76 protein-coding genes (1 of these 76 running past the window's edge) are annotated in these 51,617 nt (G+C 53.1%); 15 read left to right on the forward strand and 61 right to left on the reverse strand.

Features of this window, described 5'->3' with window-relative positions; translation table 11 throughout:
* The first annotated feature begins 265 nt into the window (after positions 1-265).
* A complete protein-coding gene (locus PYW49_RS20555) occupies positions 266-820 on the forward strand; it encodes a gamma carbonic anhydrase family protein (protein ID WP_134347522.1) in 555 nt (184 codons plus the stop codon).
* Here the strand turns inward: PYW49_RS20555 and PYW49_RS20560 are convergent.
* From PYW49_RS20560 to dprA, 6 genes are read right to left on the reverse strand one after another with little or no spacing between them, the layout of a single operon-like run.
* The gene (locus tag PYW49_RS20560; protein WP_134347523.1) at positions 796-1,044 is read right to left on the reverse strand and encodes a DUF1488 family protein; all 249 of its coding nucleotides are present in this window, start codon (positions 1,042-1,044) and stop codon (positions 796-798) included. The two genes, PYW49_RS20555 and PYW49_RS20560, sit on opposite strands and share 25 nt — an antisense overlap.
* Positions 1,041-1,859 (reverse strand): shikimate dehydrogenase, encoded by an 819-nt coding sequence (aroE, locus tag PYW49_RS20565; RefSeq protein WP_134347524.1) that lies wholly within the window; start codon positions 1,857-1,859, stop codon positions 1,041-1,043. Before aroE ends, PYW49_RS20560 begins: the two co-directional genes overlap by 4 nt.
* Before the next feature lie 4 nt (positions 1,860-1,863).
* Positions 1,864-2,436 (reverse strand): L-threonylcarbamoyladenylate synthase type 1 TsaC, encoded by a 573-nt coding sequence (gene tsaC / locus PYW49_RS20570; RefSeq protein WP_134347525.1) that lies wholly within the window; start codon positions 2,434-2,436, stop codon positions 1,864-1,866.
* Positions 2,429-2,983 (reverse strand): DNA topoisomerase family protein, encoded by a 555-nt coding sequence (locus PYW49_RS20575; RefSeq protein WP_320387389.1) that lies wholly within the window; start codon positions 2,981-2,983, stop codon positions 2,429-2,431. Before PYW49_RS20575 ends, tsaC begins: the two co-directional genes overlap by 8 nt.
* A 26-nt stretch (positions 2,984-3,009) precedes the next feature.
* Positions 3,010-3,483, reverse strand: a complete 474-nt coding sequence (smg, locus tag PYW49_RS20580; protein ID WP_008503477.1) for a DUF494 family protein Smg — start codon at positions 3,481-3,483, stop codon at positions 3,010-3,012.
* On the reverse strand, positions 3,455-4,579 hold the full coding sequence (gene dprA, locus PYW49_RS20585) for a DNA-protecting protein DprA (RefSeq protein WP_320387390.1): 1,125 nt from the start codon (positions 4,577-4,579) through the stop codon (positions 3,455-3,457). The genes smg and dprA overlap by 29 nt, the downstream gene beginning before the upstream one ends.
* Before the next feature lie 127 nt (positions 4,580-4,706).
* Here dprA and def point away from each other — a divergent pair, with 127 nt between their 5' ends.
* The 5 genes from def (at position 4,707) to mscL (ending at position 9,484) form a co-directional block, all read left to right on the forward strand.
* Positions 4,707-5,216 carry a peptide deformylase gene (def, locus tag PYW49_RS20590; RefSeq protein WP_008503479.1) on the forward strand — a complete coding sequence of 170 codons (510 nt, stop codon included), beginning with the start codon at positions 4,707-4,709 and terminating at the stop codon, positions 5,214-5,216.
* Between the two features lie 25 nt (positions 5,217-5,241).
* Entirely contained in the window at positions 5,242-6,189 is a 948-nt protein-coding gene (fmt, locus tag PYW49_RS20595) for a methionyl-tRNA formyltransferase (protein ID WP_320387391.1), read from the forward strand.
* 52 nt (positions 6,190-6,241) lie between these two features.
* Entirely contained in the window at positions 6,242-7,528 is a 1,287-nt protein-coding gene (gene rsmB, locus PYW49_RS20600; RefSeq protein WP_320387392.1) for a 16S rRNA (cytosine(967)-C(5))-methyltransferase RsmB, read from the forward strand.
* A 22-nt stretch (positions 7,529-7,550) separates the two neighbouring features.
* Positions 7,551-8,927 (forward strand): Trk system potassium transporter TrkA, encoded by a 1,377-nt coding sequence (gene trkA, locus PYW49_RS20605; protein WP_047345326.1) that lies wholly within the window; start codon positions 7,551-7,553, stop codon positions 8,925-8,927.
* Between the two features lie 146 nt (positions 8,928-9,073).
* Entirely contained in the window at positions 9,074-9,484 is a 411-nt protein-coding gene (gene mscL, locus PYW49_RS20610) for a large-conductance mechanosensitive channel protein MscL (RefSeq protein ID WP_023309449.1), read from the forward strand.
* Here mscL and PYW49_RS20615 read toward each other — a convergent pair whose 3' ends face one another.
* From PYW49_RS20615 to rpsJ, 31 genes are all read right to left on the reverse strand, one after another.
* The gene (locus PYW49_RS20615) at positions 9,485-9,700 is read right to left on the reverse strand and encodes an alternative ribosome-rescue factor A (protein WP_047345325.1); all 216 of its coding nucleotides are present in this window, start codon (positions 9,698-9,700) and stop codon (positions 9,485-9,487) included.
* A gap of 57 nt (positions 9,701-9,757) precedes the next feature.
* Positions 9,758-10,183 carry a Zn(2+)-responsive transcriptional regulator gene (zntR, locus tag PYW49_RS20620; protein ID WP_134347531.1) on the reverse strand — a complete coding sequence of 142 codons (426 nt, stop codon included), beginning with the start codon at positions 10,181-10,183 and terminating at the stop codon, positions 9,758-9,760.
* 2 nt (positions 10,184-10,185) lie between these two features.
* Positions 10,186-10,554, reverse strand: coding sequence for a DnaJ family domain-containing protein (locus PYW49_RS20625; protein WP_320387393.1), 369 nt, complete (start codon positions 10,552-10,554; stop codon positions 10,186-10,188).
* 107 nt (positions 10,555-10,661) lie between these two features.
* Entirely contained in the window at positions 10,662-11,045 is a 384-nt protein-coding gene (gene rplQ, locus PYW49_RS20630; RefSeq protein ID WP_001216368.1) for a 50S ribosomal protein L17, read from the reverse strand.
* A 40-nt stretch (positions 11,046-11,085) separates the two neighbouring features.
* The gene (locus PYW49_RS20635; protein ID WP_002919219.1) at positions 11,086-12,075 is read right to left on the reverse strand and encodes a DNA-directed RNA polymerase subunit alpha; all 990 of its coding nucleotides are present in this window, start codon (positions 12,073-12,075) and stop codon (positions 11,086-11,088) included.
* Between the two features lie 25 nt (positions 12,076-12,100).
* Positions 12,101-12,721 carry a 30S ribosomal protein S4 gene (gene rpsD / locus PYW49_RS20640; RefSeq protein WP_004868345.1) on the reverse strand — a complete coding sequence of 207 codons (621 nt, stop codon included), beginning with the start codon at positions 12,719-12,721 and terminating at the stop codon, positions 12,101-12,103.
* A 32-nt stretch (positions 12,722-12,753) separates the two neighbouring features.
* The gene (rpsK, locus tag PYW49_RS20645) at positions 12,754-13,143 is read right to left on the reverse strand and encodes a 30S ribosomal protein S11 (protein WP_003863312.1); all 390 of its coding nucleotides are present in this window, start codon (positions 13,141-13,143) and stop codon (positions 12,754-12,756) included.
* 16 nt (positions 13,144-13,159) lie between these two features.
* The gene (rpsM, locus tag PYW49_RS20650; protein WP_003863308.1) at positions 13,160-13,516 is read right to left on the reverse strand and encodes a 30S ribosomal protein S13; all 357 of its coding nucleotides are present in this window, start codon (positions 13,514-13,516) and stop codon (positions 13,160-13,162) included.
* A 146-nt stretch (positions 13,517-13,662) separates the two neighbouring features.
* A complete protein-coding gene (rpmJ, locus tag PYW49_RS20655) occupies positions 13,663-13,779 on the reverse strand; it encodes a 50S ribosomal protein L36 (protein ID WP_000868187.1) in 117 nt (38 codons plus the stop codon).
* 31 nt (positions 13,780-13,810) lie between these two features.
* Positions 13,811-15,142: a preprotein translocase subunit SecY gene (gene secY, locus PYW49_RS20660; RefSeq protein WP_014171896.1), complete on the reverse strand. Its 1,332-nt coding sequence runs from the start codon at positions 15,140-15,142 to the stop codon at positions 13,811-13,813.
* Positions 15,143-15,149: 7 nt separating this feature from the next.
* Entirely contained in the window at positions 15,150-15,584 is a 435-nt protein-coding gene (gene rplO, locus PYW49_RS20665) for a 50S ribosomal protein L15 (protein WP_003863304.1), read from the reverse strand.
* A 3-nt stretch (positions 15,585-15,587) separates the two neighbouring features.
* Entirely contained in the window at positions 15,588-15,767 is a 180-nt protein-coding gene (gene rpmD, locus PYW49_RS20670) for a 50S ribosomal protein L30 (RefSeq protein ID WP_003863301.1), read from the reverse strand.
* Positions 15,768-15,773: 6 nt separating this feature from the next.
* On the reverse strand, positions 15,774-16,274 hold the full coding sequence (rpsE, locus tag PYW49_RS20675) for a 30S ribosomal protein S5 (RefSeq protein WP_003863299.1): 501 nt from the start codon (positions 16,272-16,274) through the stop codon (positions 15,774-15,776).
* 14 nt (positions 16,275-16,288) lie between these two features.
* The gene (rplR, locus tag PYW49_RS20680) at positions 16,289-16,642 is read right to left on the reverse strand and encodes a 50S ribosomal protein L18 (RefSeq protein WP_003863297.1); all 354 of its coding nucleotides are present in this window, start codon (positions 16,640-16,642) and stop codon (positions 16,289-16,291) included.
* Between the two features lie 9 nt (positions 16,643-16,651).
* Entirely contained in the window at positions 16,652-17,185 is a 534-nt protein-coding gene (rplF, locus tag PYW49_RS20685) for a 50S ribosomal protein L6 (RefSeq protein ID WP_003863296.1), read from the reverse strand.
* A gap of 12 nt (positions 17,186-17,197) precedes the next feature.
* The gene (gene rpsH, locus PYW49_RS20690; protein ID WP_006178918.1) at positions 17,198-17,590 is read right to left on the reverse strand and encodes a 30S ribosomal protein S8; all 393 of its coding nucleotides are present in this window, start codon (positions 17,588-17,590) and stop codon (positions 17,198-17,200) included.
* A gap of 30 nt (positions 17,591-17,620) precedes the next feature.
* Entirely contained in the window at positions 17,621-17,926 is a 306-nt protein-coding gene (rpsN, locus tag PYW49_RS20695; RefSeq protein ID WP_003863291.1) for a 30S ribosomal protein S14, read from the reverse strand.
* A gap of 14 nt (positions 17,927-17,940) precedes the next feature.
* Complete coding sequence (gene rplE / locus PYW49_RS20700) at positions 17,941-18,480, reverse strand: 50S ribosomal protein L5 (RefSeq protein ID WP_001096206.1); 540 nt, start codon at positions 18,478-18,480, stop codon at positions 17,941-17,943.
* Between the two features lie 14 nt (positions 18,481-18,494).
* Positions 18,495-18,809, reverse strand: a complete 315-nt coding sequence (rplX, locus tag PYW49_RS20705; protein ID WP_003863287.1) for a 50S ribosomal protein L24 — start codon at positions 18,807-18,809, stop codon at positions 18,495-18,497.
* A 10-nt stretch (positions 18,810-18,819) separates the two neighbouring features.
* Complete coding sequence (rplN, locus tag PYW49_RS20710; protein WP_002919748.1) at positions 18,820-19,191, reverse strand: 50S ribosomal protein L14; 372 nt, start codon at positions 19,189-19,191, stop codon at positions 18,820-18,822.
* A gap of 166 nt (positions 19,192-19,357) precedes the next feature.
* Positions 19,358-19,612: a 30S ribosomal protein S17 gene (rpsQ, locus tag PYW49_RS20715; protein ID WP_008503489.1), complete on the reverse strand. Its 255-nt coding sequence runs from the start codon at positions 19,610-19,612 to the stop codon at positions 19,358-19,360.
* Positions 19,612-19,803 carry a 50S ribosomal protein L29 gene (gene rpmC / locus PYW49_RS20720; protein WP_003863282.1) on the reverse strand — a complete coding sequence of 64 codons (192 nt, stop codon included), beginning with the start codon at positions 19,801-19,803 and terminating at the stop codon, positions 19,612-19,614. The genes rpsQ and rpmC overlap by 1 nt, the downstream gene beginning before the upstream one ends.
* Positions 19,803-20,213, reverse strand: a complete 411-nt coding sequence (gene rplP / locus PYW49_RS20725) for a 50S ribosomal protein L16 (RefSeq protein WP_002919759.1) — start codon at positions 20,211-20,213, stop codon at positions 19,803-19,805. Before rplP ends, rpmC begins: the two co-directional genes overlap by 1 nt.
* A 12-nt stretch (positions 20,214-20,225) precedes the next feature.
* Positions 20,226-20,927: a 30S ribosomal protein S3 gene (gene rpsC / locus PYW49_RS20730; protein ID WP_000529945.1), complete on the reverse strand. Its 702-nt coding sequence runs from the start codon at positions 20,925-20,927 to the stop codon at positions 20,226-20,228.
* A 17-nt stretch (positions 20,928-20,944) separates the two neighbouring features.
* Positions 20,945-21,277, reverse strand: coding sequence for a 50S ribosomal protein L22 (rplV, locus tag PYW49_RS20735; protein ID WP_002919773.1), 333 nt, complete (start codon positions 21,275-21,277; stop codon positions 20,945-20,947).
* 14 nt (positions 21,278-21,291) lie between these two features.
* Positions 21,292-21,570 carry a 30S ribosomal protein S19 gene (gene rpsS / locus PYW49_RS20740; protein ID WP_001138117.1) on the reverse strand — a complete coding sequence of 93 codons (279 nt, stop codon included), beginning with the start codon at positions 21,568-21,570 and terminating at the stop codon, positions 21,292-21,294.
* Between the two features lie 16 nt (positions 21,571-21,586).
* The gene (rplB, locus tag PYW49_RS20745) at positions 21,587-22,408 is read right to left on the reverse strand and encodes a 50S ribosomal protein L2 (RefSeq protein WP_000301859.1); all 822 of its coding nucleotides are present in this window, start codon (positions 22,406-22,408) and stop codon (positions 21,587-21,589) included.
* Between the two features lie 17 nt (positions 22,409-22,425).
* Positions 22,426-22,728 carry a 50S ribosomal protein L23 gene (rplW, locus tag PYW49_RS20750; protein ID WP_000617546.1) on the reverse strand — a complete coding sequence of 101 codons (303 nt, stop codon included), beginning with the start codon at positions 22,726-22,728 and terminating at the stop codon, positions 22,426-22,428.
* On the reverse strand, positions 22,725-23,330 hold the full coding sequence (gene rplD, locus PYW49_RS20755; protein ID WP_003031119.1) for a 50S ribosomal protein L4: 606 nt from the start codon (positions 23,328-23,330) through the stop codon (positions 22,725-22,727). Before rplD ends, rplW begins: the two co-directional genes overlap by 4 nt.
* 10 nt (positions 23,331-23,340) lie before the next feature.
* Entirely contained in the window at positions 23,341-23,970 is a 630-nt protein-coding gene (rplC, locus tag PYW49_RS20760) for a 50S ribosomal protein L3 (protein ID WP_006178923.1), read from the reverse strand.
* 32 nt (positions 23,971-24,002) lie between these two features.
* Positions 24,003-24,314 (reverse strand): 30S ribosomal protein S10, encoded by a 312-nt coding sequence (gene rpsJ, locus PYW49_RS20765; protein WP_001181005.1) that lies wholly within the window; start codon positions 24,312-24,314, stop codon positions 24,003-24,005.
* 381 nt (positions 24,315-24,695) lie between these two features.
* On the opposite strand from rpsJ, the gene PYW49_RS20770 reads away from it, so the two are divergent.
* Positions 24,696-25,169, forward strand: coding sequence for a prepilin peptidase (locus PYW49_RS20770; RefSeq protein WP_320387394.1), 474 nt, complete (start codon positions 24,696-24,698; stop codon positions 25,167-25,169).
* On the opposite strand, the gene bfr is transcribed toward PYW49_RS20770, so the two are convergent.
* The 11 genes from bfr to fkpA form a co-directional block, all read right to left on the reverse strand.
* Complete coding sequence (bfr, locus tag PYW49_RS20775; RefSeq protein ID WP_008503492.1) at positions 25,153-25,629, reverse strand: bacterioferritin; 477 nt, start codon at positions 25,627-25,629, stop codon at positions 25,153-25,155. The two genes, PYW49_RS20770 and bfr, sit on opposite strands and share 17 nt — an antisense overlap.
* Positions 25,630-25,700: 71 nt before the next feature.
* Complete coding sequence (gene bfd, locus PYW49_RS20780; RefSeq protein ID WP_008503493.1) at positions 25,701-25,895, reverse strand: bacterioferritin-associated ferredoxin; 195 nt, start codon at positions 25,893-25,895, stop codon at positions 25,701-25,703.
* 177 nt (positions 25,896-26,072) lie between these two features.
* Positions 26,073-27,257 (reverse strand): elongation factor Tu, encoded by a 1,185-nt coding sequence (gene tuf, locus PYW49_RS20785; RefSeq protein WP_320387395.1) that lies wholly within the window; start codon positions 27,255-27,257, stop codon positions 26,073-26,075.
* Positions 27,258-27,326: 69 nt separating this feature from the next.
* On the reverse strand, positions 27,327-29,441 hold the full coding sequence (fusA, locus tag PYW49_RS20790; protein ID WP_063144212.1) for an elongation factor G: 2,115 nt from the start codon (positions 29,439-29,441) through the stop codon (positions 27,327-27,329).
* A 96-nt stretch (positions 29,442-29,537) separates the two neighbouring features.
* Positions 29,538-30,008: a 30S ribosomal protein S7 gene (rpsG, locus tag PYW49_RS20795; protein ID WP_004106370.1), complete on the reverse strand. Its 471-nt coding sequence runs from the start codon at positions 30,006-30,008 to the stop codon at positions 29,538-29,540.
* Positions 30,009-30,104: 96 nt separating this feature from the next.
* Entirely contained in the window at positions 30,105-30,479 is a 375-nt protein-coding gene (rpsL, locus tag PYW49_RS20800) for a 30S ribosomal protein S12 (protein ID WP_000246815.1), read from the reverse strand.
* Positions 30,480-30,603: 124 nt separating this feature from the next.
* Entirely contained in the window at positions 30,604-30,891 is a 288-nt protein-coding gene (tusB, locus tag PYW49_RS20805; protein WP_134348082.1) for a sulfurtransferase complex subunit TusB, read from the reverse strand.
* Positions 30,892-30,898: 7 nt separating this feature from the next.
* On the reverse strand, positions 30,899-31,258 hold the full coding sequence (gene tusC / locus PYW49_RS20810) for a sulfurtransferase complex subunit TusC (protein WP_320387396.1): 360 nt from the start codon (positions 31,256-31,258) through the stop codon (positions 30,899-30,901).
* Positions 31,258-31,644, reverse strand: a complete 387-nt coding sequence (tusD, locus tag PYW49_RS20815; RefSeq protein ID WP_134348084.1) for a sulfurtransferase complex subunit TusD — start codon at positions 31,642-31,644, stop codon at positions 31,258-31,260. Before tusD ends, tusC begins: the two co-directional genes overlap by 1 nt.
* Entirely contained in the window at positions 31,644-32,366 is a 723-nt protein-coding gene (locus PYW49_RS20820) for a helix-turn-helix transcriptional regulator (RefSeq protein WP_003861697.1), read from the reverse strand. The genes tusD and PYW49_RS20820 overlap by 1 nt, the downstream gene beginning before the upstream one ends.
* Positions 32,367-32,531: 165 nt before the next feature.
* Positions 32,532-33,353: an FKBP-type peptidyl-prolyl cis-trans isomerase gene (gene fkpA / locus PYW49_RS20825; protein ID WP_134348085.1), complete on the reverse strand. Its 822-nt coding sequence runs from the start codon at positions 33,351-33,353 to the stop codon at positions 32,532-32,534.
* Between the two features lie 238 nt (positions 33,354-33,591).
* Here fkpA and PYW49_RS20830 point away from each other — a divergent pair, with 238 nt between their 5' ends.
* Positions 33,592-33,810 (forward strand): protein SlyX, encoded by a 219-nt coding sequence (locus tag PYW49_RS20830; RefSeq protein WP_047345774.1) that lies wholly within the window; start codon positions 33,592-33,594, stop codon positions 33,808-33,810.
* Between the two features lie 51 nt (positions 33,811-33,861).
* Here PYW49_RS20830 and slyD read toward each other — a convergent pair whose 3' ends face one another.
* The 4 genes from slyD to kefG form a co-directional block, all read right to left on the reverse strand.
* Positions 33,862-34,452 carry a peptidylprolyl isomerase gene (slyD, locus tag PYW49_RS20835; RefSeq protein ID WP_134348086.1) on the reverse strand — a complete coding sequence of 197 codons (591 nt, stop codon included), beginning with the start codon at positions 34,450-34,452 and terminating at the stop codon, positions 33,862-33,864.
* A 94-nt stretch (positions 34,453-34,546) separates the two neighbouring features.
* Positions 34,547-34,747 (reverse strand): YheV family putative zinc ribbon protein, encoded by a 201-nt coding sequence (locus PYW49_RS20840; protein ID WP_010436300.1) that lies wholly within the window; start codon positions 34,745-34,747, stop codon positions 34,547-34,549.
* Between the two features lie 13 nt (positions 34,748-34,760).
* Complete coding sequence (kefB, locus tag PYW49_RS20845) at positions 34,761-36,566, reverse strand: glutathione-regulated potassium-efflux system protein KefB (protein ID WP_134348087.1); 1,806 nt, start codon at positions 36,564-36,566, stop codon at positions 34,761-34,763.
* Complete coding sequence (gene kefG, locus PYW49_RS20850; protein ID WP_014885493.1) at positions 36,566-37,117, reverse strand: glutathione-regulated potassium-efflux system ancillary protein KefG; 552 nt, start codon at positions 37,115-37,117, stop codon at positions 36,566-36,568. Before kefG ends, kefB begins: the two co-directional genes overlap by 1 nt.
* A gap of 138 nt (positions 37,118-37,255) precedes the next feature.
* Here kefG and PYW49_RS20855 point away from each other — a divergent pair, with 138 nt between their 5' ends.
* Positions 37,256-39,160: an ABC transporter ATP-binding protein gene (locus tag PYW49_RS20855; protein WP_320387397.1), complete on the forward strand. Its 1,905-nt coding sequence runs from the start codon at positions 37,256-37,258 to the stop codon at positions 39,158-39,160.
* A gap of 15 nt (positions 39,161-39,175) precedes the next feature.
* Positions 39,176-40,108: a LysR family transcriptional regulator gene (locus PYW49_RS20860; protein WP_134348089.1), complete on the forward strand. Its 933-nt coding sequence runs from the start codon at positions 39,176-39,178 to the stop codon at positions 40,106-40,108.
* A 60-nt stretch (positions 40,109-40,168) separates the two neighbouring features.
* Here PYW49_RS20860 and mdcH read toward each other — a convergent pair whose 3' ends face one another.
* The 8 genes from mdcH to mdcA form a co-directional block, all read right to left on the reverse strand.
* Positions 40,169-41,065, reverse strand: a complete 897-nt coding sequence (mdcH, locus tag PYW49_RS20865) for a malonate decarboxylase subunit epsilon (protein WP_320387398.1) — start codon at positions 41,063-41,065, stop codon at positions 40,169-40,171.
* Positions 41,065-41,682, reverse strand: coding sequence for a malonate decarboxylase holo-ACP synthase (locus PYW49_RS20870; RefSeq protein ID WP_320387399.1), 618 nt, complete (start codon positions 41,680-41,682; stop codon positions 41,065-41,067). The genes mdcH and PYW49_RS20870 overlap by 1 nt, the downstream gene beginning before the upstream one ends.
* Before the next feature lie 2 nt (positions 41,683-41,684).
* Positions 41,685-42,644, reverse strand: a complete 960-nt coding sequence (locus PYW49_RS20875; protein WP_134348092.1) for an AEC family transporter — start codon at positions 42,642-42,644, stop codon at positions 41,685-41,687.
* A 126-nt stretch (positions 42,645-42,770) separates the two neighbouring features.
* On the reverse strand, positions 42,771-43,571 hold the full coding sequence (gene mdcE / locus PYW49_RS20880) for a biotin-independent malonate decarboxylase subunit gamma (protein ID WP_320387477.1): 801 nt from the start codon (positions 43,569-43,571) through the stop codon (positions 42,771-42,773).
* A complete protein-coding gene (locus PYW49_RS20885; RefSeq protein ID WP_134348093.1) occupies positions 43,571-44,404 on the reverse strand; it encodes a biotin-independent malonate decarboxylase subunit beta in 834 nt (277 codons plus the stop codon). Before PYW49_RS20885 ends, mdcE begins: the two co-directional genes overlap by 1 nt.
* On the reverse strand, positions 44,397-44,696 hold the full coding sequence (gene mdcC, locus PYW49_RS20890; protein ID WP_014885504.1) for a malonate decarboxylase acyl carrier protein: 300 nt from the start codon (positions 44,694-44,696) through the stop codon (positions 44,397-44,399). Before mdcC ends, PYW49_RS20885 begins: the two co-directional genes overlap by 8 nt.
* A gap of 9 nt (positions 44,697-44,705) precedes the next feature.
* Positions 44,706-45,563 (reverse strand): triphosphoribosyl-dephospho-CoA synthase, encoded by an 858-nt coding sequence (locus tag PYW49_RS20895; RefSeq protein ID WP_320387400.1) that lies wholly within the window; start codon positions 45,561-45,563, stop codon positions 44,706-44,708.
* Positions 45,563-47,218, reverse strand: coding sequence for a malonate decarboxylase subunit alpha (gene mdcA / locus PYW49_RS20900; RefSeq protein ID WP_320387401.1), 1,656 nt, complete (start codon positions 47,216-47,218; stop codon positions 45,563-45,565). Before mdcA ends, PYW49_RS20895 begins: the two co-directional genes overlap by 1 nt.
* Positions 47,219-47,446: 228 nt before the next feature.
* Between mdcA and PYW49_RS20905 the strand changes: the two genes are divergently transcribed.
* The 3 genes from PYW49_RS20905 to PYW49_RS20915 are packed head-to-tail and all read left to right on the forward strand — an operon-like array spanning position 47,447 to position 49,584.
* On the forward strand, positions 47,447-48,469 hold the full coding sequence (locus PYW49_RS20905) for a hydrolase (protein WP_320387402.1): 1,023 nt from the start codon (positions 47,447-47,449) through the stop codon (positions 48,467-48,469).
* Positions 48,466-48,684 (forward strand): YheU family protein, encoded by a 219-nt coding sequence (locus PYW49_RS20910; RefSeq protein ID WP_063144226.1) that lies wholly within the window; start codon positions 48,466-48,468, stop codon positions 48,682-48,684. Before PYW49_RS20905 ends, PYW49_RS20910 begins: the two co-directional genes overlap by 4 nt.
* Before the next feature lie 30 nt (positions 48,685-48,714).
* Complete coding sequence (locus tag PYW49_RS20915; protein WP_134348096.1) at positions 48,715-49,584, forward strand: phosphoribulokinase; 870 nt, start codon at positions 48,715-48,717, stop codon at positions 49,582-49,584.
* 79 nt (positions 49,585-49,663) lie between these two features.
* Here the strand turns inward: PYW49_RS20915 and PYW49_RS20920 are convergent, their stop codons facing one another.
* Complete coding sequence (locus PYW49_RS20920; RefSeq protein ID WP_008503018.1) at positions 49,664-50,068, reverse strand: OsmC family protein; 405 nt, start codon at positions 50,066-50,068, stop codon at positions 49,664-49,666.
* Between the two features lie 311 nt (positions 50,069-50,379).
* Here PYW49_RS20920 and crp point away from each other — a divergent pair, with 311 nt between their 5' ends.
* Together crp and PYW49_RS20930 are read left to right on the forward strand one after the other, a co-directional pair.
* Complete coding sequence (gene crp, locus PYW49_RS20925) at positions 50,380-51,012, forward strand: cAMP-activated global transcriptional regulator CRP (RefSeq protein ID WP_000242758.1); 633 nt, start codon at positions 50,380-50,382, stop codon at positions 51,010-51,012.
* 57 nt (positions 51,013-51,069) lie between these two features.
* Positions 51,070-51,617 carry the 5' portion of a YccS/YhfK family putative transporter gene (locus tag PYW49_RS20930; protein WP_134348212.1) on the forward strand. Its footprint extends 1,540 nt past the window's final position, so only the first 548 of its 2,088 coding nucleotides appear in the window; its start codon is at positions 51,070-51,072; its stop codon lies beyond the right edge, outside the window.

Below are 51,617 nucleotides of genomic sequence, written 5' to 3' on the forward strand. Positions count from 1 at the left end.
TCAACCCGTTATTTCAGGATTTTTTCTCTTCAACCGACCGGGTTGTTTGTGAAGTGATTCACATCCGCCGTGTCGATGGAGGCGCATTATAGGGATCCCAATTTTTAGCACAAGTATTTTTTAGATCTTTTTTTCCGACTGTTGATTTTCCGCGCTTTTCGCTGAAATCCCGCCCGATTTGCTTAAATATTGACGTATTTTGCCTTGCCTCGATCCAATAATATGATCAAAGTCTTCTGTATAGCGCTCATCCTTAGAGGTAGATATGCCCGCAGTATTACGTCCTTATAAAGATCTGTTCCCCCAAAAAGGCGATCGCGTGATGATCGATGCCAGCAGCGTGGTCATTGGTGATGTCCGTATGGCGGATGATGTCAGCATCTGGCCGCTCGTCGCCATCAGGGGAGATGTTAACTATGTGTCGATTGGCACACGTACCAATATTCAGGACGGTAGCGTTCTGCATGTTACCCACAAGTCTTCTTATAATCCGGAAGGTAATCCACTCATCATTGGAGAAGAGGTTACCGTCGGTCATAAAGTGATGCTTCACGGCTGCACTATCGGAAACCGGGTACTCGTTGGCATGGGGTCGATTTTACTTGATGGTGTCATAGTAGAAGATGACGTAATGATTGGTGCCGGTAGCCTTGTCCCGCAAAACAAAAGACTCGAGAGCGGCTACCTCTATCTGGGAAGCCCGGTAAAGCAGATCCGCCCCCTGAAGGAGGCAGAGATCGAAGGATTAAAATACTCAGCGAACAACTACGTTAAATGGAAGAATGACTATCTGAATCAGGACAACCAAACCCAGCCCTGATCGTCCTCCTGCTGTTCACGGATTAAATCGCTGGCTTCTTCTTCCAGATCCCAGCGATTTTCACAAAATGCCTTTATCGGTTCAGAACCGCCAAAACGACGCAACAGTGTTTCCCCCGAAATGGCACAGGTAAGTTGCATACCCTGCACCAGCACCGGGAAACAGACTGCTTGTTTACTCTCATCCCAGTTCTCTCTGTCCGGGAAGTGAATAGCCTGATTCACGCCGAAAGCTCCTGCTTTAACTTTTCAATGACCGGCTCGACTGCAGGCAACACACCATGCCAGAGCAACACCGCATGCGCAGCCTGACCCACCAGCATTCCCAGTCCATCGGCTATATGTTTCGCACCGTGTTGTTCACACCAATTCAGAAAAGGAGTCTTCCCTTTCTGATAAAACATGTCATAGAAGTACATATGAGCGCTTACCAGCGAAGCGGGGATTGCCGGGATCTCGCCATTGATGCCGCTGGACGTGGCATTGATGACAAGATCGAATTCACGCCCGGCAAGATCCTCAAGCGCAACCGCACTCACGCTGCCGGTATGTGCAAACAACGCCGCCAGCGCTTCTGCCCGGGAAAAGGTTCTGTTGGTAATGGTTACCGCACAGTCCAGCGAAAGCAGAGGCAACAGCACTCCCCGCGATGCACCACCCGCACCAATCAGCAGGACCCGGAATCCGGGCTTGATAAAGGAGAGTCTTTCCAGATCGCTAAGTAAACCAATTCCGTCGGTGTTGTCACCCAGAAGACGACCATCCTCAAGCCGTTTTAAAGTATTTACTGCACCAGCAAGTGAAGCGCGCTCGGTCAGCTCATCCGCACGTTCGAAAGCTTCCTCTTTAAAAGGTACCGTCACATTCGCGCCTTTACCGCCCGCGGCGAAAAAAGCCTCCAGCGTTGCAACAAATGCATCCACTGGTGCCAGTACGCGACCGTAGGGATGATTTATCTGCAGCTGCTTCGCAAATTGCTGATGGATCAACGGTGATTTGCTGTGCGCAATCGGATTACCAAAAACAGCATAGGTTTCCATGAGATTATCCCTGGCGAAAACGTTCGCCGGTCAGAGCGTCACGAATTTCGGACGGATTCAGGCGCCCTCCCGTTTCACCGACAGCAACAGGGAAGTCTTTCCCGAACTGTGCCAATACTTCTTCGGTTGTCCGGCAAGGTGGCAATCCGGTCAGGTTGGCGCTGGTTGAAACCAGCGGTTTGCCATATGCGAGGCAAAGCTCTACGACCAGCGGGTGGTCAGTTACGCGAACGGCGAGGGTATTAAAGCGTCCGGTTAACCAGCGTGGCGTTGTCGGCTGCGCCGGGAAGACGAAGGTCACCGGCCCAGGCCATGCGGAGAAGATAGTCTCGCGCTGCGCCGGCGTCAGCATAGAGTCATCTATATAGGGTTTAAGCTGCTCATAATTCGCAGCGATCAAAATCAGCCCTTTCTCGACGGGTCTTTGTTTTAAAGTAAGCAGGCGGCTCACAGCCGTCTCGCTGTCAGGATCGCAACCGACCCCAAAAACAGCTTCAGTTGGATAGGCGATGACTTCTTCATTTTTCAGTACGTCCACTGCATGCGCAATAGAGCCTGATGGCAGGTTATTATTCACTATTTTGATCCGCCGTAACCGGCTTTCCACATTGTTTACTGGCGCAGAAGCGTTTCATACCTTGCGCGGTTTTCTTCTCTATGAGTAGCGGATAATTGCATTGAGGGCAGGTTCCCGCTACCGGTTTAAAATTGATAACAAACTGGCAATCAGGGTAGCGATCGCAGGAATGGAAGGTCTTACCAAAACGAGATCGACGCTGTACCAGTTGCCCGCGCTGACACTGAGGACAGGCAATCGCCGTTTCATCAGGCTTATCAATCTGTTCCGTATGTTCACATTCCGGATAACTACTACATCCAATAAACATGCCGAAACGCCCCTGGCGTAGCGCTAATTCGCCACCGCAGAGAGGGCAAAGCTGTCCCTCCAGAATTTTAACGATATGTCCATCCGCCTGGCTTTTCAGAGGACGAACATAATCACATTCCGGATAGTGTGAACAACCGAGAAACGGGCCGTGTTTCCCGGACCGAATAACAAGTTCAGCCCCGCACTGCGGGCAGGGCTCGTTTTTATGCACCGTGAATAGTGCTGATTTGGCCATAACAACTCTTGGTGCTGCACATTGAATTAATGCAGCATACCTTCATTCACTTCAAAGAGTAATTCTTCCATTTGCTGATAGGCATTTTCACAGCCCGGGATATTAAACAGAACCATCAGGATCACCCACTTGAGATCTTCCAGTTCAAATTCTGCTGTATCCAGCGCCATGACGCGCTCTATCACCATTTCTCTCGTTTCGAGGTTTAGCACCTGAATCTGCTCAAGGAATAAAATGAATCCCCGGCAGCTGGCGTCCAGCCTTTCACACTCTTCAGCGGTATAAATGCGTACTGACAATGGGTCAGAAGCAAGCTGCATCGGTTCGGCGAGGCCTTCCTGATAATCAGCCAGTTTTTCCAGCCACATCAACGCATTATAGATATCTTCCCGCTCAAACCCCGCATCGGTAAGATCCTGTGTCAATTTGTCCTGATCCACTCGCATTTCTGCTTCGTTATGGATGTAAGTCTCAAACAAATACATCAGTACGTCGAACATGGCATGCCCTCCTTAATCGGACATAGCCGCCGGGTACAGCTGCGATCCACCCTGCTAACTCCAGTTCGAGTAGCTGTGCTACCGTTACTGGCACAGGTTGGCCGGCACGTTCAGCGACAACGTCAACAGGTGTTACCTCATCTCCTACGTTAGCCAGGAGCTTGGGAAATGGCAATGCCACCTTTTCCTGATCTGATGAATAAAGTCGCTTTTCGGGATCTTCCTGCAGCCATTGCAGCCCATATTGCAAATTTTCAAGAATGTCCCCTACTTCCGTTACCGGTGTTGCCCCCTGCTTAATCAGCCAGTGCGGCCCCTCGCATCCGGGGTTACCTATCGGTCCAGGCAAGGCGAAAACTTCTCGCCCCTGTTCGAGCGCGCATCGTGCTGTGACCAGCGAACCGCTTCGCCGCGCCGCTTCAACCACCAGCACGCCCTGACTAAGACCGCTGATAATTCGATTACGACGCGGAAAGTTTGCTGGCCTGGGCTGTGCAGAAAGAGGAAACTCAGACACTATCGCACCGTCAGACTCGATAATCCGCATAGCTAATGCCTGATGTCGGCGGGGATAAATGCTAAAAAGACCGTTCCCCAGTACCGCTATACTTCGCCCTTTGACTGACAGCGCCGCGCTATGGGCAACGCCGTCAATACCGCAGGCCAGCCCGCTGGTAATCGTGAAACCACTTTGGGAAAGTTGTTCGCAGAAAATCTTTCCCCATCGCTCGCCGTACCATGACGGCGCACGGCTACCGACGACCGCCAGTTGGACAGCATTAAGCGTCTCAAGGTTGCCTTTTATGAATAACGCCCCGGGATAATCAGGAATCGCGCGGAGTAAAGGGGGATAAAGCGGATGATTAGCCGTCAATAAATGATTTCCCGGCTGCTCAAGCCATATAAGACTACGTTCCAGTTCACTTTCATCTGTCGCAAAAAACCGTTCAGCCTGCTTTACTGTCAGCCCGGCGTTTCTGACGACGAGAGCATCGATGCTTTCCTGCTTCTGCAGCTGTGCAGCCGCTTCGAGCATTGCATCACCATACAGAGAACCTGTGTGTATTAGCCGTAGCCATATCTCGGTAGACGTCATCCTTTCCCCTGCCATAAGCGGCCTGCGCAATCATTGCGATTGGTCACTGATGCTGTCAATCGATGGGGGTTTTGTCTAGAATAGAGAGAGTATTCTTATCAACTCCTGAACACGACTCTGGAAATTTATGGCAGTTTTGCAAGTGTTACATATTCCGGACGAGCGCCTTCGCATCGTCGCTGAACCGGTCAAAGAAGTGAATGCAGAAATCCAGCGTATCGTTGATGATATGTTCGATACCATGTACGCCGAAGAAGGCATTGGCCTGGCGGCGACGCAGGTGGACATTCACAAGCGTATTATCGTGATCGATGTTTCTGAAAATCGCGATGGCCGCCTGGTACTGATCAACCCTGAGTTGCTCGAAAAGAGTGGCGAAACCGGGATTGAGGAAGGCTGTCTGTCCATTCCTGAGCAGCGCGCTTTAGTGCCGCGTGCCGAAAAAGTGAAAATTCGTGCCCTGGATCGTGACGGTAATCCGTTCGAACTGGAAGCAGACGATCTGCTGGCAATTTGTATTCAGCATGAGATGGATCACCTGGTCGGTAAACTGTTTATCGATTATCTCTCGCCGCTGAAACAGCAGCGTATTCGTCAGAAAGTAGAGAAACTGGATCGTTTGCGTTCTCGCGCATAACGTCCCCCCGGATACAAGGATCATCGTGTCTAAAACACTACGTATTATCTTCGCGGGAACCCCTGATTTTGCAGCGCGTCATCTTGACGCGCTGTTATCTTCTGGTCACAAGGTTGTTGGCGTCTTTACCCAGCCGGACCGTCCGGCAGGTCGCGGTAAAAAACTGATGCCGAGCCCGGTAAAGGTGTTGGCAGAAGAGCATGGTCTACCCGTTTTCCAGCCCGCATCGTTGCGTCCACAGGAAAATCAGCAGCTGGTTGCTGACCTGAATGCCGATGTGATGGTGGTGGTGGCTTACGGTTTAATTCTGCCAAAAGCTGTGCTTGATATGCCTCGCCTGGGTTGCATCAACGTGCATGGGTCTCTGCTCCCGCGCTGGCGTGGTGCAGCACCTATCCAGCGCTCTCTGTGGGCAGGTGATGCTGAAACAGGCGTCACCATCATGAAGATGGATGTAGGTTTAGACACCGGCGACATGCTGTATAAACTGGCCTGCCCCATTACGTCAGACGATACCAGCGCCACGCTGTATGACAAACTGGCAGACCTCGGTCCGCAAGGACTTATCGAAACGCTCCAGCAGCTTGCTGACAATACGGCGAAACCGGAAGTTCAGGATGATGCGCGGGTGACTTATGCCGAAAAACTGAGCAAAGAAGAAGCGAGGATCGACTGGTCTCTGTCAGCTGCCCAACTTGAACGCTGCATTCGCGCCTTTAATCCGTGGCCGATGAGCTGGATGGAGATTGATGAGCAGCCAGTGAAAGTCTGGAAGGCCTCCGTCATTAGCAATGATACCACAGCTGAACCCGGTACGATTATTGATGCCAGCAAGAATGGTATCCAGGTGGCGACTGCGCAAGGAATTCTGAATCTTGAATCGCTACAACCGGCAGGTAAGAAAGCCATGAGCGCTCAGGATCTGTTAAATTCCCGTCGCGAATGGTTTATCCCGGGCAATCGCCTTGCCTGAACAAATTTATTCTTAAGGCCCGGTGTTTCCGGGCATTTTTATTTTTACGGTTATGAAAAAACAAAATCTACGTAGTATGGCGGCTCAGGCCGTTGAGCAGGTTATCGAGCAGGGTCAGTCATTGAGTAATGTCCTGCCTCCACTGCAACAAAAAGTCTCTGATAAAGACAAAGCCCTGCTTCAGGAGCTCTGCTTTGGCGTCCTGCGCACACTCTCTCAGCTTGAGTGGTTGATTAATAAGCTAATGTCACGCCCAATGACAGGCAAGCAGCGCACCGTACATTATTTGATTATGGTGGGTTTTTATCAACTCCTTCATACCCGCATCCCACCTCATGCCGCTCTGGCAGAAACTGTGGAAGGTGCCGTTGCGATTAAACGCCCTCAGCTGAAAGGGCTGATCAACGGCGTACTGCGTCAGTTCCAGCGACAGCAGGAAGAGCTTCTGGCTGAATTTGCCCAAAGCGAAACACGTTTCCTGCACCCGGATTGGCTGCTGAAGCGCCTGAAAAAAGCCTGGCCACAACAGTGGCAAAATATTGCCGAAGCCAATAATCAACGTCCACCGATGTGGTTACGCGTGAATCGTAATCATCATTCTCGCGATGCCTGGCTGGCCTTGCTTGAAGAGGCTGGAATGAGCGGCTTCACCCATGACGCATATCCTGATGCCGTGCGTTTAGCATCGCCTGCACCGGTGCACGCATTACCCGGTTTTGATGAAGGCTGGATAACCGTACAGGATGCCTCTGCCCAGGGTTGCATGACCTGGCTTGAACCTAAAAACGGTGAGCAGATCCTCGATCTCTGCGCTGCGCCTGGTGGCAAAACAACGCATATTCTTGAAGTGGCTCCGCAGGCCAGCGTGATGGCGGTGGACGTTGATGAACAACGTCTATCACGCGTCTACGACAACCTTAAGCGTCTGGGCATGAAGGCACAGGTTAAGCAAGGCGATGGACGCAAACCCGCAGAATGGTGTGGTGAAACACAATTCGACCGCATTTTGCTGGATGCCCCCTGCTCTGCAACCGGTGTTATTCGTCGTCATCCGGACATCAAGTGGTTACGCCGCGATCGTGATATTAAGGAACTTGCCCAACTGCAATCCGACATTCTCGACGCCATTTGGCCACATCTTAAACCTGGCGGAACGCTGGTTTATGCAACCTGCTCCATACTGCCGGAAGAAAACAGCCAGCAAATCGCGGCCTTCCTTAAACGTACCCCGGACGCCGCGCTGCGCGATACGGGAACGCCTGAATCCCCGGGTCAGCAGAACCTGCCGGGTGCTGAAGAGGGTGATGGCTTCTTTTACGCTAAGCTAATCAAAAAGTGATGTTGAGAACAGGTCACGAGATATGAAGATTATCATTCTGGGTGCAGGACAGGTTGGCGGAACGCTGGCGGAAAACCTGGTTGGCGAAAATAACGACATTACAATTGTTGATACCAACGGCGATCGCCTGCGTGTTTTACAGGATAAATTTGACCTGCGCGTTGTGCAGGGGCATGGTTCGCACCCACGCGTTCTTCGTGAGGCGGGCGCCGACGATGCCGACATGCTGGTTGCGGTGACAAGTTCTGACGAAACCAATATGGTGGCCTGTCAGGTGGCCTACTCGCTGTTCAACACGCCAAACCGAATCGCACGCATCCGCTCTCCGGACTATGTCCGCGATGCTGAGAAGCTGTTTAATTCAGAAGCGGTCCCTATTGATCATCTCATCGCGCCAGAGCAACTGGTTATCGACAGTATCTATCGCCTGATCGAATATCCGGGCGCCCTGCAGGTAGTGAACTTTGCCGAAGGTAAAGTGAGCCTGGCAGTCGTCAAGGCCTATTACGGTGGGCCATTGATCGGCAATGCGCTTTCCACGATGCGCGAGCATATGCCGCATATCGATACGCGCGTCGCGGCCATCTTCCGTCACGACAGACCCATTCGCCCGCAAGGCTCCACAATTGTGGAAGCAGGTGATGAGGTATTCTTTATTGCAGCCTCACAGCATATCCGTGCGGTGATGAGTGAACTTCAGCGTCTCGAAAAACCCTATAAACGCATTATGCTGGTCGGCGGTGGCAATATTGGGGCAGGTCTGGCGCATCGGCTGGAAAAAGACTACAGCGTGAAACTGATCGAGCGCGATCAACAGCGTGCTGCTGAACTGGCGGAAAAACTGCAAAATACGATCGTATTTTATGGCGATGCGTCAGATCAGGAATTGCTGGCTGAAGAGCATATTGATCAAGTTGATCTTTTTATTGCTGTCACCAACGACGACGAGGCGAATATTATGTCCGCCATGCTCGCCAAGCGTATGGGAGCAAAGAAGGTCATGGTGCTTATCCAGCGCAAGGCGTATGTCGATCTGGTCCAGGGCAGCGTTATTGATATTGCCATTTCGCCTCAGCAGGCGACGATTTCCGCCCTCCTGAGTCATGTCCGTAAAGCAGACATTGTCGGAGTGTCATCACTTCGTCGCGGTGTCGCGGAAGCCATTGAAGCTGTTGCTCACGGGGATGAAACCACTTCTCGCGTTGTGGGCCGTTCGATCGACGAAATTAAGCTGCCACCAGGCACAATTATCGGCGCCGTTGTGCGCGGAAATGATGTCATGATTGCCAATGATAATTTACGTATTGAGCAAGGCGATCACGTTATTATGTTCCTTACCGATAAAAAGTTTATTACCGACGTTGAACGTTTATTCCAGCCAAGTCCATTCTTCCTTTAATGTATCGGGTGCCTGAAAAAACGCACCCGAACTTTATCCTTTTCATTTCTGTGCCTTTTATTTTTCATAACGATTAATTATCCCGAATGGCAAATGGCTAATCATTTGTTAAACTTATAGTCGTCAGCTGGCACAAGGAGAGAAGAATGAGTTTTATTAAAGAATTTCGCGAATTTGCGATGCGCGGGAACGTTGTTGATTTGGCAGTGGGTGTCATTATTGGTGCGGCATTCGGCAAGATTGTTTCATCATTAGTCGCCGACATTATCATGCCACCTTTAGGGTTGTTAATTGGGGGTATTGATTTTAAACAATTCGCCTTCACGCTACGTGAAGCACAGGGCGATGTCCCGGCAGTCGTGATGCACTACGGCGTATTTATTCAGAACGTATTTGATTTCGTGATTGTGGCGTTTGCCATTTTTATGGCTATCAAGCTGATCAACAGGCTCAACCGTAAAAAAGAAGAGCCGGCTGCAGCACCTGCACCAACAAAAGAAGAAGTGCTGCTGAGTGAGATTCGCGATCTGTTAAAAGAGCAGAACAACCGCGTATAATCAACAGCTTAAAGCAGGAAGGCCAGTGGTAAATAAGCGATTCGCTTGTTTGCCACTGGCCTCCCAGTTACCCCGTTTTTCATGCTTGTCTTTACGCAGATAACTTCCTTTCCCTTTTTTATTTTTCTCAACGCGCTGTCTAAATAACGGGTCGTGAAGTAACGCCTCAATGGCATTATCCTTAATTTGTCCTTTCGTGTGCTGATAGCGGCTCATAATGTCTCCAGAGCAGGGTTTATGACGACGGGAGTCTAGACCCGGATGAACTAAAAATCAACAGCCCTGTTTTTCTCCACTCGCTCCCTGTTCAAGGGCTTCGAGAATTGAACAGTAAATACTGCTGTGGGCCGTCCCGCAGCAGGCATCATTCAGCCTTTGCAAAGAGCGCTGCATGGTTTGCAGTTCCTGAATGCGCGCTTCAACTTCACCAAGCCGGGCCTGCACAATGCTCTTAGATTCCTGACAGGTATGATGTTCCGGATCGATGCGAATCGATAACAACTCGCGGATCGAGTCCAGTGTAAAACCGAGCTGCCGTGCATAACGAATAAACCGCAGACGTTGAAGATCATTATCGGTATAAAGGCGAAATCCACCTTCAGTACGAACTTCATGATCGATCATTTGCTGCTTTTCGTAATATCGGATGGTATCCGGCGTGACGTTCGCGAGCTTTGCAAGTTCACCGATACGGTACATAACTATTCCTCGTTCATCTTCTGTATCAATCTTTCACTGTATTCCCCGTGCAGAAACTCGGTGTTCATTCCTGCCTGTCGCAGCTTGAGTTCAAGCAGGGCGAGCCGGCGACTAAGTTCAGCGTGTCGAGGATCGTCCTGACGGATCCCTTTGAGAAGATCGGCCAGTTCAACAGCCTCTCTTCGATGTTCAAGTTCCGGAGGAAGACAGCCTGCATTTTTCAGTAAACGGTATCCAGCCCGTAATTCCGGTGCGATGTGCGAATCATCGTCAAGTACAAGAGGTTCTCCGCTTCCCGGGAGATCGTCGAATTCGCCTTTCTTTTGGGCATCGCGAATATAGCGTTCTGCCCACTGATCGAGCAACCACATTACCGGCTCCAGGGGATGAACAGAATTGATACAGACATTGTAGAGAAGTGGGTGTATCGCGGATATAAAAAAACCCGCCGGAGCGGGTTTTTTTACGTTACTGCAGATTACTCTGCAGCAGCTTCTGCTTTCTCTGAACGATCAACCAGCTCGATGTAAGCCATCGGCGCGTTGTCGCCTGCACGGAAACCACACTTCAGAATACGAGTGTAACCACCGGCACGGCTCGCGAAACGCGGGCCCAGTTCGTTAAACAGTTTTGCCACGATCTCGTTATCACGAGTACGGGCGAATGCCAGACGACGATTAGCAACGCTGTCAGTCTTGGCAAGAGTAATCAGCGGCTCAACTACGCGACGCAGCTCTTTCGCTTTAGGCAGGGTCGTCTTGATGATCTCATGACGAACCAGTGAACCTGCCATGTTGCGGAACATAGCCTGGCGATGGCTGCTGTTGCGGTTCAGTTGACGACCACTCTTACGATGGCGCATGACCTTATCCTTCTCAGTAAAACCTTAACCTGTGATCCGGTTACTCGTCAGCAATGCTTGCTGGTGGCCAGTTTTCCAGGCGCATGCCCAGAGACAGACCACGTGAAGCCAGCACGTCTTTAATCTCAGTAAGAGATTTTTTACCCAGGTTCGGCGTTTTCAGCAACTCAACCTCGGTACGCTGTACCAGATCACCGATATAGTGGATAGCTTCTGCCTTGAGGCAGTTAGCAGAGCGGACAGTCAATTCGAGATCGTCAACAGGGCGCAGCAGGATCGGATCGAATTCTGGTTTCTCTTCTTTCACTTCCGGCTGACGTACATCACGTAAGTCAACGAAAGCTTCCAGTTGTTCTGCCAGGATGGTTGCCGCACGACGAATCGCCTCTTCAGGATCGATTGTGCCATTGGTTTCCATTTCGATGACCAGCTTGTCCAGGTCGGTACGCTGTTCTACACGCGCTGCTTCAACATTGTAGGCAATACGCTCTACAGGGCTATAGCATGCGTCGACTAGCAGACGGCCGATTGGGCGCTCATCTTCTTCCGAATGAATTCGGGCAGAAGCCGGCACATAACCACGACCGCGCTGAACTTTGATACGCATGCTAATAGCTGCGTTCTCATCGGTCAGGTGGCAGATCACGTGCTGCGGTTTGACGATTTCAACATCACCGTCGTGGGTGATGTCGGCTGCAGTCACAGGGCCAATGCCAGATTTATTCAGAGTAAGAATAACTTCATCTTTACCCTGAACTCTCACCGCCAGCCCTTTCAGGTTGAGCAGGATTTCAAGGATATCTTCCTGAACGCCTTCTTTGGTGCTGTACTCATGAAGTACACCATCAATCTCAACCTCGGTCACCGCGCAACCCGGCATCGATGAGAGCAGAATACGGCGCAGTGCGTTACCCAGAGTATGGCCAAAGCCACGCTCTAAAGGCTCAAGGGTCACCTTGGCGTGCGTCGAACTCACTTGCTCGATATCTACCAGGCGCGGTTTTAGAAACTCTGTCACAGAACCCTGCATTGTGTCCTCTCTTTGGTACTAAGCTTTACTTGGAGTAAAGCTCGACGATCAGGTGTTCGTTAATGTCCGCAGACAGATCAGAACGTTCTGGCTGACGCTTGAACGTACCTTCCATCTTGCCAGCATCAACTTCCAGCCAGGTTGGCTTTTCACGCTGCTCAGCCAGCTCCAGAGCGGCCTTCACGCGAGATTGCTTTTTCGCTTTCTCACGAATGCTAACAACGTCATTCGCTTTAACCTGATAAGAAGCGATGTTAACAACACGACCGTTTACCATGATTGCTTTGTGGCTAACCAGCTGACGTGATTCAGCACGAGTAGCGCCGAAGCCCATACGGTATACAACGTTGTCCAGACGACCTTCCAGCAGAGCCAGCAGGTTTTCACCTGTGTTGCCTTTCAGACGTGCTGCTTCTTTATAGTAGTTACGGAACTGACGCTCCAGCACACCGTACATACGGCGAACTTTTTGCTTTTCACGCAACTGCACACCATAGTCAGACAGACGCGGTTTACGCGCACCGTGCTGGCCAGGAGCTTGTTCAATTTTACACTTGGTATCGATCGCGCGAACGCCAGACTTAAGGAATAAGTCGGTGCCCTCACGACGGCTCAGCTTGAGCTTAGGACCCAAATATCTTGCCATTTTCTATCTCCAACTAACCTAAAAAACGAGCGTTATACGCGACGTTTTTTCGGCGGACGACAACCGTTATGAGGGATCGGAGTCACATCAGTAATATTAGTGATGCGGAAACCAGCGGCGTTCAGAGCGCGAACAGTAGATTCACGACCCGGACCCGGACCTTTAACCATAACTTCCAGATTCTTGATGCCGTATTCTTTTACGGCTTCAGCGCAACGCTCTGCTGCAACCTGAGCTGCGAACGGAGTGGATTTGCGAGAACCACGGAAACCGGAACCACCGGCTGTTGCCCAACCCAATGCGTTACCCTGACGATCAGTAATAGTAACGATGGTGTTGTTGAAAGAAGCATGGATATGAGCCACGCCGTCAGAGACTTGTTTTCTTACACGTTTACGTGCACGAACTGGTGCCTTTGCCATTATTCAATCACCCCGATTATTTCTTGATCGGTTTGCGCGGACCCTTACGGGTACGTGCGTTGGTCTTAGTACGCTGACCGCGCACTGGCAGACCACGACGATGACGCAAACCGCGATAGCAACCAAGATCCATCAGGCGCTTGATGCTCATGCTGATTTCACGGCGCAGATCACCTTCAACGACAAATTTGGCAACTTCGTCACGCAGCGTGTCGATTTGTTCTTCAGACAGCTCACTGATCTTAACATCTTCAGCGATACCCGCTGCAGCCAGAATGGCTTTAGAACGGGTCTTGCCGACGCCGTAGATCGAAGTTAATGCGATCACAGCATGTTTCTGATCAGGAATGTTAATGCCTGCTATACGGGCCACTATGCACTCCTACTATTTAATATGTACGCACCATGCTGAAAAGCCCGTTTTCAGGATACTCAAATGGAAACGTACAGACATACAAAAGATTGGCTGGCTAATCTAGCCAGCTCAACCCAACTTTGCAAGAAAAATATGCGAAATAATCAGCCTTGGCGCTGTTTATGCTTCGGCTCGGCACTGCAAATCACACGGATGACACCATCACGCTTAACGATTTTGCAGTTACGGCATAATTTCTTGACGGAAGCACGAACTTTCATTTTTACTCTCCGTAACTTCTCAGACGACCATTTAGCGGCCGTAGCCTTTCAGGTTCGCCTTCTTCAATGCAGACTCATACTGACTGGACATCATCAGAGTTTGCACTTGAGCCATAAAGTCCATAATCACGACAACAACGATAAGCAGTGAGGTCCCACCGAAGTAGAACGGTACTTTCATTGCATCACGCATGAACTCCGGGATCAGGCAGATAAAAGTAATATAGAGCGCACCAACCAAAGTCAGGCGGGTCATTACTTTATCGATATACTTCGCCGTTTGCTCTCCCGGACGAATTCCTGGTACAAATGCACCGGACTTCTTCAGGTTATCTGCTGTTTCACGCGGGTTGAAGACCAACGCCGTGTAGAAGAAACAGAAGAAGATGATCGCAGACGCATAGAGTAACACATAAAGTGGTTGCCCAGGCTGCAAATACAGCGAAATTGTTGTCAGCCAGTTCCAACCAGTACCGCCCCCGAACCATGACGCGATGGTTGCCGGGAACAGAATAATACTGGAAGCGAAGATTGCCGGGATTACCCCCGCCATATTCACTTTCAGCGGTAAATGTGTGCTCTGTGCAGCATAGACACGACGACCTTGCTGACGCTTAGCGTAGTTCACCACAATGCGGCGTTGACCACGTTCAACGAAGACAACAAAGAACGTCACTGCAAATACTAATACTGCAACCAACAGCAACAGGAGGAAGTGCAGGTCGCCTTGACGCGCTTGCTCGATAGTATGGGCGATGGCTGGCGGGAGGCCCGCAACAATACCGGCGAAGATAATGATTGAGATACCGTTGCCGATACCTCGTTCAGTAATCTGTTCGCCGAGCCACATCAGGAACATTGTCCCTGTGACCAGACTTACAACAGCGGTGAAATAGAATGCAAAGCCCGGGTTTAACACCAGGCCCTGCATACCAGGCATATTCGGAAGACCGGTAGCAATACCGATCGACTGGAATATTGCCAGCACCAGAGTGCCGTAACGGGTGTACTGGCTAATCTTACGACGTCCAGACTCCCCTTCTTTCTTCAACTCTGCAAGGGCCGGATGAACGACCGTCAGCAGCTGGATAATAATAGATGCCGAGATGTACGGCATAATACCCAATGCGAAGATAGAAGCACGGCTGAGAGCACCACCAGAGAACATGTTGAACATTTCAATGATGGTGCCTCGCTGTTGCTCAAGCAGTTTGGCAAGTACAGCGGCATCGATACCAGGGATCGGAATAAAAGAGCCAACACGGAACACAATCAGCGCGCCGATAACAAACAGCAGTCTGCGTTTCAGCTCGCCAAATCCACCTTTGGCACTTTGAAAATCTAATCCCGGTTGCTTAGCCATCTGCTACTTATTCCTCAATTTTACCGCCAGCAGCTTCGATAGCAGCACGAGCACCTTTAGTAACACGCAGGCCACGAACAGTTACCGGAGTAGAAACCTCACCAGCCAGGATCACTTTCGCGAACTCGATCTGGATACCGATAATGTTAGCCGCTTTCAGCGTGTTCAGGTCTACAACGCCGCCTTCAACTTTCGCCAGGTCAGACAGACGGATTTCCGCTGTGATCGCTGCTTTGCGAGAGGTGAAGCCGAACTTCGGCAGACGACGGTACAGTGGCATCTGGCCACCCTCGAAACCGCGACGTACGCCACCGCCAGAACGAGAGTTCTGACCTTTGTGACCACGACCACCGGTTTTGCCGAGGCCAGAACCGATACCACGACCCAGGCGTTTACCCGCCTTTTTAGAGCCTTCGGCCGGAGACAGAGTATTTAAACGCATCTCTTACTCCTCAACTTTAACCATGAAGTAAACCGCGTTGACCATACCACGAACAGCAGGAGTATCCTCGCGCTCAACGGTATGACCAATACGACGCAGACCCAGGCCAAGCAGCGTTGCCTTGTGTTTCGGCAGACGACCGATTGCACTGCGGGTTTGAGTGATTTTAATAGTCTTTGCCATGGTCAATTACCCCAGAATTTCTTCAACGGATTTACCACGCTTGGCAGCGACCATTTCTGGAGAATTCATATTTTCCAGGCCATCAATAGTTGCACGAACCACGTTAATCGGGTTGGTGGAACCATATGCTTTGGCCAGAACGTTATGAACCCCAGCAACTTCCAGAACGGCGCGCATTGCACCACCGGCGATGATACCGGTACCTTCTGAAGCTGGCTGCATGAATACACGAGAACCCGTGTGAACACCTTTAACTGGGTGCTGCAGGGTGCCGTTGTTCAGCGCGACGTTAATCATATTGCGACGGGCTTTTTCCATCGCTTTCTGGATCGCTGCTGGAACTTCACGCGCTTTACCGTAACCAAAACCAACGCGACCGTTACCATCACCAACTACAGTCAGAGCTGTGAAGGAGAAAATACGACCACCTTTAACGGTTTTAGATACGCGGTTTACCGCGATCAGCTTTTCCTGCAGTTCGCCAGCCTGTTTTTCGATGTGAGCCATCTTACACCTCTACCTTAGAACTGAAGGCCAGCTTCACGGGCAGCATCTGCCAGTGCCTGGACACGACCATGATATTGGAACCCGGAACGGTCAAAGGAAACATTGCTGATGCCTTTTTCCAGAGCGCGTTCAGCAACAGCTTTACCTACAGCTGCAGCGGCGTCTTTGTTACCGGTGTACTTCAATTGTTCTGAGATAGCTTTTTCTACAGTAGAAGCAGCTACCAGAACTTCAGAACCGTTCGGTGCAATTACCTGTGCGTAAATATGACGCGGGGTACGATGTACCACCAGGCGAGTTGCACCCAGCTCTTTGAGCTTGCGGCGTGCGCGGGTCGCACGACGGATACGAGCAGATTTCTTATCCATAGTGTTACCTTACTTCTTCTTAGCCTCTTTGGTACGCACGACTTCGTCGGCGTAACGAACACCCTTGCCTTTATAAGGCTCAGGACGACGGTAGGCGCGCAGATCTGCTGCAACCTGACCGATCAGCTGTTTATCAGCGCCTTTCAGCACGATTTCAGTTTGAGTCGGACATTCTGCAGTGATACCGGCCGGCAGCGGATGCTCAACAGGGTGTGAGAAGCCCAGAGACAGGCCTACTGCATTCCCTTTGATAGCTGCACGATAACCTACACCAACCAGTTGAAGCTTTTTAGTGAAGCCTTCGGTAACACCAACAACCATTGAGTTCAGCAGGGCACGCGCGGTACCAGCCTGAGCCCATCCATCCACGAAACCATCACGTGGACCGAAGGTCAGAGCGTTATCTGCATGTTTAACTTCAACAGCTTTGTTGAGGGTACGAGTCAGCTCGCCGTTTTTACCTTTGATCGTAATAACCTGACCGTCGATTTTTACATCAACGCCGGCAGGAATAACGACCGGTGCTTTAGCAACACGAGACATTCTTTCCTCCGATTAGGCTACGTAGCAGATAATTTCGCCACCAAGACCAGCCTGGCGCGCTGCACGATCAGTCATAACACCTTTAGAGGTAGAAACAACTGCGATACCAAGACCAGCCATAACTTTTGGCAGCTCATCTTTTTTCTTATAGATGCGCAGACCTGGGCGGCTGACACGCTGAATGCTTTCTACAACAGCTTTACCCTGGAAATACTTGAGAGTAAGTTCCAGTTCCGGCTTGGTGTCGCCTTCAACTTTAAAATCTTCGATAAAACCTTCTTCCTTCAGCACGTTGGCAATTGCCACTTTCAGCTTGGCGGAAGGCATGGTGACCGCAACTTTGTTCGCGGCCTGACCGTTACGGATACGGGTCAGCATATCCGCGATCGGATCTTGCATGCTCATCTGTCTTTACTCCCGTGATTCAATTGGTAATTACCAGCTAGCCTTTTTCAAGCCTGGCACTTCACCGCGCATAGCGGCTTCACGCAGTTTGATACGGCTCAACCCAAACTTGCCCACATAACCATGTGGACGACCTGTTTGACGACAGCGGTTACGCTGACGAGACGGGCTGGAATCACGCGGCAGAGACTGCAGCTTGAGAACCGCATTCCAACGATCTTCGTCGGAAGCGTTCACATCAGAAATGATCGCTTTCAGTTCAGCGCGTTTAGCGAAGAATTTATCAGCTAAAGCTACGCGCTTTACTTCGCGTGCTTTCATTGATTGCTTAGCCATTCAGTAACCCTACCTTACTTGCGGAACGGGAAGTCAAAGGCAGCCAGCAGAGCACGGCCTTCTTCGTCAGATTTCGCAGTAGTGGTAATGGTAATATCCAAACCACGCACGCGGTCGACTTTATCGTAGTCGATTTCTGGGAAGATGATCTGCTCACGGACACCCATGCTGTAGTTACCACGACCGTCGAAAGACTTAGCGGACAAGCCACGGAAGTCACGGATACGTGGAACAGCAATAGTGATCAGACGCTCAAAGAACTCCCACATGCGTTCGCCACGCAGAGTTACTTTACAGCCGATCGGATAGCCCTGACGGATTTTGAAGCCTGCAACAGATTTGCGTGCTTTGGTGATCAGCGGTTTTTGACCGGAGATTGCTGTCAGGTCAGCTGCTGCGTTATCCAGCAGTTTCTTGTCAGCGATCGCTTCACCAACACCCATGTTCAGGGTGATCTTCTCGACCCGAGGGACTTGCATGACAGAATTGTAGTTAAACTCAGTCATGAGTTTGTTAACTACTTCGTCTTTGTAGTAATCATGCAGTTTCGCCATCGTACTACTCCAAATTACTTGATAGTTTCGCTGTTAGACTTGAAGAAACGGACTTTTTTGCCGTCTTCGAATCTAAAGCCTACACGGTCAGCCTTGCCGGTAGCCGCATTGAAGATTGCAACGTTAGAAACCTGAATAGCAGCTTCTTTTTCAACGATGCCGCCTGGTTGGTTCAGGGCCGGAACCGGCTTCTGATGTTTCTTAACCAGGTTGATACCTTCAACGACGAGTTTGCCGGAAGACAGAACATTTTTTACTTTACCGCGTTTACCTTTATCTTTACCGGTTAACACGATAACTTCGTCATCACGACGGATTTTCGCTGCCATGATTCGCTCCTTAGAGTACTTCTGGTGCCAGAGAGATAATTTTCATGAACTTCTCAGTACGAAGCTCACGAGTTACCGGCCCAAAGATACGCGTGCCGATAGGCTGCTCGCTGTTATTGTTTAAAATAACGCATGCATTACCATCGAAGCGAATGACAGAACCGTCAGGGCGACGAACACCCTTCTTGGTGCGCACCACTACCGCCTTCAGCACATCACCTTTTTTGACCTTACCACGTGGAATTGCTTCCTTGATGGTGATCTTGATGATGTCGCCTACGCCTGCGTAGCGACGGTGCGAGCCACCCAGAACCTTGATACACATTACGCGACGTGCACCGGAGTTGTCGGCGACGTTCAGCATAGTCTGTTCTTGGATCATTTTAGTGCTCCGCTAATGTCAACTACTACCTGAGACTCTAAAATCAGAGCCGTTAAAAAGCCCCATATCGAGGGCGCGGCATTATAACACCGCTTCTGCAATATGGGTAGAAAAAATAAACGGCTCATCGCTGAGCCGTTTATTCGTATTGAGAAGGCGTACTGTATTACAGAACCGCTTTCTCTACAACGCGAACCAGCGTCCAGGACTTAGTCTTGGACAGTGGACGGCATTCACGGATTTCAACCTTGTCGCCGATACCACATTCGTTGTTCTCGTCATGTACGTGCAGTTTGGTCGTACGTTTGATGAATTTACCGTAGATCGGGTGTTTCACAATACGTTCGATAGCTACAACAATGGATTTCTCCATTTTGTCGCTAACAACACGACCTTGCAGAGTACGGATTTTATCGGTCATTACGCACCCGCCTTCTGAGTCAGTAAAGTCTTAACGCGTGCAACATTGCGACGCACTTGCTTCAGCAGGTGAGTCTGTTGCAGCTGGCCACTTGCAGCCTGCATACGCAGGTTGAACTGCTCACGCAGCAGGTTCAGCAGCTCAGCGTTCAGCTCTTCAACGCTTTTTTCACGCAGCTCTTTTGCTTTCATTACATCACCGTCTTAGTTACAAAGGTGGTTTTGATAGGCAGTTTCGCTGCTGCCAGGCCGAAGGCTTCACGGGCCAGCTCTTCCGGAACACCGTCCATTTCATAAAGGACTTTGCCCGGTTGGATCAAGGCAACCCAGTACTCCACGTTACCTTTACCTTTACCCATACGAACTTCCAGCGGCTTCTCGGTGATCGGTTTGTCCGGGAATACACGGATCCAGATCTTACCTTGACGCTTAACTGCACGGGTCATTGCACGACGTGCTGCTTCGATCTGACGTGCAGTCAGACGACCACGGCCAACAGCTTTCAGACCGAAAGTGCCGAAGCTAACATCCGTACCCTGCGCCAGACCACGGTTGCGGCCTTTGTGCACTTTACGGAATTTTGTACGCTTTGGTTGTAACATCAGCGACGCTCCTTATTTACGGCCTTTACGCTGCTGCTTTTTAGGTTGAGCAGCCGGTTTTTCCGGTTGTTCAACAGCAGCCATACCACCCAGGATCTCACCTTTGAAGATCCATACCTTAACGCCGATTACACCGTAAGTGGTGTGCGCTTCAGAGGTGTTGTAGTCAATGTCAGCACGCAGAGTGTGCAGCGGTACGCGACCTTCGCGGTACCATTCGGTACGTGCGATTTCCGCGCCGCCCAGACGGCCGCTAACTTCAACTTTGATACCTTTAGCGCCCAGACGCATTGCGTTCTGTACAGCACGCTTCATAGCACGACGGAACATAACACGACGTTCCAGCTGAGAAGTGATGCTGTCAGCAACCAATTTAGCGTCCAGTTCAGGCTTACGAACTTCAGCGATATTGATCTGTGCAGGAACGCCAGCGATATCCGCTACGACCTTGCGCAGTTTTTCTACGTCTTCGCCTTTCTTACCGATAACGATGCCAGGGCGAGCAGTGTGAATAGTCACACGAATGCTCTTAGCTGGACGCTCGATAACGATACGAGATACAGACGCTTTAGCCAGTTCCTTAGTCAGGTACTGACGTACTTTAAAATCGCTGTCCAGGTTGTCAGCGAATTCTTTGGTGTTCGCAAACCAGGTTGAGTTCCATGGTTTTACAATACCCAGGCGAATACCATTAGGATGTACTTTCTGACCCATTGCTAGTCTCCAGAGTCTCAGCGATCGGACACAACCACAGTAATGTGGCTGGTGCGCTTCAGGATGCGATCTGCACGACCTTTCGCACGCGGCATAATGCGCTTCATGCTTGGGCCTTCATCTACGAAAATTTTCGCGACTTTCAGATCGTCGATGTCAGCGCCATCGTTGTGTTCAGCGTTAGCAATGGCAGATTCCAGTACTTTCTTGACCAATACCGCAGCTTTCTTGTTGGTATAGGTCAGGATGTCCAGGGCCTGCGACACTTTCTTACCGCGAATCAGGTCAGCAACAAGGCGAACCTTCTGAGCAGAAGAACGAGCATGGCGATGTTGAGCTAAAGTTTCCATCTCTTCCTCCTACCTTATTTCTTCTTCGCTTTTTTATCAGCAGCGTGGCCGCGATAAGTACGAGTCGGTGCGAATTCACCCAGTTTGTGACCAACCATTTCGTCGGTAACAAAGACTGGAACGTGCTGACGACCATTATGGACAGCGATGGTCAAACCGATCATGTTAGGAAAGATCGTTGAACGACGGGACCAAGTGCGCAGGGGCTTCTTGTCTCCGCTTTCCACCGCTTTCTCTACCTTCTTCAGCAAGTGCAGGTCAATAAAAGGACCTTTCTTGAGAGAACGTGGCATGGCTTATCCTCTAAAATTATTTGCTACGGCGACGTACGATAAATTTATCAGTACGCTTGTTGCTGCGGGTCTTCTTACCTTTGGTCTGAACGCCCCACGGAGTTACCGGGTGCTTACCAAAGTTACGACCTTCACCACCACCATGTGGGTGATCGACTGGGTTCATCGCAGTACCGCGAACGGTAGGACGAACACCACGCCAGCGTGCAGCACCTGCTTTACCCAGAACGCGCAGCATATGCTCAGCATTGCCAACTTCGCCCAGAGTAGCGCGGCAGTCTGCTTCGACTTTACGCATTTCACCAGAACGCAGACGCAGGGTGACATAAGCACCATCACGAGCAACGATCTGAACGTAAGTACCAGCAGAACGCGCCAGCTGACCGCCTTTACCTGGTTTCATTTCTACGTTATGAACGGTAGAACCAACCGGGATATTGCGCATCGGCAGGGTGTTGCCTGCTTTGATTGCAGCATCAACGCCAGATTGAATCTGGTCGCCAGCTTTCAGGCCTTTAGGGGCCAGGATGTAACGGCGCTCGCCGTCTTTGTACAGAACCAGCGCGATGTTCGCGGAACGGTTCGGATCGTACTCAAGACGTTCAACAACTGCTGGGATACCGTCTTTGTTGCGTTTGAAGTCAACAATACGATAAGCCTGCTTGTGGCCACCACCGATGTGACGAGTGGTGATACGGCCATTGTTGTTACGACCACCGGATTTGCTGTTTTTTTCCAGCAACGGAGCAAAAGGTTTGCCCTTGTGCAGCTCAGGGTTAACCACTTTAACAACGTGGCGACGACCCGGAGATGTCGGTTTACATTTAACAACTGCCATTGTATTACTCCTCCGACTTACTCAGCGCCGCCAACGAAGTCCAGATTCTGGCCTTCTTTCAGGGTGACGTAAGCTTTTTTCCAGTCGCTACGACGACCGATACGCTGTCCGTGACGTTTAACTTTCCCTTTAACAACCAGGGTGTTAACGACTTCGACTTCGACTTCAAACAGTTTCTGCACAGCAGCTTTGATCTCTGCTTTGGTCGCGTCTTTAGCAACTTTGAGAACGATGGTGTTTGTTTTTTCCATCGCAGTAGACGCTTTTTCAGAAACGTGCGGTGCGCGAAGCACCTTCAGCAGACGTTCTTCACGAATCATGCCAGCATCTCCTCAACTTGCTTAACAGCATCAGCAGTCATTACGACTTTGTCGAAGGCGATCAGGCTAACCGGGTCGATACCAGTTGCATCGCGTACGTCAACCTTGTGCAGGTTACGTGCGGCCAGAAACAGGTTCTCGTCCAGCTCACCGGTGATGATCAGCACATCTTCCAGAGCCATGTCTTTCAGTTTCTGTGCCAGCAGCTTAGTTTTAGGCGCTTCTACAGAGAATGATTCGACAACGATCAGACGATCCTGACGTACCAGTTCGGACAGAATGCTTTTCAGCGCGCCGCGGTACATCTTTTTGTTAACTTTTTGACTGTGGTCCTGTGGACGCGCAGCGAAGGTCACGCCACCTGAACGCCAGATCGGGCTCTTGATAGAACCTGAACGCGCACGGCCGGTACCTTTCTGGCGCCATGGCTTTTTGCCAGAACCAGTTACTTCAGCACGAGTCTTCTGAGCACGAGTACCCTGACGAGCACCAGCTGCATAAGCAACAACAACCTGGTGAACCAGCGCTTCGTTGAAATCACGACCGAAGGTAGTTTCGGAAACAGTCAGCGCGCTCTGCGCGTCTTTCAATACTAATTCCATTGCTATCCCCTTACGCCTTCACAGCTGGTTTAACGATCAGGTCGCTACCGGTTGCACCCGGAACTGCACCTTTAACCAGCAGCAGGTTGCGCTCAGCGTCAACACGTACTACGTCCAGGCTCTGAACGGTCACACGTTCGTTACCCAGCTGACCTGCCATTTTCTTGCCTTTGAACACTTTGCCCGGAGTCTGGTTCTGACCGATAGAACCCGGAACGCGGTGAGACAAGGAGTTACCGTGGGTAGCGTCCTGGGTACGGAAGTTCCAGCGCTTAACGGTACCAGCAAAACCTTTACCTTTAGAGGTACCGGTTACGTCAACTTTTTTAACGTCAGCAAACAGCTCAACGCTAATGTCCTGACCTACGGTGAACTCTTCGCCTTCAGCAAGACGGAATTCCCACAGACCACGGCCAGCTTCTACGCCAGCTTTAGCGAAGTGACCCGCTTCTGGTTTGGTTACACGGTTAGCTTTTTTAGCACCAGTGGTCACCTGAACAGCGCGGTAGCCATCGTTAGCCAGATCTTTAACCTGAGTAACGCGGTTTGCTTCAACTTCGATTACGGTTACTGGGATTGAAACGCCATCTTCAGTGAAGATGCGGGTCATGCCCACTTTTTTACCGACTAAACCAATCATTGTATCAACCTCTCAATCGCTCGATGACCTGATTAACCCAGGCTGATCTGCACGTCTACACCGGCAGCCAGATCCAGACGCATCAGAGCATCAACGGTTTTCTCAGTTGGCTCAACGATGTCAACCAGACGCTTGTGAGTGCGGATTTCGTACTGATCACGCGCGTCTTTGTTAACGTGCGGAGAGATCAGAACGGTGAAGCGCTCTTTGCGGGTCGGCAGCGGGATCGGACCACGGACTTGCGCACCAGTGCGCTTAGCAGTCTCGACGATTTCCGCGGTTGATTGATCGATCAGACGATGATCAAACGCTTTAAGGCGGATACGGATTCTTTGGTTCTGCATGAGACCAGAGCTCCAATTATTTTATAAACGAAAATGATTACTCCTCAAACCCATTACGATTGATGGGAGAGTGTAACCGTTCTTACGTAGCTCCCCAATTGGGAGCATTGTTGAGTAACAAAATGAGCTACTCTGGTTCTGATTGAACCCGCCGTCAATTACGACAAGCCCGCGCATTATACGTAAATCTGGGCAAGACGCAAGTGACGTTTAGAAATTAAGCGCTGACGGTGCATTCTGCGTAAGCCATTCCACTATTTACAGCAACCTCTCCGTTCTCATCCTTTCCAGGGGAACCCTCACGCAAATTCCGTTTTTGCACATTGCCGGACATCTGTGATGCGAAGACTATTCGCCCAAACGGTGTTTAAGGATTTGAGCATGCTGACTTTACTCCCTTTTCTTTTGGCCTATTTTGTTCTGACAGGTTTACTGGTGCGCGAAGATATTCGTGCCGGCATGCTTCCGGATAAATATGTCTGTCCATTATTGTGGACCGGACTGCTCTTTCAGCTTTGCCTCCATCCGGATTCTCTTACTGGTGCTGTGGTCGGCGCGATGGCGGGATATATCAGTTTCGCGATGATTTACTGGGGCTATCGATTTATCTTCAGGCATGAAGGGTTGGGCTATGGCGACGTAAAGTATCTGTCGGCGCTGGGGGCCTGGTATGGCTGGTGCGAATTACCGCTTCTGGTATCAGTTGCTACTCTGATGGCACTGCTGTATCTCTTTATTTTTTCTTTAACAACCCCTGAGAGACAGGTATTAAAAAACCCACTGCCTTTTGGGCCATTTCTGGCAGCAGCGGGTTTATGCGTAGGCTGGAAGACGCTGGTTACTCTTCCACTTTAATCTGCGACTGAAGGTAGTTCTGTAGGCCGATCTTAGCAATGAGATCCAGCTCTGTTTCCAGCCAGTCAATATGGCCTTCTTCATCGGCCAGGATCTGGATCATCATATCGCGGCTGACGTAGTCATGTACGCTGTCAGCATAGGCAATGGCTTCACGGAGATCTTTAGCGCCTTCAAGTTCCAGCCTAAGGTCGGAACGCAGCATCTCTTCGACATCTTCTCCGATACCCAGCTTACCGAGATCCTGCAGGTTAGGAATGCCTTCAAGGAATAAAATACGCTCGATATATTTATCAGCGTGTTTCATTTCATCGATCGATTCATGGTACTCAACGTCGTTTAAGCGTTTAAGTCCCCAGTTTTTGAACATTCTCGCGTGAAGAAAGTACTGGTTGATTGCGACAAGCTCATTTCCCAATAATTTATTGAGATAACTTATGATTTTAACATCACCTTTCATTATATAGTCCCTCCGCTTCCACTCATTGAAGCGTAGATCGGGCTACAGGGATGTCAAAAAAAAGATGGTGCTTACGCGATCTCTTTGTATTCCGGGATCTGCATCAATTCATCCTGCATAATCTCTCGTGCAGCACGTACACATTTACCGCATTGATTTCCCACCGGAACAAACTTGCGAAGCTGCTGGAATGACTGAGGCTGAAACTGGCGAACGGCCTGACGTATTTTCTTGTCGCTTACACCATTACATAAACAAACGTACATAGAGACTCCCGTTCAAAATATGCGCAAAGTGTAAGTGAGAATGGTTATGATTACAATAGCACAAGCGCCGGAATACGGGGCGGGAGCAGGCAAAAAATGCGAAATTTTGTGACAAATCCTTAGCGGCAGAAAACAAAAAAGGACGCCGAAGCGTCCTTTTTTATTCAGGGCTAATACTTAGCTCAGAACTTTAGCAACAACGCCCGCGCCAACGGTACGGCCGCCTTCACGGATTGCGAAACGCAGACCGTCGTCCATCGCGATTGGGTGGATCAGAGTCACAACCATCTTGATGTTGTCGCCTGGCATTACCATCTCAACGCCTTCTGGCAGTTCGATGGTACCGGTCACGTCAGTTGTACGGAAGTAGAACTGTGGACGGTAGCCTTTGAAGAACGGAGTATGACGGCCGCCTTCGTCTTTGGACAGAATGTACACTTCAGATTCGAACTTGGTGTGTGGCTTGATTGAGCCTGGCTTCGCCAGAACCTGACCACGTTCGATTTCTTCACGTTTGATACCACGCAGCAGAACACCAACGTTCTCACCAGCACGGCCTTCGTCCAGCAGTTTGCGGAACATTTCAACGCCAGTACAGGTAGACTTCGCAGTCTCTTTGATACCAACGATTTCAACTTCTTCGCCAACTTTGATGATACCGCGCTCTACACGACCGGTAACAACGGTACCACGACCGGAGATGGAGAATACGTCTTCGATTGGCAGCAGGAATGGCTTGTCAATCGCACGCTCTGGTTCTGGGATGTAAGAATCCAGGAAGCCAGCCAGTTCGATGATTTTCGCTTCCCACTCTGCTTCGCCTTCCAGCGCTTTCAGAGCAGAACCACGAACGATTGGGGTATCGTCGCCTGGGAAATCGTACTGAGACAGCAGTTCACGAACTTCCATCTCTACCAGTTCCAGCAGCTCTTCGTCATCAACCATGTCGCATTTGTTCAGGAACACGATGATGAAAGGAACGCCTACCTGACGACCCAGCAGGATGTGCTCACGAGTCTGAGGCATAGGGCCGTCAGTCGCAGCAACAACCAGGATCGCGCCGTCCATCTGCGCAGCACCGGTGATCATGTTTTTAACATAGTCGGCGTGGCCTGGGCAGTCTACGTGTGCGTAGTGGCGAGTCGGGGTGTCATATTCAACGTGGGAAGTGTTGATGGTGATACCACGAGCTTTTTCTTCTGGTGCGTTATCGATCTGGTCGAATGCACGAGCAGAACCACCGTAGGTTTTTGCCAGAACGGTAGTGATTGCAGCAGTCAGGGTAGTTTTACCATGGTCAACGTGGCCGATAGTACCAACGTTGACGTGCGGTTTTGTACGTTCAAATTTTTCTTTAGACACGGCTATATTCCTTACTATAGTGCTCTCCCCTCTGGAGAGAGCACGGGACTTAGGTTTTAATCCTGTGGATTACTTACCACGGGCTTCAATAACGGCCTGAGCAACGTTGTTAGGCGCATCATCATACTTCAGGAATTCCATGGTGTATGATGCACGACCTTTGGTCAGAGAACGCAGCTGAGTTGCATATCCGAACATTTCAGACAGCGGAACTTCAGCGTGGATCTTAACGCCAGTTACTTCGGATTCCTGACCACGCAGCATACCGCGACGACGGCTCAAGTCACCGATAACGTCACCGGTGTTCTCTTCAGGAGTTTCTACTTCAACCTTCATGATTGGCTCAAGCAGAACTGGTTTTGCTTTCTTAAAGCCTTCTTTAAAGGCAATAGACGCAGCCAGTTTAAACGCCAGTTCAGAGGAGTCAACGTCGTGGTAAGAACCGAAGTGCAGACGAACACCCATGTCAACAACCGGATAGCCAGCCAGAGGGCCCGCTTTCAGCTGTTCCTGAATGCCTTTATCAACGGCTGGGATGTATTCGCCAGGAATTACACCACCTTTGATGTCGTTGATGAACTCGTAACCTTTAGGGTTAGAGCCCGGCTCCAGTGGGTACATGTCGATCACAACGTGACCGTACTGACCGCGACCACCAGACTGCTTAGCGTGTTTACCTTCAACATCGGTAACTTTCGCACGAATCGCTTCGCGGTAAGCAACCTGAGGTTTACCCACGTTCGCTTCAACGTTGAATTCACGCTTCATACGGTCAACGATGATGTCCAGGTGCAGTTCACCCATACCAGCGATGATGGTCTGGTTAGATTCTTCATCAGTCCATACGCGGAATGATGGGTCTTCTTTCGCCAGACGGCCCAGAGCCAGACCCATTTTTTCCTGGTCAGCTTTGGTTTTTGGTTCAACTGCGATGGAGATTACCGGCTCAGGGAATTCCATACGCTCCAGAATGATCGGGTGATCCGGGTCACACAGGGTGTCACCAGTGGTCACGTCTTTCAGACCGATAGCTGCAGCGATGTCGCCCGCACGAACTTCTTTGATCTCTTCACGTTTGTTAGCATGCATCTGTACGATACGGCCAAAACGTTCACGCGCCGTTTTCACGGAGTTCAGGATGGTGTCACCGGAGTTAACCACACCAGAGTAAACGCGGAAGAAGGTCAGGTTACCCACGAATGGGTCGGTAGCAATTTTGAACGCCAGTGCAGAGAACGGCTCTTCGTCGCTTGCGTGACGCTCAGCCGGCGTATCTTTACCGTCGTCCAGGATGCCGTTGATCGCAGGAACGTCAACCGGGGATGGCAGGTAGTCAACTACCGCATCCAGCATCGCCTGAACACCTTTGTTCTTGAACGCAGAACCACAGGTTACCAGGATGATTTCGTTGTTCAGAACGCGCTGACGCAGAGCTTTTTTGATCTCTTCTTCAGTCAGTTCTTCACCACCCAGGTATTTCTCCATCAGCTCTTCAGAAGCTTCAGCAGCGGATTCGATCAGGTTCTGGTGCCATTCGTCAGCCAGGTCCTGCATTTCAGCCGGGATATCTTCGTATTCGAAGGTAACGCCCTGGTCTGCATCGTTCCAGTTGATGGCTTTCATTTTCACCAGGTCGATAACACCGGTGAAACCTTCTTCAGCACCAATTGCCAGCTGCAGCGGAACAGGGTTCGCGCCCAGACGGGATTTGATCTGACCAACAACTTTCAGGAAGTTAGCACCCATACGGTCCATTTTGTTAACGAACGCGATGCGTGGAACTTTATATTTGTTCGCCTGACGCCATACGGTCTCAGACTGTGGCTGAACACCACCAACTGCGCAATAAACCATTACCGCGCCGTCAAGAACACGCATGGAACGTTCTACTTCGATGGTGAAGTCAACGTGGCCCGGGGTGTCGATGATGTTTACGCGATGCGGTTCGTACTGCTTAGCCATACCTGACCAGAATGCAGTAGTCGCTGCGGAGGTGATAGTGATACCACGCTCCTGCTCCTGTTCCATCCAGTCCATGGTGGCTGCGCCGTCATGAACTTCACCGATTTTGTGGTTTACACCGGTGTAGAACAGAATACGTTCGGTAGTAGTGGTTTTACCGGCGTCGATGTGCGCACTGATACCGATGTTACGGTAGCGTGCGATGGGTGTTGTACGAGCCATTTGATTCCTCGTTTATATCTTTAGGCGTTCAGTTAAGTTACCCAGAGCGGGCGGCTTCTCTGAAGCGCCCGCCTGGTGACTAATACTCCGAAGGGATTACCAACGGTAGTGTGCGAACGCCTTGTTGGCTTCTGCCATACGGTGAACGTCTTCACGTTTCTTAACTGCAGTACCTTTGTTGTCTGCAGCATCAGAAAGTTCGTTCGCCAGACGCAGAGCCATGGATTTATCACCGCGTTTACGAGCAGCTTCAACGATCCAACGCATTGCCAGAGCATTACGACGAACCGGACGAACTTCAACTGGAACCTGATAAGTAGAACCACCAACGCGGCGGGACTTAACTTCTACAGTTGGGCGAACGTTGTCGAGAGCGACTTCGAAAGCTTCCAGTTCATTTTTACCAGAACGCTGAGCCAGGGTCTCAAGCGCGCTGTATACGATTGCTTCTGCAGTAGATTTTTTACCATCTACCATCAGGATATTTACAAATTTTGCCAGCAGTTCTGATCCGAATTTCGGATCTGGAAGAATTTTACGCTGACCAATGACGCGACGACGTGGCATGGGAATACTCCGTTGTTAATTCAGGATTGTCCAAAACTCAAAGAGTTTAGTTTGACATTAAGATAAATCAGTTTGGCCTTACTTAACGGAGAACCATTAAGCCTTAGGACGCTTCACGCCGTACTTGGAGCGAGCCTGCTTACGGTCTTTAACACCTGAGCAGTCGAGCGCACCACGAACGGTGTGGTAACGAACACCCGGAAGGTCTTTAACACGACCGCCACGGATCAGGATCACGGAGTGTTCCTGCAGGTTGTGACCTTCACCACCGATGTAGGAAGTCACTTCGAAACCGTTAGTCAAACGCACACGGCATACTTTACGCAGTGCGGAGTTTGGTTTTTTAGGAGTGGTGGTATATACACGAGTACATACACCACGTTTCTGCGGGCAGGCTTCCAGCGCAGGCACGTTGCTCTTTGCAACTTTGCGTGCGCGTGGTTTGCGTACCAGCTGGTTAACTGTTGCCATTAAATAGCTCCTGGTTTTAGCTTTTGCTTCGTAAACACGTAATAAAACGACCTCATACAATATGAGGACGCGAAATTTTAGGGCTACGTCGAAAAGGTGTCAAGAAATATACAGCGATCTCAGATCACCAGTTCATTTGACTGGCGTGCGTCACAGTAAGATTGACGAAATCATTATAGCCAACCACGTCAATTTTGGCTGAAATTTGACCAGAAAGACCCCGCGCATCAAGATCGTCCTTCAGCGCAGAGACTGTTATGGGGGCATTGCAGAGGATTTCAACAAAACGACTGCCTTCAAGTGCGGCAAGCACACCATCCTGAATCAGCAGCAGGTCATCACCTTCGCGCAGCATACTCAGCAACGCGTCGATATCACATTGCCACGGTGAATGGCTCAGAGTATGGAGCATAGCAGCCTCAGAAAGTCAGAACGGTGTCGTAGTGGGAAAGGTGTTCGCGCAGTGCCGCAGAAGACAGCATTGTCACATCCAGCACGAAAGGCGTTGCCTCGTTTAAACCGCGCGCAGCCAGGGAGTCGGCACAGACATAGCATGTTTCGATGTCGTAAAGCGGTAACACTTTGAAGGTTGCGATGTAATCCCGTGCCAGAATGGCTTGAGGCTGTTGCCCCGCCAGAAGCTGAAATACACCGTCCCCCAAAAAGAAGACGCCGATATCGTCGGTCAGCGCTGATGTCGCGAGCAGCGCATCCAGCCCTTCTCTGCCGGACGCAGTACCATGCGGCGCTGAGGAAAAAACAAACGCGACACGCTTCATCAGAATTGCACCACTCTGTCGCAGGTTAACGCCGCCTGTGCCAGTGCCCCCAGGCCACTCAACGAAAAACCAGGCTGCAGGTTAGAACCCGATAAACCAAGACGAGCGGCTTCGGTTGCATCGGTCACGCCGCGGCGAAGTGCCGCCGCGACGCAGATATGCAGTTCTACGCCCTGCTTTTCGTTTAATGCCTGCCAGGCGCGCACCAGATCAAACTCATCGCTCGCCGGTGACGTAAACTGGTTCGCGTTATACACCCCTTCCCGATAGAAGAAGACGCTCACCAGCTCATGTCCGGCCGCCAGTAACGCATATGCAAACTGCAGCGCGCTGCTGGCCTGCTGAGTACCGTACGCCGGGCCTGTCACCATTAACGCAAAACGCATTACTTGTCTTGCCCCAGGAAATCACCGCTTTTGAACTGACGGATGTAGAGGTAGACCGTGTGCTTGGAGATGTTCAGACGATCGGCCACCTGGTTAATGGCGTCTTTAATATCAAAAATACCTTTCTCGTAGAGATTAAGCACGATCTGGCGATTCTTGGCGTTGTTCGAGACGTTGCGATCGGCATTCACCTCTTCAATCGTAAACTCAAGCGTCTGCGTCACCAGATCTTCAACGGAGGAGGCAAAGTTAACAGAAGAGCCAACATCCGGCGTTTCTGGTGGAATAAAGGTGCTCATGATTTGCGAGAATGGCACATCAAGGTTCATGTTGATGCACAACAGTCCAATCACACGATGCTCGCGGTTTCGAATCGCGATGGTTTCTGATTTCATCAGCACGCCGCTTTTGGCGCGGGTGAAATAGCATTTGGAGACGCTGCTGTCCGCGCCGGTCATGTCATGCAACATACGCAATGCAAGGTCGGTGATTGGCGAACCAATTTTACGGCCAGTATGCTCACCATTAGCAATGCGGATGGCGGAACACTTCAGATCTTGCAGGGAGTGCAATACGATTTCGCAGTGGGAGCCAATGAGCATCGCTAACCCGTCCACCACCGCTTCATAGGATTTCAGAATATCGAAGTCGGTCTGATCAAAAGGACGTTGATCCAGCAAATCAAGTTCACTGGTTTCGTTGGTTAAAAGCGACCTGGACATGAAAAAAACACTCCTTTTCAGGAGCCTGTCGTTAGGTTTTCAGGGCAGGCTCATTATCTACACGGACAACTAAATTAATACAGCGTGTATAGCGCTTTCCAGTGTTAATTATATCTGCCCCATAATAAAAAAACCGCCGCCTTAAAGGCGGCGGTTTTTATCACATTACTTCTTAGCGTCTGTCGCTGCTTTTTCTTCAGCCGGCGCGTCTGCCTTTGCATCCGCTTTCGGTGCTGGTTTGATATCCAGCAGCTCTACGTCAAAGACCAGCGTAGAGTTGGCAGGGATACCCGGAACGCCGGTTTTGCCATACGCCAGGTCTGGTGGAATAACCAGCTTGATCTTGCCACCTTTCTTGATGTTTTTCAGGCCTTCAGTCCAGCCAGGGATCACACCATCAAGACGGAAAGAGAGCGGCTCACCACGGGTGTAAGAGTTATCGAACTCTTTACCGTCGATCAGCGTACCTTTGTAGTTCACAACAACAGTATCGCTGTCTTTAGGCGCATCGCCGGTGCCTTCTTTCTCAACTTTGTACACCAGGCCAGTAGAAGAGGTTTTCACACCCTTCTCTTTAGCAAAGGTATCGCGGTAGGCTTTGCCTTTCGCTTCGTTGTCTTTAGCGTCCGCATCCATCTTAGTCTGAGCGGCACCCTTCACACGCGCTTCAAACGCCTGCAGAGTCTGTTCGATTTCCTGGTCAGACAGCTTGCTCTTATCTGCAAATGCGTCCTGAACACCCGCGATCAGCTGAGCTTTGTCCAGTTTGATGCCCAGTTTCTCTTGTTCTTTCAGAGAGTTTTCCATGTAACGACCCAGAGATGCGCCGAGTGCGTAGGCGGATTTCTGGTCGTCATTTTTGAACGCCGCTTTGCTGTCTGCAGTGGCAGCAGGCTTCGCAGCAGTATCAGCAGCGAATGACAGCGGCGCGTTCAGCGCAACAGCCATCGTCGTCGCCAGCAGCGTTACTTTAAACAGTGATTTCATCCATATCTCCAGGGCCTGGGGACTCTCACCCCAGCATTAAACGTAAATGAGTTACGTACTATAAATCGTTGCGGAAGAAATCTACAGACAGACTCCCCCGATTCTCGCCACTTTTCAGACTATTTTTGTTTAAATAAGTTTCTTGCTACAGGGATGAATACTGTACTTAGGGATAAACTCGGTTAAACTTCGCCGCCGCTGGCCCATTATGGCGAATCAGAAACAGACGAGGTGAATCATGAAGGACACGATGATAGAAGAGAGACTGGCCGAGCTTGAAAGCCGCCTGGCTTTTCAGGACATCACCATCGAAGAGCTTAACCAAACGGTGACCGCCCACGAGCTAGAAATGGCAAAACTGCGGGATCTGCTGCGTCTGCTCACTGAAAAAGTGAAGGCCACACAGGCATCGCATATCGCCTCTCAATCTGAAGAGACACCCCCACCTCATTATTGAGGCGTAAAAAAAGCGGGATCATCCCGCTTTTTTATTTTCCGCATGACGGAATTAGTGGCAACCGCAGCCGCCGTTACCGCAACCACCTTTACCGTGGTCGTGACCATGGTCGTGATCGTGGCCGTGACCACCGCAGCAGCCGTCATGGCCGTGATCGTGGTCATGGTCGTGGCCGTTTGCACCGTGAACGTGGCCATGAGCCAGCTCTTCTTCGGTTGCTTCACGAATCGCAACAACTTCTACGTTGAACTTCAGGTTCTGGCCAGCCAGCATGTGGTTGCCGTCAACCACGACGTGGTCATCTTCCACTTCGGTGATTTCCACAGGAACCGGACCCTGGTCAGTTTCAGCCAGGAAGCGCATGCCAACCTGCAGTTCGTCAACGCCCATGAACACGTCTTTAGGAACGCGCTGAACCAGGTTGTCGTCATACTGACCGTAAGCGTCGTTCGCGCCTACAGCAACGTCAAATTTGTCGCCAACTTCATGACCTTCCAGCGCGTTTTCCAGGCCGGAAATCAGGGAACCGTGACCATGCAGGTAGTCAAGCGGCGCACTCACCGGAGACTCATCAACCAACACACCGTCTTCTGTACGTACCTGATAGGCCAGGCTGACCACCAGGTCTTTTGCTACTTTCATGATATCTCCTGAGCGTGGGAAAATTGCTGGCGCAGATTGTAGCGGAAATCTGCACCCGTGTACCCTTTAGCTTAAAAAAACTCAGGGCATATCGCTAGTCCGGATGAAAAATCCCGATAACTTGCTCTTCTTTGCGTACATGATCGCGGGCCTCTTTATCGGCTTCTCGCATCTGGTGACCGCACTTAACACACTCAACAACATCAATATTATTTTCCCGCCACATCGCCAGGGTATCTTGCGCCTGGCAGGTCGGGCATTTTGCACCCGCAATAAAGCGTTTACGTACAGCCATCTTTCGTTACCCTTTATTCAAATTCATCCCAGCCATCAAGCTGGCGTCGTTCCTGTTGCATCTCTCGCTGGAAGATTTCCTCCAGTTCGCGACGCGCTTCCCGCACGCGGGAGATCTGCTCAGTATCAGTATGTACCGGCATCAGCTCGCGCAACATTTGCATATCCAGCCGGCGGAAATGCATCTGGGCGCGCTGCGCCTGATGAGGATGCATCCCCAACGAGATCAACGCCTTGCGGCCCAGCTCCAGCGCACTGGAAAATGTCTCACGGGAGAAGTGTTTCACACCCGCCTGTAACAGTTCGTGAGCTTCAACACGTCCACGCGCACGCGCCAGAATATGCAGATGCGGAAAATGCTGCTGACACAGCTCCACCAGCTTCATCGTGTCTTCCGGATCGTTGCAGGTAATCACGATGGACTCTGCTGCCTCTGCACCCGCCGAGCGCAATAGCTCGAGCTGGGTCGCGTCGCCGTAATAAACCTTATAGCCATATTTACGCATCAGATTGACCGCGCTGATATCGCGTTCCAGCACCGTGATGCGCATTTTGTTCGCCATCAGCAAACGCCCGATAACCTGCCCGAAGCGGCCAAAGCCCACCACAATCACCTGCGGCTTATCGTCTTCCACCCACGGCGCTTCATCTTCATCGTCAGTCGGGTTTAAGCGGCGCGACAGAAGTTTATCCACCAGCCTCATCAGAAGCGGTGTGGTCATCATCGACAGCGTAACTGTCACCAGCAGAAGCGCCATCTGATCGTCTTTAAACAGCTTCTGGGAGGAGGCGGTGGAGAACAGCACAAACGCGAACTCGCCACCCTGGCTTAGCACGCTGGCAAACTGCATACGTTCTGAACTGCGCAAGCCGTAAATACGCGCCATGACGTACAGCACCAGCGTTTTCACCGCCACGAGGATGGCAACGCTCATCACAACCCACAGCAGATGGGTATAGAGCACGCCGAGATTGAGCGCCATCCCCACCGAAATAAAGAACAGACCTAACAGCAGCCCTTTGAAGGGATCGATGGCAATTTCCAGCTCGTGCCGATATTCGCTCTCCGCCAGCAACACCCCGGCGATAAAGGTCCCGAGCGCCATCGACAGCCCCAGCGCGTCCATAAACAACGCCGATCCCAGCACCAGCAGCAGCGTCGCGGCGGTAAAGACCTCGCGCACGCCCGAGGCGGCAATAAAACGGAACACGGGGCGTAACAGGAAACGTCCGCCAATCAGCATGCCCGCGAAGGCCAGCACCTTCATGGCAATTTTCGCCCAGTCGAAGTGATCGTCGCCAGAGCCCGCCAGTAGCGGCACCAGCGCCAGCGCCGGGATCACCGCTAAATCCTGGAACAACAGCACCGAGAAGCCCAGTTGACCGGCTTCATTGCGATTCATCCCTTTGTCGCGCATCAGCTGCAGGGCCATCGCCGTCGACGACATCGCAAGGCCTATTCCGCCTATCACCGCCGCCTGCCAGGAGAAACTCGTCAGCATTAACAGGCCGCCCAGAATAGCGGCGCTGAACAACACCTGTGCAGCACCCACACCAAAGATAGAGCGTCGTAGCTGCCACAGCTTAGAAGGATTAAGCTCCAGGCCGATGATGAACATCAGGAACACCACGCCCAGCTCGGAGAAGTGGAGAATTTCATCCACATCGCTGATGAATCCCAGCCCCCAGGGGCCAATCGCGATCCCCGCCAGCAGATAACCCAGCACTGCACCTATTCCAATACGTGCAGCAAGCGGCACCGCGACGACGGCTGCAAATAAAAACAGCACCCCGGCGAGGAGTAAATTCGATCCTTCCATTAACGACCTCCTGCCGGAATCGGTGACGCCAGCCATTCACCGTAGGCTCTGGCGTGGCTTGCCAGCTCTTTCGGATCCTGACGCCGGGCCCAGTACACAATAATCGGGCTCATCCAGTGCATACGACACATTGCCGCCGTCAGCTCGAAAGGCCGCAGAATGTCGCTCATCGGATAACGATTCAGCCCGTCGTGGCGGTAAGCACTTTCTGGCTCACCGGTTGTGATCACGCTGCGCCAGTACTTTCCCGCCAGTTGGTTGCCCCCCACCCCGCTGGAAAAGCCCCGGCTCAGCACACGGTCCAGCCACTCTTTGAGCAGCGCCGGACAGCTGTAGGTATAAAGCGGATGCTGAAACACAATCACGTCATGCTGACGCAGCAGTTCCTGCTCGTAAGGGATATCAATAAAGAAATCAGGGTAGTGCGCGTAAAGATCGTGCACCGTCACGTTGCTGAGCTGTGTAGCCGGCTTAAGCAGAACCCGGTTCGCCACCGAGTCCTGAGATTCCGGATGGGCATACAGCAGCAGCACTTTTGCTGTCTGAGACATCATTCCCCTCCCGGTCTTGTTTCTGTTTTTGTGTATCGTCGTTGTTTTGGGCTACCATGGCGGCCCGGTGCGGAAAATGGCGCACACCTTACATTATCATAATGACAAATTAACATAGTCGGAACATACGGCGCTTCTATGATTGTTTTCTCCTCGTTACAAATTCGTCGCGGCGTGCGCGTCCTGCTGGATAACGCTACTGCTACCATCAATCCAGGCCAAAAAGTGGGGCTGGTCGGCAAAAACGGCTGTGGTAAATCCACGCTGCTGGCGCTGCTGAAAAACGAGATTAGCGCGGATGGCGGTAACTTTACCTTCCCGGGGAACTGGCAGCTCGCATGGGTAAACCAGGAGACGCCGGCCCTGAGCGAACCGGCTCTCGACTATGTTATCGACGGCGATCGTGAATACCGTAAGCTCGAGGCGGAACTCAACGCCGCTAACGAGCGCAACGACGGTCACGCCATTGCCACCGTTCACGGCAAGCTGGACGCCATCGACGCGTGGACCATTCGCTCTCGCGCCTCCAGCCTGCTGCACGGCCTGGGCTTCAGCAATGAACAGCTGGAACGCCCGGTCAGCGACTTCTCCGGCGGCTGGCGTATGCGCCTCAACCTGGCGCAGGCGCTGATCTGCCGCTCTGACCTGCTGCTGCTCGATGAACCGACCAACCACCTCGATCTCGATGCGGTTATTTGGCTGGAGAAGTGGCTTAAGAGCTATCAGGGCACTCTGATTCTGATCTCCCACGACCGTGACTTCCTCGACCCGGTGGTAGATAAAATCATTCATATCGAACAGCAAACGATGTTCGAGTACACCGGCAACTACAGCTCCTTCGAGCGCCAGCGCGCGACGCGCCTTGCCCAGCAGCAGTCCATGTACGAAAGCCAGCAGCAGCGCGTGGCGCACCTGCAAAGCTTTGTGGATCGCTTCAAGGCCAAAGCGTCAAAAGCGAAGCAGGCCCAGAGCCGCATCAAGATGCTCGAACGCATGGAGATGATTGCCCCGGCGCACGTGGATAACCCGTTCCATTTCAGCTTCCGCGCGCCGGAAAGCCTGCCGAACCCGCTGCTGAAGATGGAGAAAGTGAGCGCGGGCTATGCCGATCGCATCATTCTCGACTCCATCAAGCTCAACCTGGTACCGGGTTCACGTATTGGTCTGCTGGGGCGCAACGGTGCCGGTAAATCCACGCTGATCAAACTTCTGGCGGGCGAGCTTAACCCGATCAGCGGCGAAATCGGGCTGGCGAAGGGCATCAAGCTAGGCTACTTCGCCCAGCATCAGCTGGAATTTTTACGCGCGGATGAATCCCCGATTCAGCACCTCGCGCGTCTGGCGCCGCAGGAGATGGAGCAGAAGCTACGCGACTACCTCGGCGGCTTCGGCTTCCAGGGCGATAAGGTGACGGAAAATACCGAGCGTTTCTCCGGCGGCGAAAAAGCCCGCCTGGTGCTGGCGTTAATCGTCTGGCAGCGCCCGAACCTGCTGCTGCTCGATGAACCGACTAACCACCTCGATCTCGATATGCGTCAGGCACTGACTGAAGCGCTGATCGAGTTCGAAGGCGCGCTGGTTGTGGTTTCGCACGATCGTCACCTGATCCGCTCCACCACGGACGATCTCTACTTAGTTCACGATGGCAAAGTCGAACCGTTCGACGGCGATCTGGAAGACTACCAGCAGTGGCTGACGGACGTGCAGAAGCAGGAAAACCAGCCGGAAGAGTCCGCGAAAGATAACGCCAACAGCGCGCAGGCGCGTAAAGACCAGAAGCGCCGCGAAGCCGAACTGCGCACCCAGACGCAGCCGCTGCGTAAAGAGATTGCCCGTCTCGAAAAAGAGATGGAAAAACTGAACGCCACGCTTGCCATGGTTGAGGAGAAGCTCGGCGATAGCGGTCTGTATGACCAGAGCCGTAAAGCTGAACTGACGGATTGCCTGCAAACGCAGGCGAAAACCAAGTCGAGCCTCGAAGAGTGTGAGATGTCATGGCTCGACGCGCAGGAACAGCTGGAAGCGATGCTGCAGGCTGAATAACACCCCGGGAGGGCTATGAGTTTCGATATCACGAGCGAGATTACATTCCGCAAGCTCAGCATCTTCATGACGTTTATGGAGAAGGGGAATATCGCGCGTACCGCCGAAACTCTGGGCCTGAGCGGCGTCAGCGTGCACCGTGCGCTGCACACCCTGGAAGAGAACGTGCGCTGCCCGCTCTTTACCCACAAGGGGCGCAACCTGATTGCGCTGCCTTCCGCATGGACATTGCTGGAGTATTGCCAGGAGGTGATGCAGGTGATGGAGCGCGGGCTGGATGAGGCGCGTAAAATTGCCGGCATTGGCCAGGGTCGGCTGCGCGTCGGTACGCTCTACTCGCTCACCCTGGAAACCGTGCCGCGTCTGATTATGGGCATGAAGCTGCGTCGCCCGGATCTGGAAATGGACCTGACGATGGGCTCTAACGACACCTTGCTCCACATGCTGGACGATGGGTCGCTGGACGCCATCCTGATTTCCATCTCCGAAAGCGATATTGACCGCAACAGCCTTGAGGTTCTGCCGCTGTTCCATGACGACATATTCCTTGCCGCACCGGCTTCCGCCACGCTGAATACCCGCGGGCCTGCGGATCTTCGTGATTACAAAGATCAGAAATTTGTCGCGCTTGCTGAAGGGTTTGCAACCTACGCCGGGTTCCAGGAAGCGTTCCATATTGCCGGATTCGAACCGGAGATTGTTACCCGGGTGAACGACATTTTTTCAATGCTCAGCCTGGTTCAGGCGGGCGTCGGCTTTACGCTAATGCCGGGCAGGATGAAGAAGGTCTACGAGAATTCGGTGCAGCTACTGAAGCTGGCAGAGCCGTACCAGATGCAGCAGCTTATCGCGATTGTGTTCGCCCGCAACCGCGAGCAGGACCCGAGCCTGCGCGCATTGGCTGCCGAAGGCCGGATGTATGCGCGCAGCCTGCAGGAAAGTGCGTGATACAAAACAAGACAACCGAACCCGTAGGCCCGGTAAGCGCAGCGCCACCGGGCTAAAAACTCACGCGCGAAGCCGTTTTGCCAGATGCACCGCCACGTCCACCCCACTGCGCTCCAGTGAAATCGTCTCGCCTTCCCATGCTGCCTGTCGCGTCAGGCAGGTCAGTACGCCGCCGGGCGGCATCTCGATCGCCAGCCGGGCTTCGCGTTCGTTAGCGGATATCACCGCCTCCTGCCAGCGCACCGTACGCGCCATGTTCATCGCCAGATCGTCAGCGATTTTTTCCGGCTGCCAGAGCACGCGGCCGGTGCTGCCGCTCAGGTACGCACAGCGTGGACGAGCCAGCGTGACGGACTCAAACGCCGCCGCCAGCGTTTGTGCCGGTGCCGCCAGCAGTTCGCAGTGCGACGGCACGCTCACCGCCAGACGTTTAGCCTTGCTCGCCCCTTTTGCCAGCGCGCGCGCCGCCACCTGCGCCATCCCGTCATCGCTTCCGGCAATCACGATCTGCGTTTCGGCATTCAGGTTAGCAATATACGTTTCGGTACCCTCGATAAGCTGCTCCACCTGCGGCAGGGTCAGCCCCATAATCGCCGTCAGGCCGTAGCCGTGCGGATACGCCTGCTCCATCAGATCGCCACGCAGCGCCACTAGCTTAAGCGCGTCCGTAAATTCCAGCGCGCCTGCCACGACCGCTGCGGGATAGGCGCCAATCGATAAACCGCTCACTATGTCAGGCGACACGCCGCGTCGTTCAAGCTCGCGCGCCCAGGCCACGCCCGAAATCAACAGCGAAAGCTGAACCGCGCGGGTGTGGGTTAACGAGGCTGCACTGTCCAGCATATCGACTTCGCTACCCAGCACCTCGCGCGCCTGAGCCAGCGTCGTTCCCGGCAGATTTTGCAGCATACCTTCGTGCTGCGTGCCCTGCCCCGGAAAGGTAAACAGTATTTTCATCACTCCTCCCTTTGCCACGGATCCGCCACCAGGCGCGGTCCGCGGCAGGTTTTCAGCAGCGTTTTTCCATCGCGTAACCACTCCGCCAGCGCGAAGCCCCCTTCGGGCGTATCGACCTGCGTATCCGCCCGGCACAGTGCGCGGTTCAACTGCGACTGCCATGCGGTAAAAGCATCAGGCGAAATCGGCTCAGGGGCGCGGATCAGCAGGTCAAGATCGCTGTCGGCATGTATCACCGGAATGCCGGTCGCCAGCGCATAGCCGGTGCTGCCGGTAATGCCCCACGTCCACGGCCACGACTGCTGAGCAAGCTGTAACGCCACCTGAACCGGTGGCTGAGTCACGAACGGCGAGCGCAGCAGATCGGCCGTCACGCTCAGCGCCTCAGGCGAAACGACGCGGAGGACGTTTTCGGGCTTCACCCATCCGGCCGCACGTTGGTCGCGACGCAGGCCGCGCACGCCAACGGGGATGCGGCCGTCGCTATCAACATCACGCCGCACCACTACCGGCAGGCCGGTATGCCAGACGGCATCCACCCATGATTCGGCGATCCCTTCCAGCGCGTCACGCGCGGTAAGCCAGATAAGGTCGTGTGGGCGTAATGTTGTGGTCATGATTACATTCCTGAAGTCAGCGAGATAAACAGCGGCAGCGACAGGATACACAGTACGGAGCTTAACAGCAGCACGGCTTCAGCATCCGGCGACTGCACGCCAAAGCGGTTACCGAACACCACACCGAAGAAGCCCGCAGAAAGCGCAATCATCAGGATGGCGGTAATGGCGACGGAGCCGTGCAGACCGAAGATCAGCACGATACCCCAGGCAATCGCTGGCTGAATCAGCAGCTTTGCGATAGTCGACGTGATAACCATGGTGTTGATCTGAAGCTTACGGGCAGAGAGGATCACCCCGGTCAGGAACAGCGCCGCAGCGGTCGCGGCGAGCCCCAGCGGTTTAATCGCTGCAAGTACCAGTTCCGGCATTTTGATGCCGATGGCGGACAAAATCACACCCAGCAGCGGCCCCATCACGATCGGTTTTTTAATGGAACGCCACATCAGCACCGGCAGCATGGAAAGCGTTGAGCCGGAACTATTGCCTTCTGCGCGCGCTTTTTCACGCTCCAGGATCAGCAGGCAGAACGGCGTCATCAGCACTGAGCCGCAGGCAATAGAGACCGCGACGGACAGAGACGTGGAAGATCCTTCACCCAGCACGCTGCCCAGGATTGGCAGACCAAGCGCCGCATAGTTCGGCAACGCCACCGTCAGGGTCAGCACGGCCGCATCCTGCGGGGATTTCTTAAAGACTTGAGTGGCGAGGAAGTAGATGGCCGCATAGGTTATCCACATCGCCAGAGTCAGCACCAGAATCAGCGGTGACTGAGCCACAATGCCGGTCCACGGCGTTTGCACGGTGGCGCTAAACAGCGCGGCAGGCAGTGCAAAATCCATCACGAAAATATTGAGCAGGGAAACGTTTTTGTTATCGACCATCTTTGCCTTACCGGCCCAGAATCCCAGCAGCATGATGACGAAAATCGGTGCAAGAGCATGAACAATTACGTAAGTCATAAATCACCTGTAGTAAAAAAAGTTTTAGCACTGGCGCGATGATTATTATTTTTCAGGATGCAGGCTCCCACGCGGGCGCAGCGGGCGCGCCCACGGGGGGATGCATCTGGCAGGTCTTTTTTTTACTTACCAGCTGGCTCGCATACGTTCGCGTACGAGAGCAGAGCTGCGGCGGTTGTCAGCACCCAGACGATTTTTCAACGTGGTGTCCTGACGAGCGTCACTGATGGCCTGTTGCAGGGTTGTTTTCACCTGCGCCAGATCGTTATCGGATGGGGCATCCGGGTTGCTGATGTCCAGCAGGCTGGAGAGCAGCCCCAGCGTGGCGTAGTTGCTGATGTCATACGCCATAGGTGGAATGGTCGCTGCCAGTTTTTCCAGCGCCTCGACGGTACGCAGCGTAATGCGTGCCGCGGACTCTTTACCCATCGCGTGGATCAGCACGCCTTTATCGTTAAAGGCGATCAGGCGGTTGGCCTGGTAGCCGTGCGCCAGAAACGCGCCGGACATCGCCTTGCCGACGATCAGGCCAATCACCGGATGTCCGGCCAGACGCGCGTTCGCATAGGCTGCCGCCGCGCCGGCCAGCGCCTGATGAATACCAAACGCTTCTTCACGACGGCCGTAGGCCTGGCTTGGGACGTCAATTACCGCCACAATCGGGCGCTTAACGGCTTTATCGGCATCCGCTGCTACGGTTTCACTGACGACTTTCGCCAGCGTCCAGCCTTCCAGCAGACCGACTTCACCTTTCACCGCGCGTGGGAAATGGTTATTGGCGTCCGGAACTACCGCAACAAAGCGCACCGCTTCGCCATTAAGTTCACCGTCTGCCGCCTGCACGGACGGGCATAACCCTTCCACACGTTTTGCATTCGGGGCGAGGATGTCCAGCCAGAGTTCGCCACGACTAATTGAGTGAGTCATCATTTCACCTCCCGGGCAAAAAGCGCGTTAATTTGTTCGGCATCGGCCTGTTTGCGGGTATCGAAATTCGTCAGACGGTTCAGGTAATCGTCATAGTTATCGGTGCGATGTTTCGCCGGAACGCCTTTGGCTATCGCCTCGTTCATCGCCTGTTTCACCGCGTTGATACCGTCACCGACCAGCGCATCCACCAGCCCGCTTTGGTAGCGCACTTCGCCGCCGGTCATGCTCCAGATAAACGGACGATCGCGAGAGTCGTACTCTTCAATGCCCGCTTCCTGCTCGATAACCTGCGGGCCGTTCAGGCCGAGACGCGCTTCGCGGGTCACAATCAGATAGCTGCACAGCGCCGCCGCGATGGACATCCCGCCGAAGCAGCCGACGGTCCCGGCCACAATCCCGACAACCGGCGTGTAGCGACGCAGGTCAACAATCGCAGCGTGGATATCAGCAATCGCGGCCAGGCCGAGGTTCGCCTCCTGCAGGCGCACGCCGCCGGTTTCGAGGCACAGCACAGCCTGAGTCGGAATGCCGTTGCGGTTATCTTCCGCCGCCAGCTCCAGCGCTGCGGCCATTTTGGCGCCGGACACTTCGCCCATGCTGCCGCCCTGAAACGCGCCTTCAATCGCCACGACAACGGCTGGCTGACCGTTGATCGTGCCTTTCGCCACCACCATGCCGTCATCGGCCTGCGGGACAATACCCTGCGGCCCAAGCCACGGAGAGATAATGCCTTCAAACGGATCCAGCAGTTCGCGGTAGCTGCCCTCGTCGAGCAGGGCCTGCGCGCGCTGGCGCGCTTTTAATTCGATAAAGCTGCTGTCATCACGCATGGCTCACCCCCTCAAAAACCTGTTCGATACGAATGCGGGCCACGCCCGGCGTCGCGCCGAAATCATGAATGGTCAGCTTTCCTGCCGGCAGGCTGCTGACGGTTTGCAGGCGGTTGAATAGCGCCTCCCAGCGACCACGGCTGTTGTCGACTGAGGTGGTGATATCAATGGTTAACGTCTGGCCCGGTTCGGCGGTGAAGAGCACCTCCATATCCCCGGAGCCGACTACCCCTGCCAGCGCCCTGCCGCTTAACGCGCGGCTGGCTGGCACGGTCAATGTAATTTTTTCCATAACATCCTCTTAATGCTTTGAGTAAGGCGATTCGACGCGGTCAAGAAACAGCGTGGCGGCAAGCAGGTCGGCAGCACCGCCCGGGGAGGCATTAAGTGCCAGCATCTGACGGTCTAAGTTCGCCAGCGCCTGCTGACCCGCGAGGGTTGCACAGCCTCCCGCATTCAGTACCGCACGGGCACCTTCCTGCATGGCGTCCAGCCCCTCCATTCCGGCGCGCGACAGCACGCAGGTATCGGTGAGCGACGTCATGATTGCCATCAGCGCGTCGAGCCTGGCCTGCGCTTCACTGCTGCCGTTGAGACGGCTGAGGCGAAGCTGCGGCAATGCGCGCTGCATAACGTGCGGGAACGCCTGCTGAGCCTCTTCGCGGGCGCCCGGCACGCGATAACGGTGCGTGGCGCGCAGGCCTTTGCTGAACACCTTCGGCGCCGCATCGTCCGGAAGTTTCGCCAGCTGCGCGGCGGTGCTGGCGACGTCTTGCGCCCAGGCATCTCCGCCCAGCATCGCCACCGCGCTGACCAGCAATCCCAGCGCCCAAATCGCGCCGCGATGGGTGTTTACGCCCCCGGTTGCGGCCATCATTTGCTGCTCGCCTTCGCGGCCGAGCCGCCCGACGGTTTGCCGAAGCGCAATATCTGCCGGACGCTGCCAGCTTTGCTGCGCCAGCGCCTGAAACGTGAGGGTCAGGCTGTGCGCGGAGCGCTCCATCAGCGCAAGGGATAAATCGTGGTGCGCGCCGTTCCCCCGACTGTCCACCAGACCGGGTTTCGGGCTTAAACGTGCTTCGTCGATCAGACACTGCGTGGCGGTTCGCGCCAGCCATTCGGCACCGCCTTCAACCTGAATCTGGGGCAGAAGTTTCATTACCAGCTCCGGAATTTCGCAGGTGGGTTGTAGAGACCGCCGGACCACTCCACGAGGTCTGATACGCTGCCTGCCGCCAGCAGAGAGCGGGTGGCGTCGGTGCGGCGAATCCCCATATCTTCCGGGTAGACCACTTTGCCGCTCTGGCGCAGTTCCGCCACGCGTTTGGCGTCCACGCCCAGGCCGATATCGGTGATCCCTGCAACGGCCGCGACCATGGCACGGCGCTCTTCCAGATCTTTCGCCCGGTAAAGGTAGGCAATCCCCTCTTCCGTCAAGACGTGCGTTACGTCATCACCGTAGATCATCACCGGCGCCAGCGGCATACCGGAGGCTTTCGCCACGTCAACGGCATCGAGTTTCTCCACGAAGGATGGCTTCACGCCCGCCTGGAAGGTTTCCACCATCTGCACGACGAGTTTTTTACCGCGCTGCATCGGGTCAGGCTCGGTGATCATGTTCAGCCAGGCCGGGGTAGCGTGACGACGACCATGCGGGTCATGGCCCATGTTTGGCGCACCGCCGAAGCCGGAAAGACGACCGCGCGTCACGGTTGAGGAGTTGGCGTAACCGTCAACCTGCAGCGTAGAGCCGATGAACATATCCACCGCGTACTGGCCTGCCAGCTGGCAGAAGGCGCGGTTGGAGCGCATAGAGCCGTCGGCACCGGTAAAGAACACGTCCGGACGGGCGCGGATGTACTCTTCCATCCCCAGCTCGCCGCCGAAGCAGTGCACGCTTTCTACCCACCCGCTTTCAATGGCCGGGATCAGCGTCGGATGCGGGTTCAGCGTCCAGTGCTTACAGATTTTGCCCTTCAGGCCGAGCTGTTCGCCGTAGGTAGGCAGCAGCAGCTCAATCGCCGCGGTGTTAAAGCCGATCCCATGGTTCAGGGACTGCACCTGGTGTTCTGCGTAGATGCCCTTGATAGCCATCATCGCCATCAGGATATGTTCCTGCTTGATCAGGCGCGGGTCGCGGGTGAACAGCGGTTCGATAAAGAACGGTTTGTCCGCCACCACCACGTAGTCGATCCAGGAGCCAGGTATATCGACGCGCGGCAGGTCGCACTCGTCGTCCACCAGCTCGTTCACCTGCGCGATGACGATCCCGTCGTGGAACGCGGCAGCCTCGACCAGCGCCGGGGTATCTTCGGTGCTCGCTCCGGTGTAGAGGTTGCCTTTGCGGTCGGCTTTAAAACCGGCAATCAGCGCCACGTTTGGCGAAAGGTCGACGTAGAGGCGTGAGTAAAGTTCGATGTAGGTGTGAATCGCACCGATTTCGAGCTGACCGTCTTCCAGCAGCTGCGAAATACGAAGGCTCTGCGTCCCGGAGAAAGAGAAGTCCAGCTTGCGGGCGATGCCTTTCTCAAAGATATCCAGATGCTCGCTGCGGCCGACGCTCGGCATGATCATATGCAGGTCGTGGACAATTTGCGGGTTCACTTCAGCGAGGGAGCGGGAAAGGAAATCTGCCTGCTTCTGGTTGTTGCCTTCCAGAACGACTTTGTCGCCCGGTGCGATCAGCTTCTCCAGCATGGCGACAAGATCGCCGGTCGGCAGTACCTTGCCCTGCACCGGTACGGACGCCAGACGACGTGCTTTTTCGCTACGTCGGGTGTTCCATTGCCGGGTGGGTGTTTGCCCAGATAACATTATTAACCTCCTGATTCAGCTAATCATTTTGATTTGCTTAACGTTGAGTAAAGTGTGCGCTCTGGTGAGAAAGGCATCAATTAAGCGTAGAGCGGAATCATTAGCCTGAGAGTAATAATCAAGGTAAAGATTTGTGATCGGGATCAGTTCATGTTTCGGAAAACCAGGCTAAACGGGGTACAATTCGGAAAGTATCGTTAATTTCCGACAAGAATCAGCATCGCGCTTATGACCCAAATCATTCCATCAGACTTCGACATTGCAGCCGAAGACAGCACTGAGTTCGTGCCTATGCGCGGCGTCGCCAATCGCCATTTGCAGACCATGCTGCCGCGACTGATCCGCCGCAAGGTTCAGTTCACCCCGCACTGGCAACGCCTTGACCTGCCAGACGGTGACTTTCTGGATCTCGCCTGGAGCGAAGAACCGGAGCAGGCCCGCCATAAGCCGCGTCTGGTGGTCTTTCACGGCCTGGAAGGCAGCCTGCACAGCCCCTATGCGCATGGGTTAATTGAGGCGGCAAAAGCCCGCGGCTGGCTCGGCGTGGTGATGCATTTTCGTGGCTGTAGCGGCGAACCCAATCGTCAGAAACGCATCTATCACTCGGGTGAAACCGAAGACGGAACGTGGTTTTTACACTGGCTGCGTGAAAACTTTGGCACAGTTCCCACCGCTGCCGTGGGCTATTCGCTGGGCGGAAATATGCTGGCCTGTCTGCTGGCGAAAGAGGGTGAAAGCGTACCGCTGGATGCCGCAGTGATTGTCTCCGCGCCGTTTATGCTGGAGCAGTGCAGCTACCACATGGAGAAAGGCTTTTCCCGCGTCTATCAGCGCTACTTGCTCAACCTGCTGAAGGCCAACGCGGCGCGTAAGCTGAAGGCCTACCCGGATACCCTGCCGGTCAGCCTGCGCCAGCTGAAAAAAGTGCGCCGTATTCGCGAGTTCGACGATCTGATCACCGCGAAAATTCACGGCTTCGCCGATGCGATTGACTATTATCGTCAGTGCAGCGCCATGCCGCTGCTCAGCAAGATCGCGCAGCCGACGCTCATCATTCATGCCAAAGATGACCCTTTTATGGATCATCACTCGATCCCCGCTCAGGAATTCCTGCCCGACAACGTTCACTATCAGTTGACGGAGCACGGCGGCCACGTCGGGTTTATCGGCGGTACGCTGCGTCGCCCGAAAATGTGGCTTGAGACGCGTATTCCTGACTGGCTAACCCCTTATCTGGACGGTGCAAAATGATTATTCCCTGGCAGGATCTGGCTCCCGAAACGCTCGATAATCTGATTGAAAGCTTTGTATTACGCGAAGGCACCGATTATGGTGAACAGGAACGCTCGCTTGAGCAAAAGGTCAACGATGTAAAGCGCCAGCTGAAAAGCGGCGACGTATTGCTGGTGTGGTCAGAACTGCATGAGACGGTCAATATCATGCCCCGCAACGCGTTTCACGGCTGATCTTCCAACCTTTTCAGTCAGGGAGTTGCTATGTCTGCCAGACATCCGGTTATTGCCGTTACGGGGTCGAGTGGTGCGGGAACCACCACCACCAGCCTCGCATTTCGCAAGATTTTCGCCCAGCTGAATCTCCGTGCGGCGGAGGTCGAAGGCGATAGCTTTCACCGCTACACACGTCCGGAGATGGACATGGCCATCCGTAAGGCGCGCGATCTGGGTAAACACATCAGCTACTTCGGCCCGGAAGCCAATGACTTCGGCCTGCTGGAACAAACCTTTCTGGAATACGGTAAGAGCGGCAAAGGGCAGTCCCGCAAGTATCTGCATACCTATGATGAAGCCGTGCCCTGGAATCAGGTGCCGGGCACCTTCACCCCCTGGCAGCCGCTGCCGGAACCCACCGATGTGCTGTTTTACGAAGGATTACACGGCGGCGTGGTCACGCCTCAACACGACGTGGCGCGTCACGTGGATCTGCTGGTCGGGGTGGTCCCTATCGTTAACCTGGAGTGGATCCAGAAGCTGACGCGTGACATGAGCGAGCGCGGCCACTCGCGCGAGGCGGTGATGGATTCCGTCGTTCGTTCAATGGAAGACTACATCAATTACTTAACGCCGCAATTCTCCCGCACGCACATTAACTTCCAGCGCGTGCCGACGGTGGACACCTCCAACCCGTTCGCCGCCAAAACGATACCGTCCCTGGATGAGAGCTTTGTGGTGATCCATTTCCGCAATCTTGAAGGTATCGATTACCCCTGGCTGCTGGCGATGCTGCAGGGCTCATTTATTTCGCACATGAATACGTTGGTAGTGCCGGGCGGGAAAATGGTGCTGGCGATGGAATTAATCATGACGCCGCTGGTGGAGCGGTTGATGGAAGGGAAGCAGATCGCATAATCAGTTTTGCCCGGTGGCGCTGCGCTTACCGGGCCAACAATCCGTAGGGCGGGTAAGCGCAGCGCCACCCGCCAAAAGATTAAGCCTCGATCACTTCATACGAATGGGTAATTTTTACCGCTTTCTCCAGCATTAACGCCACAGAGCAGTACTTCTCCGCAGACAGGTCCACCGCACGCGAGACCGCCGCGTCTTTCAGTTCTTTACCGGTGACAACAAAGTGCAGATTAATGTGGGTGAACAGGCGTGGCGCCTCTTCGCGACGTTCTGAGGTGAGTTTAACCTCGCAATCTGTCACGTCATGACGACCTTTTTGCAAAATCGACACTACGTCAATCGCACTGCATCCACCTGCTGCCATCAGCACCATTTCCATTGGGCTTGGTGCTTTGTCGCCGGAGTTACCATCCATCAAAATCTGGTGTCCTGACGCGGACTCGCCCAGGAACGTTAAACCTTCAACCCACTTCACGCGCGCTTGCATATTTTTGAACTCCAACGTTGCATTTTTGGTGACAGATTACGCGTGTGTTACATTTCTCGCAATGGAAGGCGACCTGCATCATGCTGAAGCGAGACACCAGGAGACACGCGGCGAAAGCTATGCTAAAACACTCAGGATGCTACAGTAATACATTGACGTTACACGTGTATGCAGAGGACATCAAACTTTACTGGCTGCGAAACGTTACGGTAGCCGACTTCCCAGGGTATGGGTAAGAATTCGATTGCAACCCCAGAGTCCGGATGCATCTGATGACTCTGGTGACAGCTTATAACAGAGGATAACAGCGCATGGTGCTTGGCAAACCGCAAACAGACCCGACTCTCGAATGGTTCTTGTCTCATTGCCACATTCATAAGTACCCATCGAAGAGCACGCTGATTCACCAGGGTGAAAAAGCGGAAACGTTGTATTACATCGTTAAAGGCTCGGTGGCAGTGCTGATCAAAGATGAAGAAGGGAAAGAAATGATCCTTTCTTATCTGAACCAGGGCGATTTCATCGGTGAACTGGGCCTGTTTGAAGAGGGCCAGGAACGTAGCGCCTGGGTTCGTGCAAAGACAGCATGTGAAGTGGCTGAAATTTCTTACAAGAAGTTCCGTCAGCTGATTCAGGTTAACCCTGACATCCTGATGCGTCTTTCTTCCCAGATGGCGCGCCGTCTGCAGGTCACCTCAGAGAAAGTGGGTAACCTCGCCTTCCTGGACGTGACCGGCCGTATTGCGCAGACCCTGCTGAACCTGGCGAAACAGCCAGACGCAATGACCCACCCGGACGGCATGCAAATTAAAATTACCCGTCAGGAAATTGGTCAGATCGTTGGTTGTTCCCGTGAGACAGTAGGCCGTATCCTGAAAATGCTGGAAGATCAAAACCTGATCTCCGCCCACGGTAAAACCATCGTGGTCTACGGAACGCGTTAATTCCGCTTAAACGGCGTGCCACCACAAGGTGTCACGCCGTTTTTGTCTCTACTCCCCATGTGGCGCAGGCTGATCTATCACCCGGAAGTTAACTACGCACTGCGACAAACGCTGGTGTTATGTCTTCCTGTGGCCGTAGGCCTGATCCTCGGACATCTTCAGCAAGGCCTGCTGTTTTCTCTCGTCCCTGCCTGCTGCAACATTGCCGGTCTGGACACGCCGCATAAGCGCTTTTTCAAACGCCTGATTATTGGCGGCTGCCTGTTTGCGGGCTGTAGCCTCGCCGTACAGCTTCTGCTTGCCCGGGATATTCCGCTGCCGCTGATTCTGACCGTGCTGGCCATGACCCTCGGCGTCACGGCCGAAATCAGCTCGCTGCATGCCCGCCTGCTTCCCGCCTCATTGATTGCGGCCATTTTCACGCTTAGCCTCGCCGGAAATATGCCGGTGTGGGAGCCGCTGCTGATCTACGCCCTGGGAACGCTGTGGTACGGGCTGTTTAACTGGTTTTGGTTCTGGCTGTGGCGCGAACAGCCGCTGCGTGAATCCCTGAGCCTGCTCTATGTGCAGCTGGCGGATTACTGCGAAGCCAAATACACCCTGCT

Source organism: Enterobacter chinensis, assembly GCF_034008295.1.
Classification (GTDB): domain Bacteria; phylum Pseudomonadota; class Gammaproteobacteria; order Enterobacterales; family Enterobacteriaceae; genus Enterobacter; species Enterobacter chinensis.

What these genes read in the sequence shown, in the direction of transcription:
- PYW49_RS20555 (WP_134347522.1), top strand. Translation starts at nt 266, where the DNA reads ATGCCCGCAGTATTACGTCCTTATAAAGATCTGTTCCCCCAAAAAGGC.
- aroE (WP_134347524.1), bottom strand. Translation starts at nt 1,859, where the DNA reads ATGGAAACCTATGCTGTTTTTGGTAATCCGATTGCGCACAGCAAATCA.
- PYW49_RS20575 (WP_320387389.1), bottom strand. Translation starts at nt 2,983, where the DNA reads ATGGCCAAATCAGCACTATTCACGGTGCATAAAAACGAGCCCTGCCCG.
- smg (WP_008503477.1), bottom strand. Translation starts at nt 3,483, where the DNA reads ATGTTCGACGTACTGATGTATTTGTTTGAGACTTACATCCATAACGAA.
- dprA (WP_320387390.1), bottom strand. Translation starts at nt 4,579, where the DNA reads ATGACGTCTACCGAGATATGGCTACGGCTAATACACACAGGTTCTCTG.
- def (WP_008503479.1), top strand. Translation starts at nt 4,707, where the DNA reads ATGGCAGTTTTGCAAGTGTTACATATTCCGGACGAGCGCCTTCGCATC.
- rsmB (WP_320387392.1), top strand. Translation starts at nt 6,242, where the DNA reads ATGAAAAAACAAAATCTACGTAGTATGGCGGCTCAGGCCGTTGAGCAG.
- trkA (WP_047345326.1), top strand. Translation starts at nt 7,551, where the DNA reads ATGAAGATTATCATTCTGGGTGCAGGACAGGTTGGCGGAACGCTGGCG.
- mscL (WP_023309449.1), top strand. Translation starts at nt 9,074, where the DNA reads ATGAGTTTTATTAAAGAATTTCGCGAATTTGCGATGCGCGGGAACGTT.
- PYW49_RS20615 (WP_047345325.1), bottom strand. Translation starts at nt 9,700, where the DNA reads ATGAGCCGCTATCAGCACACGAAAGGACAAATTAAGGATAATGCCATT.
- zntR (WP_134347531.1), bottom strand. Translation starts at nt 10,183, where the DNA reads ATGTACCGTATCGGTGAACTTGCAAAGCTCGCGAACGTCACGCCGGAT.
- PYW49_RS20625 (WP_320387393.1), bottom strand. Translation starts at nt 10,554, where the DNA reads ATGTGGTTGCTCGATCAGTGGGCAGAACGCTATATTCGCGATGCCCAA.
- rplQ (WP_001216368.1), bottom strand. Translation starts at nt 11,045, where the DNA reads ATGCGCCATCGTAAGAGTGGTCGTCAACTGAACCGCAACAGCAGCCAT.
- PYW49_RS20635 (WP_002919219.1), bottom strand. Translation starts at nt 12,075, where the DNA reads ATGCAGGGTTCTGTGACAGAGTTTCTAAAACCGCGCCTGGTAGATATC.
- rpsD (WP_004868345.1), bottom strand. Translation starts at nt 12,721, where the DNA reads ATGGCAAGATATTTGGGTCCTAAGCTCAAGCTGAGCCGTCGTGAGGGC.
- rpsK (WP_003863312.1), bottom strand. Translation starts at nt 13,143, where the DNA reads ATGGCAAAGGCACCAGTTCGTGCACGTAAACGTGTAAGAAAACAAGTC.
- rpmJ (WP_000868187.1), bottom strand. Translation starts at nt 13,779, where the DNA reads ATGAAAGTTCGTGCTTCCGTCAAGAAATTATGCCGTAACTGCAAAATC.
- secY (WP_014171896.1), bottom strand. Translation starts at nt 15,142, where the DNA reads ATGGCTAAGCAACCGGGATTAGATTTTCAAAGTGCCAAAGGTGGATTT.
- rplO (WP_003863304.1), bottom strand. Translation starts at nt 15,584, where the DNA reads ATGCGTTTAAATACTCTGTCTCCGGCCGAAGGCTCTAAAAAGGCGGGT.
- rpmD (WP_003863301.1), bottom strand. Translation starts at nt 15,767, where the DNA reads ATGGCAAAGACTATTAAAATCACTCAAACCCGCAGTGCAATCGGTCGT.
- rpsE (WP_003863299.1), bottom strand. Translation starts at nt 16,274, where the DNA reads ATGGCTCACATCGAAAAACAGGCTGGCGAACTGCAGGAAAAGCTGATC.
- rplR (WP_003863297.1), bottom strand. Translation starts at nt 16,642, where the DNA reads ATGGATAAGAAATCTGCTCGTATCCGTCGTGCGACCCGCGCACGCCGC.
- rplF (WP_003863296.1), bottom strand. Translation starts at nt 17,185, where the DNA reads ATGTCTCGTGTTGCTAAAGCACCGGTCGTTATTCCTGCCGGCGTTGAT.
- rpsH (WP_006178918.1), bottom strand. Translation starts at nt 17,590, where the DNA reads ATGAGCATGCAAGATCCGATCGCGGATATGCTGACCCGTATCCGTAAC.
- rpsN (WP_003863291.1), bottom strand. Translation starts at nt 17,926, where the DNA reads ATGGCTAAGCAATCAATGAAAGCACGCGAAGTAAAGCGCGTAGCTTTA.
- rplE (WP_001096206.1), bottom strand. Translation starts at nt 18,480, where the DNA reads ATGGCGAAACTGCATGATTACTACAAAGACGAAGTAGTTAACAAACTC.
- rplX (WP_003863287.1), bottom strand. Translation starts at nt 18,809, where the DNA reads ATGGCAGCGAAAATCCGTCGTGATGACGAAGTTATCGTGTTAACCGGT.
- rplN (WP_002919748.1), bottom strand. Translation starts at nt 19,191, where the DNA reads ATGATCCAAGAACAGACTATGCTGAACGTCGCCGACAACTCCGGTGCA.
- rpsQ (WP_008503489.1), bottom strand. Translation starts at nt 19,612, where the DNA reads ATGACCGATAAAATCCGTACTCTGCAAGGTCGTGTTGTTAGCGACAAA.
- rpmC (WP_003863282.1), bottom strand. Translation starts at nt 19,803, where the DNA reads ATGAAAGCAAAAGAGCTGCGTGAAAAAAGCGTTGAAGAGCTGAACGCT.
- rplP (WP_002919759.1), bottom strand. Translation starts at nt 20,213, where the DNA reads ATGTTACAACCAAAGCGTACAAAATTCCGTAAAGTGCACAAAGGCCGC.
- rpsC (WP_000529945.1), bottom strand. Translation starts at nt 20,927, where the DNA reads ATGGGTCAGAAAGTACATCCTAATGGTATTCGCCTGGGTATTGTAAAA.
- rplV (WP_002919773.1), bottom strand. Translation starts at nt 21,277, where the DNA reads ATGGAAACTTTAGCTCAACATCGCCATGCTCGTTCTTCTGCTCAGAAG.
- rpsS (WP_001138117.1), bottom strand. Translation starts at nt 21,570, where the DNA reads ATGCCACGTTCTCTCAAGAAAGGTCCTTTTATTGACCTGCACTTGCTG.
- rplB (WP_000301859.1), bottom strand. Translation starts at nt 22,408, where the DNA reads ATGGCAGTTGTTAAATGTAAACCGACATCTCCGGGTCGTCGCCACGTT.
- rplW (WP_000617546.1), bottom strand. Translation starts at nt 22,728, where the DNA reads ATGATTCGTGAAGAACGTCTGCTGAAGGTGCTTCGCGCACCGCACGTT.
- rplD (WP_003031119.1), bottom strand. Translation starts at nt 23,330, where the DNA reads ATGGAATTAGTATTGAAAGACGCGCAGAGCGCGCTGACTGTTTCCGAA.
- rplC (WP_006178923.1), bottom strand. Translation starts at nt 23,970, where the DNA reads ATGATTGGTTTAGTCGGTAAAAAAGTGGGCATGACCCGCATCTTCACT.
- rpsJ (WP_001181005.1), bottom strand. Translation starts at nt 24,314, where the DNA reads ATGCAGAACCAAAGAATCCGTATCCGCCTTAAAGCGTTTGATCATCGT.
- PYW49_RS20770 (WP_320387394.1), top strand. Translation starts at nt 24,696, where the DNA reads ATGCTGACTTTACTCCCTTTTCTTTTGGCCTATTTTGTTCTGACAGGT.
- bfr (WP_008503492.1), bottom strand. Translation starts at nt 25,629, where the DNA reads ATGAAAGGTGATGTTAAAATCATAAGTTATCTCAATAAATTATTGGGA.
- bfd (WP_008503493.1), bottom strand. Translation starts at nt 25,895, where the DNA reads ATGTACGTTTGTTTATGTAATGGTGTAAGCGACAAGAAAATACGTCAG.
- fusA (WP_063144212.1), bottom strand. Translation starts at nt 29,441, where the DNA reads ATGGCTCGTACAACACCCATCGCACGCTACCGTAACATCGGTATCAGT.
- rpsG (WP_004106370.1), bottom strand. Translation starts at nt 30,008, where the DNA reads ATGCCACGTCGTCGCGTCATTGGTCAGCGTAAAATTCTTCCAGATCCG.
- rpsL (WP_000246815.1), bottom strand. Translation starts at nt 30,479, where the DNA reads ATGGCAACAGTTAACCAGCTGGTACGCAAACCACGCGCACGCAAAGTT.
- tusB (WP_134348082.1), bottom strand. Translation starts at nt 30,891, where the DNA reads ATGCTCCATACTCTGAGCCATTCACCGTGGCAATGTGATATCGACGCG.
- tusC (WP_320387396.1), bottom strand. Translation starts at nt 31,258, where the DNA reads ATGAAGCGTGTCGCGTTTGTTTTTTCCTCAGCGCCGCATGGTACTGCG.
- tusD (WP_134348084.1), bottom strand. Translation starts at nt 31,644, where the DNA reads ATGCGTTTTGCGTTAATGGTGACAGGCCCGGCGTACGGTACTCAGCAG.
- PYW49_RS20820 (WP_003861697.1), bottom strand. Translation starts at nt 32,366, where the DNA reads ATGTCCAGGTCGCTTTTAACCAACGAAACCAGTGAACTTGATTTGCTG.
- fkpA (WP_134348085.1), bottom strand. Translation starts at nt 33,353, where the DNA reads ATGAAATCACTGTTTAAAGTAACGCTGCTGGCGACGACGATGGCTGTT.
- PYW49_RS20830 (WP_047345774.1), top strand. Translation starts at nt 33,592, where the DNA reads ATGAAGGACACGATGATAGAAGAGAGACTGGCCGAGCTTGAAAGCCGC.
- slyD (WP_134348086.1), bottom strand. Translation starts at nt 34,452, where the DNA reads ATGAAAGTAGCAAAAGACCTGGTGGTCAGCCTGGCCTATCAGGTACGT.
- PYW49_RS20840 (WP_010436300.1), bottom strand. Translation starts at nt 34,747, where the DNA reads ATGGCTGTACGTAAACGCTTTATTGCGGGTGCAAAATGCCCGACCTGC.
- kefB (WP_134348087.1), bottom strand. Translation starts at nt 36,566, where the DNA reads ATGGAAGGATCGAATTTACTCCTCGCCGGGGTGCTGTTTTTATTTGCA.
- kefG (WP_014885493.1), bottom strand. Translation starts at nt 37,117, where the DNA reads ATGTCTCAGACAGCAAAAGTGCTGCTGCTGTATGCCCATCCGGAATCT.
- PYW49_RS20855 (WP_320387397.1), top strand. Translation starts at nt 37,256, where the DNA reads ATGATTGTTTTCTCCTCGTTACAAATTCGTCGCGGCGTGCGCGTCCTG.
- PYW49_RS20860 (WP_134348089.1), top strand. Translation starts at nt 39,176, where the DNA reads ATGAGTTTCGATATCACGAGCGAGATTACATTCCGCAAGCTCAGCATC.
- mdcH (WP_320387398.1), bottom strand. Translation starts at nt 41,065, where the DNA reads ATGAAAATACTGTTTACCTTTCCGGGGCAGGGCACGCAGCACGAAGGT.
- PYW49_RS20870 (WP_320387399.1), bottom strand. Translation starts at nt 41,682, where the DNA reads ATGACCACAACATTACGCCCACACGACCTTATCTGGCTTACCGCGCGT.
- PYW49_RS20875 (WP_134348092.1), bottom strand. Translation starts at nt 42,644, where the DNA reads ATGACTTACGTAATTGTTCATGCTCTTGCACCGATTTTCGTCATCATG.
- mdcE (WP_320387477.1), bottom strand. Translation starts at nt 43,571, where the DNA reads ATGACTCACTCAATTAGTCGTGGCGAACTCTGGCTGGACATCCTCGCC.
- PYW49_RS20885 (WP_134348093.1), bottom strand. Translation starts at nt 44,404, where the DNA reads ATGCGTGATGACAGCAGCTTTATCGAATTAAAAGCGCGCCAGCGCGCG.
- mdcC (WP_014885504.1), bottom strand. Translation starts at nt 44,696, where the DNA reads ATGGAAAAAATTACATTGACCGTGCCAGCCAGCCGCGCGTTAAGCGGC.
- PYW49_RS20895 (WP_320387400.1), bottom strand. Translation starts at nt 45,563, where the DNA reads ATGAAACTTCTGCCCCAGATTCAGGTTGAAGGCGGTGCCGAATGGCTG.
- mdcA (WP_320387401.1), bottom strand. Translation starts at nt 47,218, where the DNA reads ATGTTATCTGGGCAAACACCCACCCGGCAATGGAACACCCGACGTAGC.
- PYW49_RS20905 (WP_320387402.1), top strand. Translation starts at nt 47,447, where the DNA reads ATGACCCAAATCATTCCATCAGACTTCGACATTGCAGCCGAAGACAGC.
- PYW49_RS20910 (WP_063144226.1), top strand. Translation starts at nt 48,466, where the DNA reads ATGATTATTCCCTGGCAGGATCTGGCTCCCGAAACGCTCGATAATCTG.
- PYW49_RS20915 (WP_134348096.1), top strand. Translation starts at nt 48,715, where the DNA reads ATGTCTGCCAGACATCCGGTTATTGCCGTTACGGGGTCGAGTGGTGCG.
- PYW49_RS20920 (WP_008503018.1), bottom strand. Translation starts at nt 50,068, where the DNA reads ATGCAAGCGCGCGTGAAGTGGGTTGAAGGTTTAACGTTCCTGGGCGAG.
- crp (WP_000242758.1), top strand. Translation starts at nt 50,380, where the DNA reads ATGGTGCTTGGCAAACCGCAAACAGACCCGACTCTCGAATGGTTCTTG.